The 56,342-nt window shown below is 64.1% G+C and carries 53 protein-coding genes and 1 riboswitch (1 of these 54 running past the window's edge); of the genes, 27 read left to right on the top strand and 26 right to left on the bottom strand.

Translation table 11 applies throughout. From position 1 onward, the window contains the following. Positions 1–167 precede the first annotated feature (167 nt). From ACIP9X_RS18440 to ACIP9X_RS18465, 6 genes are all read right to left on the bottom strand, one after another. Positions 168–413: a hypothetical protein gene (locus ACIP9X_RS18440; RefSeq protein ID WP_400481209.1), complete on the bottom strand. Its 246-nt coding sequence runs from the start codon at positions 411–413 to the stop codon at positions 168–170. Continuing rightward, complete coding sequence (locus tag ACIP9X_RS18445) at positions 410–694, bottom strand: cupin domain-containing protein (protein WP_400481210.1); 285 nt, start codon at positions 692–694, stop codon at positions 410–412. Before ACIP9X_RS18445 ends, ACIP9X_RS18440 begins: the two co-directional genes overlap by 4 nt. Before the next feature lie 238 nt (positions 695–932). Beyond that, complete coding sequence (locus tag ACIP9X_RS18450; RefSeq protein WP_400481211.1) at positions 933–1,319, bottom strand: hypothetical protein; 387 nt, start codon at positions 1,317–1,319, stop codon at positions 933–935. Positions 1,320–1,542: 223 nt separating this feature from the next. After that, complete coding sequence (locus ACIP9X_RS18455) at positions 1,543–3,684, bottom strand: glycogen debranching N-terminal domain-containing protein (RefSeq protein ID WP_400481212.1); 2,142 nt, start codon at positions 3,682–3,684, stop codon at positions 1,543–1,545. A 170-nt stretch (positions 3,685–3,854) separates the two neighbouring features. Then, on the bottom strand, positions 3,855–4,043 hold the full coding sequence (locus ACIP9X_RS18460) for a hypothetical protein (RefSeq protein WP_400481213.1): 189 nt from the start codon (positions 4,041–4,043) through the stop codon (positions 3,855–3,857). Between the two features lie 108 nt (positions 4,044–4,151). Then, positions 4,152–4,577, bottom strand: coding sequence for a hypothetical protein (locus tag ACIP9X_RS18465; RefSeq protein ID WP_400481214.1), 426 nt, complete (start codon positions 4,575–4,577; stop codon positions 4,152–4,154). Between the two features lie 722 nt (positions 4,578–5,299). On the opposite strand from ACIP9X_RS18465, the gene ACIP9X_RS18470 reads away from it, so the two are divergent. Further along, complete coding sequence (locus ACIP9X_RS18470) at positions 5,300–5,569, top strand: SRPBCC family protein (RefSeq protein WP_400481215.1); 270 nt, start codon at positions 5,300–5,302, stop codon at positions 5,567–5,569. After that, positions 5,551–5,730 carry a hypothetical protein gene (locus ACIP9X_RS18475; protein ID WP_400481216.1) on the top strand — a complete coding sequence of 60 codons (180 nt, stop codon included), beginning with the start codon at positions 5,551–5,553 and terminating at the stop codon, positions 5,728–5,730. The genes ACIP9X_RS18470 and ACIP9X_RS18475 overlap by 19 nt, the downstream gene beginning before the upstream one ends. A gap of 79 nt (positions 5,731–5,809) precedes the next feature. Here the strand turns inward: ACIP9X_RS18475 and ACIP9X_RS18480 are convergent, their stop codons facing one another. Beyond that, positions 5,810–6,100 (bottom strand): DUF4235 domain-containing protein, encoded by a 291-nt coding sequence (locus ACIP9X_RS18480; protein ID WP_400481217.1) that lies wholly within the window; start codon positions 6,098–6,100, stop codon positions 5,810–5,812. An 852-nt stretch (positions 6,101–6,952) separates the two neighbouring features. Continuing rightward, on the bottom strand, positions 6,953–8,287 hold the full coding sequence (locus tag ACIP9X_RS18485; protein WP_400481218.1) for a NosD domain-containing protein: 1,335 nt from the start codon (positions 8,285–8,287) through the stop codon (positions 6,953–6,955). A 371-nt stretch (positions 8,288–8,658) separates the two neighbouring features. Between ACIP9X_RS18485 and ACIP9X_RS18490 the strand changes: the two genes are divergently transcribed. The 7 genes from ACIP9X_RS18490 to ACIP9X_RS18520 all read left to right on the top strand — a co-directional run bounded on the left by ACIP9X_RS18490 (position 8,659) and on the right by ACIP9X_RS18520 (position 16,936). Beyond that, complete coding sequence (locus ACIP9X_RS18490; protein ID WP_400481219.1) at positions 8,659–9,936, top strand: ABC transporter substrate-binding protein; 1,278 nt, start codon at positions 8,659–8,661, stop codon at positions 9,934–9,936. 80 nt (positions 9,937–10,016) lie between these two features. Beyond that, the gene (locus ACIP9X_RS18495) at positions 10,017–10,904 is read left to right on the top strand and encodes a carbohydrate ABC transporter permease (protein ID WP_400481220.1); all 888 of its coding nucleotides are present in this window, start codon (positions 10,017–10,019) and stop codon (positions 10,902–10,904) included. Continuing rightward, on the top strand, positions 10,904–11,854 hold the full coding sequence (locus ACIP9X_RS18500; protein WP_400481221.1) for a carbohydrate ABC transporter permease: 951 nt from the start codon (positions 10,904–10,906) through the stop codon (positions 11,852–11,854). Before ACIP9X_RS18495 ends, ACIP9X_RS18500 begins: the two co-directional genes overlap by 1 nt. Positions 11,855–11,920: 66 nt before the next feature. Continuing rightward, on the top strand, positions 11,921–12,973 hold the full coding sequence (locus ACIP9X_RS18505; RefSeq protein ID WP_400481222.1) for a LacI family DNA-binding transcriptional regulator: 1,053 nt from the start codon (positions 11,921–11,923) through the stop codon (positions 12,971–12,973). Positions 12,974–13,012: 39 nt separating this feature from the next. Then, the gene (locus tag ACIP9X_RS18510; RefSeq protein WP_400481223.1) at positions 13,013–14,596 is read left to right on the top strand and encodes a glycoside hydrolase family 32 protein; all 1,584 of its coding nucleotides are present in this window, start codon (positions 13,013–13,015) and stop codon (positions 14,594–14,596) included. A gap of 34 nt (positions 14,597–14,630) precedes the next feature. Continuing rightward, a complete protein-coding gene (locus ACIP9X_RS18515; RefSeq protein ID WP_400481224.1) occupies positions 14,631–15,569 on the top strand; it encodes a carbohydrate kinase in 939 nt (312 codons plus the stop codon). Positions 15,570–15,595: 26 nt separating this feature from the next. Then, positions 15,596–16,936 carry a right-handed parallel beta-helix repeat-containing protein gene (locus tag ACIP9X_RS18520; RefSeq protein ID WP_400481225.1) on the top strand — a complete coding sequence of 447 codons (1,341 nt, stop codon included), beginning with the start codon at positions 15,596–15,598 and terminating at the stop codon, positions 16,934–16,936. A gap of 1,162 nt (positions 16,937–18,098) precedes the next feature. Here the strand turns inward: ACIP9X_RS18520 and ACIP9X_RS18525 are convergent. The 5 genes from ACIP9X_RS18525 to ACIP9X_RS18545 form a co-directional block, all read right to left on the bottom strand. After that, positions 18,099–18,341: a hypothetical protein gene (locus ACIP9X_RS18525; protein ID WP_400481226.1), complete on the bottom strand. Its 243-nt coding sequence runs from the start codon at positions 18,339–18,341 to the stop codon at positions 18,099–18,101. 345 nt (positions 18,342–18,686) lie between these two features. Then, entirely contained in the window at positions 18,687–19,940 is a 1,254-nt protein-coding gene (locus tag ACIP9X_RS18530; protein WP_400481227.1) for a low temperature requirement protein A, read from the bottom strand. A gap of 31 nt (positions 19,941–19,971) precedes the next feature. Continuing rightward, entirely contained in the window at positions 19,972–20,682 is a 711-nt protein-coding gene (locus tag ACIP9X_RS18535; protein ID WP_400481228.1) for an acyl-CoA thioesterase, read from the bottom strand. Positions 20,683–20,690: 8 nt separating this feature from the next. Then, entirely contained in the window at positions 20,691–21,032 is a 342-nt protein-coding gene (locus ACIP9X_RS18540) for a hypothetical protein (protein ID WP_400481229.1), read from the bottom strand. 355 nt (positions 21,033–21,387) lie between these two features. After that, positions 21,388–21,567 (bottom strand): hypothetical protein, encoded by a 180-nt coding sequence (locus ACIP9X_RS18545; protein ID WP_400481230.1) that lies wholly within the window; start codon positions 21,565–21,567, stop codon positions 21,388–21,390. A 1,260-nt stretch (positions 21,568–22,827) separates the two neighbouring features. Between ACIP9X_RS18545 and ACIP9X_RS18550 the strand changes: the two genes are divergently transcribed. Beyond that, positions 22,828–23,703 carry a hypothetical protein gene (locus ACIP9X_RS18550; RefSeq protein ID WP_400481231.1) on the top strand — a complete coding sequence of 292 codons (876 nt, stop codon included), beginning with the start codon at positions 22,828–22,830 and terminating at the stop codon, positions 23,701–23,703. A 697-nt stretch (positions 23,704–24,400) separates the two neighbouring features. On the opposite strand, the gene ACIP9X_RS18555 is transcribed toward ACIP9X_RS18550, so the two are convergent. The 3 genes from ACIP9X_RS18555 to ACIP9X_RS18565 all read right to left on the bottom strand — a co-directional run bounded on the left by ACIP9X_RS18555 (position 24,401) and on the right by ACIP9X_RS18565 (position 27,273). Further along, positions 24,401–25,675 (bottom strand): hypothetical protein, encoded by a 1,275-nt coding sequence (locus ACIP9X_RS18555; protein WP_400481232.1) that lies wholly within the window; start codon positions 25,673–25,675, stop codon positions 24,401–24,403. A gap of 666 nt (positions 25,676–26,341) precedes the next feature. Then, the gene (locus tag ACIP9X_RS18560; RefSeq protein WP_400481233.1) at positions 26,342–26,587 is read right to left on the bottom strand and encodes a hypothetical protein; all 246 of its coding nucleotides are present in this window, start codon (positions 26,585–26,587) and stop codon (positions 26,342–26,344) included. Between the two features lie 101 nt (positions 26,588–26,688). Then, positions 26,689–27,273 carry a helix-turn-helix domain-containing protein gene (locus tag ACIP9X_RS18565; protein ID WP_400481234.1) on the bottom strand — a complete coding sequence of 195 codons (585 nt, stop codon included), beginning with the start codon at positions 27,271–27,273 and terminating at the stop codon, positions 26,689–26,691. A gap of 122 nt (positions 27,274–27,395) precedes the next feature. On the opposite strand from ACIP9X_RS18565, the gene ACIP9X_RS18570 reads away from it, so the two are divergent. Genes ACIP9X_RS18570 through ACIP9X_RS18580 form a run of 3 tightly spaced genes read left to right on the top strand, consistent with a single transcriptional unit; the run spans position 27,396 to position 29,297 of the window. Further along, entirely contained in the window at positions 27,396–28,457 is a 1,062-nt protein-coding gene (locus ACIP9X_RS18570; protein WP_400481235.1) for an NAD(P)/FAD-dependent oxidoreductase, read from the top strand. Positions 28,458–28,462: 5 nt separating this feature from the next. Continuing rightward, positions 28,463–28,936, top strand: coding sequence for a class I SAM-dependent methyltransferase (locus tag ACIP9X_RS18575; RefSeq protein ID WP_400481236.1), 474 nt, complete (start codon positions 28,463–28,465; stop codon positions 28,934–28,936). Beyond that, positions 28,929–29,297: a hypothetical protein gene (locus ACIP9X_RS18580; protein WP_400481237.1), complete on the top strand. Its 369-nt coding sequence runs from the start codon at positions 28,929–28,931 to the stop codon at positions 29,295–29,297. Before ACIP9X_RS18575 ends, ACIP9X_RS18580 begins: the two co-directional genes overlap by 8 nt. 724 nt (positions 29,298–30,021) lie before the next feature. Here ACIP9X_RS18580 and ACIP9X_RS18585 read toward each other — a convergent pair. After that, positions 30,022–31,047 (bottom strand): NADPH:quinone reductase, encoded by a 1,026-nt coding sequence (locus tag ACIP9X_RS18585; RefSeq protein WP_400481238.1) that lies wholly within the window; start codon positions 31,045–31,047, stop codon positions 30,022–30,024. Positions 31,048–31,074: 27 nt separating this feature from the next. Between ACIP9X_RS18585 and ACIP9X_RS18590 the strand changes: the two genes are divergently transcribed. Further along, positions 31,075–31,320 carry a hypothetical protein gene (locus ACIP9X_RS18590; RefSeq protein ID WP_400481239.1) on the top strand — a complete coding sequence of 82 codons (246 nt, stop codon included), beginning with the start codon at positions 31,075–31,077 and terminating at the stop codon, positions 31,318–31,320. On the opposite strand, the gene ACIP9X_RS18595 is transcribed toward ACIP9X_RS18590, so the two are convergent. Further along, positions 31,310–31,978 carry a DUF3841 domain-containing protein gene (locus tag ACIP9X_RS18595; RefSeq protein ID WP_400481240.1) on the bottom strand — a complete coding sequence of 223 codons (669 nt, stop codon included), beginning with the start codon at positions 31,976–31,978 and terminating at the stop codon, positions 31,310–31,312. The genes ACIP9X_RS18590 and ACIP9X_RS18595 overlap by 11 nt on opposite strands. A 344-nt stretch (positions 31,979–32,322) precedes the next feature. Here ACIP9X_RS18595 and ACIP9X_RS18600 point away from each other — a divergent pair, with 344 nt between their 5' ends. The 3 genes from ACIP9X_RS18600 to ACIP9X_RS18610 all read left to right on the top strand — a co-directional run bounded on the left by ACIP9X_RS18600 (position 32,323) and on the right by ACIP9X_RS18610 (position 34,211). Beyond that, positions 32,323–32,901, top strand: a complete 579-nt coding sequence (locus tag ACIP9X_RS18600) for an ArsR/SmtB family transcription factor (RefSeq protein WP_400481241.1) — start codon at positions 32,323–32,325, stop codon at positions 32,899–32,901. After that, on the top strand, positions 32,898–33,713 hold the full coding sequence (locus ACIP9X_RS18605; RefSeq protein ID WP_400481242.1) for an SRPBCC domain-containing protein: 816 nt from the start codon (positions 32,898–32,900) through the stop codon (positions 33,711–33,713). Before ACIP9X_RS18600 ends, ACIP9X_RS18605 begins: the two co-directional genes overlap by 4 nt. Positions 33,714–33,971: 258 nt before the next feature. Further along, positions 33,972–34,211: a recombinase family protein gene (locus tag ACIP9X_RS18610; RefSeq protein WP_400481243.1), complete on the top strand. Its 240-nt coding sequence runs from the start codon at positions 33,972–33,974 to the stop codon at positions 34,209–34,211. Positions 34,212–34,315: 104 nt separating this feature from the next. Here ACIP9X_RS18610 and ACIP9X_RS18615 read toward each other — a convergent pair whose 3' ends face one another. Both ACIP9X_RS18615 and ACIP9X_RS18620 read right to left on the bottom strand, forming a co-directional pair. Next, positions 34,316–34,534, bottom strand: coding sequence for a hypothetical protein (locus tag ACIP9X_RS18615; protein WP_400481244.1), 219 nt, complete (start codon positions 34,532–34,534; stop codon positions 34,316–34,318). A 353-nt stretch (positions 34,535–34,887) separates the two neighbouring features. Next, positions 34,888–35,886 carry a hypothetical protein gene (locus ACIP9X_RS18620; RefSeq protein ID WP_400481245.1) on the bottom strand — a complete coding sequence of 333 codons (999 nt, stop codon included), beginning with the start codon at positions 35,884–35,886 and terminating at the stop codon, positions 34,888–34,890. A 1,062-nt stretch (positions 35,887–36,948) separates the two neighbouring features. On the opposite strand from ACIP9X_RS18620, the gene ACIP9X_RS18625 reads away from it, so the two are divergent. Together ACIP9X_RS18625 and ACIP9X_RS18630 are read left to right on the top strand one after the other, a co-directional pair. Next, positions 36,949–37,380, top strand: a complete 432-nt coding sequence (locus ACIP9X_RS18625; RefSeq protein WP_400481246.1) for a hypothetical protein — start codon at positions 36,949–36,951, stop codon at positions 37,378–37,380. 292 nt (positions 37,381–37,672) lie between these two features. Beyond that, positions 37,673–37,847, top strand: a riboswitch (cyclic di-AMP (ydaO/yuaA leader). A 5-nt stretch (positions 37,848–37,852) separates the two neighbouring features. Then, positions 37,853–38,683: a M23 family metallopeptidase gene (locus ACIP9X_RS18630; RefSeq protein WP_400481247.1), complete on the top strand. Its 831-nt coding sequence runs from the start codon at positions 37,853–37,855 to the stop codon at positions 38,681–38,683. A 278-nt stretch (positions 38,684–38,961) separates the two neighbouring features. Here the strand turns inward: ACIP9X_RS18630 and ACIP9X_RS18635 are convergent, their stop codons facing one another. Continuing rightward, entirely contained in the window at positions 38,962–40,254 is a 1,293-nt protein-coding gene (locus tag ACIP9X_RS18635; protein WP_400481248.1) for a benzoate/H(+) symporter BenE family transporter, read from the bottom strand. A 109-nt stretch (positions 40,255–40,363) separates the two neighbouring features. After that, positions 40,364–41,248, bottom strand: coding sequence for a catechol 1,2-dioxygenase (catA, locus tag ACIP9X_RS18640; RefSeq protein WP_400481296.1), 885 nt, complete (start codon positions 41,246–41,248; stop codon positions 40,364–40,366). Positions 41,249–41,577: 329 nt separating this feature from the next. Here catA and benA point away from each other — a divergent pair, with 329 nt between their 5' ends. From benA to ACIP9X_RS18665, 5 genes are all read left to right on the top strand, one after another. After that, positions 41,578–42,963, top strand: a complete 1,386-nt coding sequence (gene benA / locus ACIP9X_RS18645) for a benzoate 1,2-dioxygenase large subunit (protein ID WP_400481249.1) — start codon at positions 41,578–41,580, stop codon at positions 42,961–42,963. A 79-nt stretch (positions 42,964–43,042) separates the two neighbouring features. Further along, positions 43,043–43,579, top strand: a complete 537-nt coding sequence (gene benB, locus ACIP9X_RS18650) for a benzoate 1,2-dioxygenase small subunit (protein WP_400481250.1) — start codon at positions 43,043–43,045, stop codon at positions 43,577–43,579. Positions 43,580–43,704: 125 nt separating this feature from the next. Then, complete coding sequence (benC, locus tag ACIP9X_RS18655; RefSeq protein ID WP_400481251.1) at positions 43,705–45,276, top strand: benzoate 1,2-dioxygenase electron transfer component BenC; 1,572 nt, start codon at positions 43,705–43,707, stop codon at positions 45,274–45,276. Continuing rightward, positions 45,276–46,103: a 1,6-dihydroxycyclohexa-2,4-diene-1-carboxylate dehydrogenase gene (locus ACIP9X_RS18660; RefSeq protein WP_400481252.1), complete on the top strand. Its 828-nt coding sequence runs from the start codon at positions 45,276–45,278 to the stop codon at positions 46,101–46,103. The genes benC and ACIP9X_RS18660 overlap by 1 nt, the downstream gene beginning before the upstream one ends. A gap of 54 nt (positions 46,104–46,157) precedes the next feature. After that, positions 46,158–48,989: an AAA family ATPase gene (locus ACIP9X_RS18665; RefSeq protein ID WP_400481253.1), complete on the top strand. Its 2,832-nt coding sequence runs from the start codon at positions 46,158–46,160 to the stop codon at positions 48,987–48,989. 21 nt (positions 48,990–49,010) lie between these two features. On the opposite strand, the gene catC is transcribed toward ACIP9X_RS18665, so the two are convergent. From catC to ACIP9X_RS18685, 4 genes are all read right to left on the bottom strand, one after another. Next, positions 49,011–49,289 (bottom strand): muconolactone Delta-isomerase, encoded by a 279-nt coding sequence (catC, locus tag ACIP9X_RS18670; RefSeq protein WP_400481254.1) that lies wholly within the window; start codon positions 49,287–49,289, stop codon positions 49,011–49,013. 27 nt (positions 49,290–49,316) lie between these two features. Next, positions 49,317–50,420, bottom strand: a complete 1,104-nt coding sequence (locus ACIP9X_RS18675; protein ID WP_400481255.1) for a mandelate racemase/muconate lactonizing enzyme family protein — start codon at positions 50,418–50,420, stop codon at positions 49,317–49,319. Beyond that, positions 50,417–51,361, bottom strand: coding sequence for a LysR substrate-binding domain-containing protein (locus tag ACIP9X_RS18680; RefSeq protein WP_400481297.1), 945 nt, complete (start codon positions 51,359–51,361; stop codon positions 50,417–50,419). Before ACIP9X_RS18680 ends, ACIP9X_RS18675 begins: the two co-directional genes overlap by 4 nt. 127 nt (positions 51,362–51,488) lie before the next feature. Further along, positions 51,489–52,874, bottom strand: coding sequence for an MFS transporter (locus tag ACIP9X_RS18685; protein ID WP_400481256.1), 1,386 nt, complete (start codon positions 52,872–52,874; stop codon positions 51,489–51,491). Positions 52,875–53,198: 324 nt separating this feature from the next. Between ACIP9X_RS18685 and ACIP9X_RS18690 the strand changes: the two genes are divergently transcribed. The 3 genes from ACIP9X_RS18690 to ACIP9X_RS18700 all read left to right on the top strand — a co-directional run. Continuing rightward, positions 53,199–53,897 (top strand): maleylpyruvate isomerase family mycothiol-dependent enzyme, encoded by a 699-nt coding sequence (locus tag ACIP9X_RS18690; RefSeq protein WP_400481257.1) that lies wholly within the window; start codon positions 53,199–53,201, stop codon positions 53,895–53,897. Between the two features lie 261 nt (positions 53,898–54,158). After that, positions 54,159–55,181 carry an extracellular solute-binding protein gene (locus ACIP9X_RS18695; RefSeq protein WP_400481258.1) on the top strand — a complete coding sequence of 341 codons (1,023 nt, stop codon included), beginning with the start codon at positions 54,159–54,161 and terminating at the stop codon, positions 55,179–55,181. Next, on the top strand, positions 55,178–56,342 hold the 5' portion of the coding sequence (locus ACIP9X_RS18700) for an ABC transporter permease (protein WP_400481259.1). The gene runs 527 nt beyond the window's last position; only the first 1,165 of its 1,692 coding nucleotides appear in the window; the start codon lies at positions 55,178–55,180; the stop codon falls past the right edge of the window. The genes ACIP9X_RS18695 and ACIP9X_RS18700 overlap by 4 nt, the downstream gene beginning before the upstream one ends.

The raw sequence follows: 56,342 nt of genomic DNA on the forward strand, positions 1-56,342 counted from the left end.
CAACGCGCTACGACAAACTCGCACTCACTTACCGCGGCGGAGCCGTCCTCCGGGCCGTCAGCATTTGGCTGACAGCTTTAGGAGACACGCCCTAGTCCTCGCCCGCTGCTTGTAGAGGGCAGCGCAACCGGCACCTGACGGAAGAATCTCGGACGGTATGACCGCCCTTAGGCCGGGGCGGTTCCGTCCATTTCGGCTGGGCGGGCGAGCCCGAAGCGCTCGATCAGTTGCGGCAGTGACTGGAAGTCCATCTGCAGCCCGTACTTGTCATTGGCCCTCGCCATGCCTTCCAGATCCGGCGGGGACCCCTCAGGGAAGAAGGGCTCGATTTCCTCAAAGTACTTCTCGAATCCGGCCGGGGAGATGATCTCCAGGACTCCGGCCGGCTCCTCTCCGGTGTTCCAAAACGTCACTGGTTCTTCGGTTTCCGGACGAGCGCTCCCGGGCCGGCGTGAAAGACTTCCTCGCCGAGAAGGAACCCGATACGTCCGGCCAGGACGACGGTGAACTCATCTTCACGGCTGTGCATGTGAAGGGGTGCCGCAAGCTCCCTCGAGGCGAGCAAGTGCTCGACGACTGAGAAGCTTCCTGCCGTTGCTGTTGCGTCGAGGACGGTCCGGGCAGTCATGGCATCACCGAAGCGGATCAGGGGGCCTGCATCGGCGCCGACCGGCCCGCTTCTCTTCGTGCCCATAGAGCTATCGTCCGCTTGTACATCCCTGCACGCAAAGGGCTGGTGGTTGGTGAGAGTCCCGCAGCCCACCAGGCCGGACTGTTCACGGACCTATTGCTTCGCCGCAGGTGATTCTCGGGAAAGCTGGGCGATGAGGGTTTCGATTCCGGACCGCCGGCGGACAACCCAGAACGGTTACCAGATGGCGATGCCCAGGCAGAAGGCAGCAAAGAGGCCGCCAAACCAGGGATTGGCGGGGTCATCGAAGATGAGGAAGACCCCCATGGCTGCGCAGAGACCAAGAAGAGCGGACCGCCCCAGAGTACATGCGCTTCTCTGACCGGATGATCTTCGCCAGTTCGGGGATCCACTGATCGGCGCTGGCGCCTTCCGGGAGTCGGCCGGTTACAACAGCATTCTTGAGATTGAGGGTAGTGGGCCAGGCCGCTGGCGTGGCACGGTTCCGTGCATGAACGAAACGGCCAAACCCCACCACGAACGCCCCAAACAGCAGCCCGAAAACAGACGTTACCGCTACTTTCGGGGGTCCCATCTCTTCGCCGCGGAGGACGTCCATCCCGAGCATCGCGACGGTCCAGAAAACGGCGCTGGCCACACCAACGAGCCACAGTGGAGGGCGCTCCATCAAGCTCCTCAAGCGTCCGCTGGACGTATCCCTGCGCATCGGTGCCTCCACAGCTGGGCGTCTTGCTTGTGGGCGGAAGCTAAGCATTCGGAAACGGCCAGCGCCATAGCCAGCGCGACTGCTCTCATCCGCACTCCGGCACCGTCCCGACTACCAAGATGATCCGCACCCCGGTGACGGTCATCGCCATTGGCCAGTATCACTTCACCTGCGGCGCAGCCTGTTAGGCCCCCATCAAGTCGGCTAAGGGTGGGCGTGTTCCCCTGCGGAACACCATGCCTGGGGGCAGGCCCTCCACGGTCACACGGGATGCCGAAACGTCGAGCGTGACTCGTGCCCCACCCACCGGGAGGTTGGTGGTGTGCAGGCTTCCCCACCTTTCCGGCAATGCGGGATCGATCCAGAGCACCCCCAGGGAGACGTCGGGCTCGTAGCGCAGGAGGCTGCGTACCAGCATCACGGGTGTCGCGGAGGCCCATGCTTGGGGTGAGCAGGCAGTCGGGTAGGCGAGGGGCTGGGGATAATCCGAACGGCTGAACCCGCAGAACAGTTCGGGCAGCCGGTTGTCGGTGTATTCGGCGGCCTCCATCAGTGCGGAGGACAGCTGCCGCGCTTCCTTCACGAAGCCGTACCGCATGAGGCCTGCGACTATGAGCGCATTGTCGTGAGGCCAAACGGAGCCGTTGTGGTAGCTGACAGGGTTGTACGCCCCCATGTCCGTTGCCAGGGTGCGCACGCCCCAGCCGCTAAACATTTCCGGGGACATCAGCCGGCGGGCAACTTGTGGTGCCTTAACCTCGTCCACGATGCCCGACCACAGGCAGTGGCCCATGTTGGACGCGCAGGCGTCCACGGGCCGCTTATCCCGGTCAAGGGCGATCGCGTAGTACCCGCGGTCTGGCAGCCAGAACTGTTCGTTGAACTGTTTTTTCAGCTGCTCCGCACGTTCCCGGAGGTCCTTGGCAAGATCCTCGTCGCCGGCGTCGTAGGCCATTGACGCCCGCGCCATGTAGGCGCTGTAGACATAGCCTTGAACCTCGCACAGGGCAATGGGCGGCTCGGCAAGCCTGCCATCCGCGAAGTTGATCCCGTCCCAGGAGTCCTTCCAGCCCTGGTTGGCCAGGCCCTGGTCGTTGAGCCGCTTGTACTCAACGAACCCGTCGCCGTCACGGTCCCCGTAGTCGCGGATCCACTCAAGGGCACGGTCTGCGTGGGGCACCAGCGCTGTGATGTCCTGGGCAGCGAGTCCCCAGCGGCTTGCTTCGCCGAGCAGGGTGACGAACAGGGGGGTGGCGTCGGCAGTGCCGTAGTAGGCCGATCTGCCGCCGAGGGCCAGGCTCGTTCCGACGTCGAGCCGTACCTCGTGCAGAATCCGGCCGGGCTGCTCTTCGGTCAGCGGATCCACTTTCGTGCCTTGCCGGTCGGCCAGCGTCTGCAGCGTGCCCAGTGCCAGCGTTGCGTCGACGGGCAGGACCATAAAGGAGGACAGTAGGGAGTCCCGCCCGAACAGGGCCATGAACCATGGTGCGCCGGCGGCGACAACCATGCGGTCGGGATGGTCGGGGTCAACAATGCGCAGGGCCCCGATGTCGTCGTGGCTGCGCAGGAGGCTTCGTTCCACGGTTGGATCGCCCACACGGGGAAGTGGAACATGTGCGTCCCATGCTTTTTGACGGCGCACCTGCGCCGAGATCATATCGGCGGAGAGGACGAGCGTCGGCAGGCCCGCGTCCACTTCGGTTTCGGCTGTCAGCGGCAGCACGGTCGCCCGTGCACTCCACTTTCCATGGGCCGGGACGATCGCGCGCAGGAGCAGGCCTTCGTCGCTGGCTTCGGCGTCGCGCATCCGTACGACGATCCCTTTGCGTGTCTCCTGCCATGCGGCTTCGATTGTCACCGACCCGGCCCTCGTGCGCCGGGTCTGCTCCCACAGTCGGTGGAACCGGCCCTCTTTGACTTCGAAAAGGTCCGCGAAGTCGGCATCCACGGCCAGGGCGATCTCGCAGGAAGCGGGCTGCAGGGAATAGTTGTGAATCGTAATGTCCTCCACGATGCCGTTACCCAGCTCGCGGTTCCGCTCCACTGTCAGCGGGGTGTCGGCGCGGCCATCGCCCCGCGCGGCCCTCCCCATATACGTGCCTTGGTAGGGCGATGGGCTCCACGCCCCCAGCGGCTCTACTGGCTGTCCGTTCACGGTGAGCGACCACCGTGACACGATCCTGGTGTCCCGGTGGAAAACGCCGTGAGGGTGGTGGGGGAAGATGTCGCCGTTCTGCAGCGAAATGCAGAAAGATGATCCTGCCACCAAGGTCAGGGATCCCTGCCCCACCGGCCCGGCCGCATTGTCTGCATTCCATCCAGCCATCTCAGGCTCCTTGCAAAACGGCACACTAACCTGAGCCGAATCTACGCCCATCCCAGAACAGCTGCCAGATGGGGCCCAGGCCATGCGGTCAGCGCGGGACTGTTCGTGACCACCGGGCTTCCGGAAGCACACCACACCCAGTGTGGGATCTTCCAGGGTGAGCTGCCAGGTTATTCCGCTGCCCTGCGCCGGGCTTCCTGCTGGTGCTGCTCCAGCTTTGCCTCGGCGTCCCTTCGTCGCTGCAGGATGCCACGGGCCTGGGCGGGCGTGGGGTGGCGGTGCTCGCGTTCCCAGGAGTGGTCGTTGGCTCCGGTGCCGGGAGCGGCTGCTCTATTGTGGCGGCTGGTGTCTTCATTCATGACGGATTTCCTTTTGTAGCGTGAGCGCGCAGATTGCAGAAACGGCAGGCGGGGTGGCCCTGGCTGCTGCGTGTGATGCGGGCTTGGACAAGGCCTGCGGCGGGATTGTCATTCTGGCAGTTCCATCTGGAAGCCGCAGACGCACCTGAGAACGCGGATGGAGAGGTAGACGCCCAGAGCGTCCTCGGCTCCATCTTCGGTGGAGAGCGGTGCAGAGAGTTTGCGCAGCTCTGAACCTGCCTTTTTCATCGGCTGGCCGCAGTGCATGTAGTTGTTGCCGAATATGAGCAGGTCCCCCGCCTGTTCCGGCCGGGCCAGGACCAGCGACAGGTCGGCGACCTGCGCCGGATGCTCATCGAAAGTGCCGCACCGGCTGCACGTGTAGGACACGAGCGCGACCTCGGGCGGCTGGGCCGGCATATCGGTGACGGATCTGATGATGAGATGGCGGTCTGTGCCGCAGTTGCCGCACATCACCGGCATCACGCGGTGCCGCCCGGCGCCGTCATCACGGAAGTGGAAACCGAAAACCATGATCAGCCTGCGGGGGTAGCTGGTGAGTATGTTATCCGCTGCGGCGCGGCCTTTCTCCGCAGGCCGTTGTGCAGGGCACATTCGCAGATCGTTCCGAAATGCGGTTTCGTTCTCGGGCCTCGTTCGCTGCAGGAGGCACCATCCCGTAGACAGGCCGTCGAGGCGGGCAGGCCGCGAGGGACTGCCCGGGCCCGGAGCAGGTGCGGTGGCGCGGAAAGGAACAGCCGGAAACGTGAGGCAGCCATGGCAGGCTCTTTCCTCAAAGTGCGTGATGCGCCGCCATGCGGCTACAGCGGCTGTTCCTCGAGGGAGTGCACAATCCCTGGAGGGGTGGTGCCCGCGGAATGGCTTCGACACGCCGGGCTCCTTGTATTGAAGCTACCCGCGCTGCCCCGGCCTGCATAGACCTCACTTTAAGAGGGCTTGGCGGCACTGATCGCTTCCTCTCAGCCCGTCCCGACGGCGCCTGGCGAGTGAACGCCTGACGGCGGGACCGCTGCAGCCGTCCTGAGCTTTTTTGCTCACCACCGGAGACTGTTCCCGCCAAGCATCCGCATCAATCCTCCCCGCCTATTTCGTTTCAGTGGGCGGGGGAACTGGGTACGTACATTGTGAAAGGAATGGACAAGGCCATGCCCTATCCCGGACAGCCAGCCGTTACCGCCGCCTGGCAGGGCGGGCGCACCGGCCGCGGCGGGAGCTAGGTACCGGAGGAGGAAGACATGCAGACTGTCGAAGAGATGATCGAGGTGGCCGTTCCTGTGCGCGATGCGTATGAGCAGTGGTGGCTGTTTGAATCCTTTCCGCAGTTCATGTCGGGGATTCAGTCCGTAAGGCGGGCCAGTGACCGGATCACGCACTGGGTGACAAACGTCGGCGGCGTGGAACGGGAGTTCGATGCCGAGATAGTAGAAGACCAGCCGGACGAACGCATCGCGTGGCGCAGCACCGACGGCATCACCCATGCCGGTGCATGGCATTCACGCAGCTGAACTCCAATACCACCCGCGTCTGGGTCAGGCTGGAGTGGTCCCCGGAAAACCTGGCAGAGAGGGCCTGGGCAGCCTTGGGATTTGACAACATGCAAGTCAGGGCAGACCTGCTCAGGTTCAAGGAGTTCATCGAAACCGGCCGTTCCGGCAGCGACGCCTAAGTCCATCCGCGGCTACCACGCTCGCGAGGTTACTTCCCGCCCATACGAGACGGTTGGGCTGCAAGCCAGGGGTCGGTGCTCAGTTGCCGGGCCATTCTCCGGTCCAGCGTTCGAAGAGCCGCGCTCCGCCGCGGTCGATGAGAGTCTTTATCACCGCATAAATAGTGCCTTGAATGGCGGCGGCGATCAGGATCTCTTTCAGCGCGTAGTCGGTGGCTAGGGGGTTTGGGGCCTCGTCCCGGTCGCCTGGGGCGGCGTGCTTCCACACCTGTTTGAAGATCTGTCCGGCAATGATGCCGCCGACCATTCCTGAAGCCAGCCCGATTGGCCGGTACAGTTTCGCTGGGTTGCTGGTGGATTTCTTGGTCATGACATCCCTCATGTGCAACAGAGGCTGGACGCTCGGACGGCGCGGCTGTGTGGCTACCCAAACTACTCCAAACACCACCACTGCGTAACCCGTTGCGGGCGGACCGCGAGTGTCTTCCACGAAGACCTGTTCGGCGCTGATGACCCGAAGAGCTTCTTCACGCTTCCTGGGTGAATCCGCCGCCTCCTTGTGGCCCATCGTTCATCTGGCCGAAATGGGCTGCTGGTAGGGTCCGGTCATGGACGAACTGCTGATTGCTCCGACCGGGGCGATCTAGGACCTTGCCGGCCGGGAGGGCTTCGATGAGAACTTCCTCGGCCAGCCCGTGCCGCTGCCGGCCCTCGCAGATGCTGAGACTGTCCTGCTGCCGTACGCGCATCTCCGTGCTGATGCGCCTGGACAAGCGCCTCGCCGCCGTGACAGGGGTGGGGATCGACGGGGCGAAGCTGATGGATCTGGACCGGGCCGGGATCAACTGGCGGCTGGATCCCCGGCTGCGGGAGGACCAGCAGACGGGGGAGCGGGTCGACGCTCGGAACGACATCGACCGCGGGCACCTGGTCGCCGGGCCTCCGCCGTCTGGGGCGACACCCGGGCAGAGGCCGCCTAAGCCAACGCGGACACCTTCCACTACACAACGCCGTGCCGCAGGCGGCCAAGTTCAACCAGGGCCTGGAGCTGTGGCTGGGCATGGAGTCTTACCTGCTGGAACCCGGAAGGTAGAAGACCTGCGTGCTGCCTATTGCAAGTCATGAGGGCGGCTGATTTGCTGCCCTTATATGTGAGCTTCATGGCATAGCCGTCTTCACTGCTGAGCAACTGGCAGTGAAGACGGCTATTTTGCTTTCGGGCCTAGGGGGTTGGCCGGACGGCAGTATCGGCGCTGTAGGAAGTGACCTTCGAAGCGGGGCCGCTGTCAAGCACTTTTGAGCGGGCTGTGGAAGCATCCAAAACGACGTGCTGTGCTTCAACGTTGCTCACAACATGATTGGTGGCCACGACGTTGCTGTCACCCCCGGCGATGAGGACCATTGTGGGCTGGGCGTTCGGCGGTACGATCCTGTCCGGCGAGACGTCATAGGCAATGAGGTTGTTGGAGAAAAGGTTGTTGTCTCCCGCGATGTGGACCACGCCGTACAGATCGTCCAGGCCGTTGGATGTTCCGAGGAACGGCGGAAATCCTTCCATGCCCCGCCGAAAGTGGTTGCCGGTGATCAGGTTTTCCTTGCTGTTATTGATGAGCCGCATCATCCCGGGGGAGAAGCCCTGGAACCTGTTCGCGGTCACCGAGCATCTGTTGCAGCCGGTCAGCTCGACCAGGCTCCTGCCCCGGGGGAACAGGTTGTTACCGGTGATGAGAAGGCCTTCGTGGTTCTCCGCCAGCAGGGTGGCCCCCTCGGGTCCTGCCCCCATGAGGTTGTCGCTGACGATCGTCGCCTGTCCGGCGCCGGTGAGTTCTACGCAGTTGCCGCATTCGGCGATCATGTTGTCCTGGATACGCAGGGCGTCGGCGCCACGGACGATGAGTGCGTGCTCGAGATACACAAAACCCATGCCGGTGATGTGGAAGGAGTCGTTGTCTGATGCGACTTCAATGCCGGTCCTGCCGTTTCGGTAGCTGTTGCCGTCCGGCGGGAACTCCACGCCATCAAGGCAGAAGTCGCGGAAAACAACTCCGGACAGGCGCGGACTCCCCGCCCGGCGTACCAGGAAGGCCTGCGGAGCTGTTGACGGAGTAAGGACGCGGATGTGGCTGCCGCCGGGCTGTAAATCGAACCAGCCGGACGTGTCCACATTGTCTTTGATGCTGCGGGAGAAGAACCCGTGCCCAAAGCCGGCAATGGTCAGGTAGCTGATGTCCACGACAACTTGAGTCCGAAGATCGTAGTCGCCCGGGGGGATGGTGATCACGGCACCCGGCCGGGTGTCTGCCGTGGCCTGGCGCTTCTTGATGTCCGCGATGATGTCGTTGATCACCACGCCAATGTCCACCTGTGCCGTCACCTCCGGCCGGCCTTTGATCTTCCAGGACGTGACATCATAGATGTTCGCTTCTTCCGGTTTGTCCGCGGCGTGCGCCGGTGCGGTGGCGCCAAAAGCCAGCGCCCCGGAAAGGGTGGCAACAGCGCCAGCGCCAAGCAGTCTGCGTCGGCTCGGGCCCCCCAGTACGGAATTTTTGTCAGTCAACGCTTTGTCTCCTCAATGGGCGTGGAATGTGTGGGCTATCCGGAATCGCAAGGCATCGGGCTTTGCAGCACAGGGCGGCCGGTAAACCGGCGGCCTCCGTATGCGCCTGCAAAAGGAAGATGTCACTTCTCTCCATAGAGCCGGAAATCTTCGGGCGCATGCCAAAACGATTTGGTTGGCCGGATACCTTGAGGCTAGGAGGGTGGAGCAAGGGCTGTCAACGCCAAAATTGCAGAGGGTTTTTGGCAAAGCGGTGACCCTTGACACCCGAATGTGAGAGTCCTAGGGTGGATGCCAAGTCGTTTTGGCAAAACGATTTTTCAGACCGAGTCACTCTCCATTTCCGTTCAAGAGAAAGTGAGTCGACAGCGATGTCCACTCGTAAATTCATCAGCAGGCTCGCCATCGGCGGCATCTGCACCGCCGTCGCACTGTCCGCCTCGGCATGCGGCGCAGGGGGCCCGGCCACGCCTACCGGAGCCGCCGGCACCAACACCGTCAACGTCCTGGTCGAAGCCGGCGGCCGCGCCGAACTGACCGGCGTCGCCGAACAGTGCAAAAAGGACGCCGGCGTGGACGTCAACTTCGTCGAGCTGCCCTACGACGGCATGTTCAACCGCCTTTCCAGCGAATTCTCCTCCGGCAACGTCTCCTTCGACGTGGCCGCCCTGGACTCCGTGTGGCTGCCCAGCTTTAAGGACGCCCTCCAGCCCATCGATGAGATCTTCACCGACGAGGCGAAGAAGGACATCTTCCCGGCCTTGGTCAAGGAAGCCAACGTGGACGGGCACTTTATGGGCCTGCCCGCCTGGACCAACGCCGAAATCATCCTGTACCGCAAGGACCTCTTCGAGGACAGCAAGAACAAGGCCGATTTCCAGGCCAAGTACGGCTACGAGCTGGCTGCCCCCACCACGTGGAAGCAGTACCAGGACATCTCCGAGTTCTTCACCAAGGACGGCATGTACGGCACGGACGTCAAGGGCGGCGTTGAAACGGAATGGCTGGCCCACGTCCTGCAGGCCGGTTCACCCATGGTCCTGGACGGCGACAAGGTGGTCATCGACAACGCCGCCCACAAGGAAGCCCTGGACTTCTACGTGGGCCTAGCCAAGTACGCTCCCTCCGGCGCAGCCCAGGTGGACTGGGCCGCAGCGCAGAACCTGTTCAACCAGGGCCAAACCGCCATGACCCGCTTCTGGGCCCACGCCTACCGCCAGATCCCCAAGGACTCCCCGGTGGCGGGCAAGGTGGGCGCAGCGCCCATGATCGCCGGGTCCGCCGGTATCGGCGCCGTCCCCGGCCCCTGGTACCTCACGGTCCCGAAGGCCACCAAGAACACCGAGGCGGCCAAGAAGTTCGTGAAGTGCGCCTACGACCACAACAGCCTGGGCATCGAATCCAGCCTGGGCTTGGCCTCCCGCATCTCCGCGTTCGAGAAGTACCAAGACAAGGAAGGCTACGAAAGCTTCAAGCCGCTGATCGAAACCCTCAACGGCGAAGGCACCGCCACCCGCCCGGCCACCGAGAAGTGGCAGCAGATCGTCGACACCGTCCTGGTTCCCATGCTGCAGAAGGCTGTTGCCGGCGGTGACTCCGCCACCCTCCTCGCCGACGCCAAGAAGCAGATCGAGGACCTCCTCAAGTAAGACCACCGCGGCCGGCACCTGCCGATGAGGCACCGCAAGTCCGGTGCCGGCCGCGGCCCCAACCAGCGGAAGAGAGAACCGTGCGCATCTCCGACCGCCGCTTCGCATTGTTCCTGATGACACCAGCGGCGCTGTTCCTGGCAATATTCGTGGCCTTCCCGCTGTTCCGCCTGGTGGCGGACAGCTTCTACAAAATCTCCCCGGTCGCCGGCGGCCCCCGCGACTTCGTGGGCCTAGACAACTACTTCCGGGCCTTCGCCTCCGAAGCCTTCATGGGCGCGGGCTGGCGGACCCTGGCCTACACGCTGATCGTGGTCACCCTCGAGTTCGCCTTGGGCCTGGGTATGGCCCTGTTGTTCACCATGCTGGGCCGCAGCTCCCAGATCTGGCGGACGGTGTTCATGTACCCGCTCATGATCGCCCCGATCGTGGCAGGCCTGCTCTGGAAGTTCCTGATGATCGACAACTTCGGCCTCATCGGAACGCTCCTGCACCAAGCCGGCATCCTGGACAATCCCAACCAGATCGGCTGGCTGTCAGACCCCGGCATCGTGTTGTACTCGGTGGCCATCCCGGACATCTGGCTGACCACCTCGTTCATGTGCCTGGTGCTCTTCGCCGGCCTGCAGAACATCCCCGGCGACCTCATCGAAGCCGCACGGCTGGACGGTGCCCGCGCACCGGCCCTGCTGTTCCGGATCATCCTTCCGCTGCTCCGCCCCGTCATCGCCGTCGCGCTGGTGGTCCGCGGCATCGACGCGGCAAGGGCCTTCGACACGATCCTCATCCAAACCAACGGCGGCCCCCAGTCCGCCTCGGAAACCATGAGCCTGCTGATCTACCGGACCATGATCCGCTTCGGCGATCCCGGCCTGGCCAGCGCCATGGGCACCATCTACCTGCTGGCCATGCTCGCCGTCGCATTCTTCGCGGTGGCCACCATCTGGCGGCCAGGAAAGGACACCTGATGCGCGTCGACGAAAAAACCAAGCACGACGCCGGGACCCCGGCTTCCGTGTCCGCGGAACCTGCCGCCCGGACCACCGCAGCCCGTCCCCGCAGGCGCCGCAGCGTCAACCGGGAAGGGCTGGAGGCCGGCCGGCGCAGCACCAGGACCCTGCTGTGGATCCTCCTCGCGGCAGCCATGGTGCTCTACGGATTCCCGTTCCTGTACCTGCTGTTCACGTCCTTCAAAACCCCGATCGACACCATCGCCGTTCCGCCCACCATCCTTCCGCGGGAATGGACGCTGGAGAACTATGTCAACGCGCTGGGCCGCAGCGGCGTGCCGGCGTCGTTCATCAACAGCATCCAGACGGCCATCATCAGCACCGTGCTCTCCCTGGTCCTGGCGGTTCCCGCCGCCTACGGCATCACTCGGTACAAGACACTGGGCGGCCGGATCTTCATCATGGCCGCCCTGGTGACGCGCATGGTCCCGCCGGTGGCGATCGGCATTCCGCTGGCTTCCATGATGGGGTCCGTGGGCCTGGCGGACACACCCATCGCGCTGTCCATCGCGCACACCACCATTTCCCTGCCGCTCTCCATCTGGCTGATGTCCAGTTTCTTCGAAGCGGTTCCACAGGACCTGGAGGAGGCGGCAACCGTGGACGGGTGCAGCAGGCTCGGCGCCCTCTGGCGGGTGGTCATTCCGGTGGTTTCCGGCGGCATCGCCGTCACGGCGATCTTCGCCTTCCTGGCCTCCTGGAACGAGTTCCTCTTCGCCCTTCTGATGACGGCTATCCGCTCGCAGACAACGCCCGTGGTGATCGCGAATTTCCAGACCCAGTTCGGCCTGGACTGGGGATCCATGACGGCGCTGGCCGCCGTCTACTCCATCCCGGTCATCCTGCTGACGCTTCTCCTGCAGCGCAAGATCGTGGCGGGCATGACGCTCGGCGCCGTCAAGGGCTAGCCAATGGCGCCGGCATTCCTCGGTAGCCTACCTATACCGGACAAACCATAAGGACGTGGGACACAGATGAGCAACAAGAACATCGGCATCAAGGACGTGGCCGTCGCTGCCGGCGTGTCCGTGACAACTGTCTCCCACGTGCTCAACGACGTTTCCTACGCCCGCATCAGCCCCGAAACCAGGAACAAGGTCAAGTCCGCCGCCGAGCAGCTCGGCTACGGCCCCAACCGCCTTGCCCAGGCCCTGCGCACGCAGCGGACCGGGATGCTGGGGCTGGTGAGCGAGGAGATTGCGACCACCCCGCACGCCGGCCGCATCATCCTGGGTGCCGACGAGGCCGCCAAGGCCCGGGGGTACGGCCTCATGATCATCAACACCTCCGGCTCGGCGAGCCTCGAATCCCGGCGGGCCGACGTCGAGGCCCTCCTGGAACGCCGGGTGGACGGCATCCTCTACGCCACTATGTACCACCGCAACGTGGAGCTGCCGGCCAACCTCGGCAGCGTGCCGTCCGTCCTGGTGGACTCGGTGGCCCGCGGCGGAAACATCACCGCCGTGATCCCGGACGAAGACGGCGGTGCACGCGCCGCCGTGGGGGCGCTCCTCGAGGCGGGCCACACCCGGGTGGGCTTCATCAACAACACCGATGACGTCCCTGCCACCCGCGAGCGGCTCCAGGCTTTCCGGGCAATGCTGACCGAAGCGGGGCTCGACGGCGATGCGGCACCTGTCGAGTCCGAGGTCTCCGAAGTGCACGGCGGCTACGAGGCGGCCCGGCGGATCCTGGCCCGCGAGGACCGCGCCGATATGCCTACGGCGCTGTTCTGCTACAACGACCGGATGGCGATGGGAGCCTACCGCGCTGCCGCCGAGCTGGGGCTCAGCATCCCCGGTGACCTTTCAGTGGTCGGCTTCGATGACCAGGAATTGATTGCCGCCAACCTGCACCCGGGCCTGACCACCGTGGCCCTGCCCCACTACGAGATGGGTGCCTGGGCCACCGAGCACCTGATTGACGCCGTCGAAGGGAAGACAGACCTGACCCTCATGGCACTCCACCCGACCATCCTGGGCTGCCCGCTGGTACGCCGCGATTCCATTGCGGCTCCCCGGCCCTAGCAGCCAGCCCCTTCCACTTCCAAGAGGACCGCACCAAACATGTCCACCTTCCTTGATGCCGCACGCCCGGAAACACCTCCGGCCGGTACCGCCCGGTTCCGTCCCGCCGTCCACTTCACGGCCCGGGACACCTGGCTGAACGACCCCAACGGCCTGGTCTTCCATGACGGCCTCTACCACCTCTTCTTCCAGAACAACCCCTACGGCAACGTGTGGGGCAACATGTCCTGGGGCCACGCCACCTCCCGTGACCTGCTGCACTGGACCGAACACCCCGTGGCCATCGCCTGCGACAAAACCGAGGACATCTTCTCCGGCAGCGTGGTGGTGGACCACGGAAACACGTCCGGTTTTGGCACGGCGGATGCACCCGCCCTCGTGGCCATCTACACCAGCGCGTACAAGGCGGCGTCCGAACACCACGGCACGCAGGCGCAGTCCCTGGCCTACAGCACGGACGCGGGGATGACGTGGCACAAGTACGAGCGCAACCCAGTACTCACCCGGAACTCCGCACACTTCCGCGATCCCAAGGTCTTCCGCTACCAGGGGGAGCATGGCAGCTGCTGGGTCATGGTGGCCGTCGAAGCGCAGCACCAGAAGGTGGTCTTCTACCGCTCGGACGACCTCAAGACCTGGGACTTCCTCAGCGACTTCGGCCCGATGAACGCAGACCAGGGCGAATGGGAATGCCCCGATCTCTTTCCCCTGGCCGTGGACGGGGACGCGGACAACGTCAAATGGGTCCTGATCGTCAACGTCAACCCGGGTGCGGTGGCGGGAGGTTCCGGCGGGCAGTACTTCGTGGGCCAGTTCGACGGCGCCCGGTTCGTCCCGGACGCCTCTTCAGTGGCCGCGCCGGCCGGGGTGAGCGCCCTGGGTGACCCCGCCGCAGCCGCGGCCGCCCTGCAGCAATGCCTGTGGCTGGACTGGGGGCGGGACTGCTATGCCTCCGTCTCCTTCAGCAACGTCCCCGATGGGCGGCGCATCATCATCGGCTGGATGAACAACTGGGACTACGCCAACCAGCTGCCCACCGCGCCCTGGCGGTCCTCCATGACGCTCGCCCGCGAAGTGCACCTCACCGCAGCCAACGGCTCCGCCCGCCTGGTCCAACAGCCTGTCCTGGCCGGCCCCGCTGCCGGAGAAGCGCCGCCTGCAGCCGCGGAGCAGATCATCACAGAAACGGTCGAACTGCAGGACTCGGTTTTGCGGTTGCCGGTTGCGGCACCCGGCAGCGCCCAGGTTATCAAGGCGGAGATCCTGCCCGGAAGTGCTGAACATGTGGCCTTCCATCTGTTCGCCAACGATGACGGAAGCACGGGCACCTTCTTGGGCTATAACGCCGCCACTGGCAGGCTCGTCCTTGACCGCAGCCGGTCAGGGGACACGGGCTTCCACGAAAAGTTTTCCTCCGTGGAGTCAGCCCCGCTGGTTCTTGAGGACGGCGTGCTAAAGCTGCAGATCGTCGTCGACCGTTGCTCGGTAGAGGTCTTCGCGCAGGGCGGCTCGGTGGTCCTGACTGACCTCATCTTCCCCGACGCCGAAAGCCAGGAGAACTGGCTGGCGGCCGGGGGAGGCCCGGCAACCGTCCAGAAACTTACGGTCTCAACCCTTACCTGACGGCAGGATGGGTAATCCAAGAAAGGTCCGAAATATGCACACGAACGATGACCCCCAACCGGGCCTTGACGTTGTGGTTGTCGGTGAAGCCCTTGTGGACATCGTTGTCTCGTCCGGGGGCACTGTGGAGCACCCCGGCGGGTCACCGGCAAACGTGGCCTACGGGCTCGGGCGGCTGGGTGCCGCCACCGCGTTGGTGACCTCGATAGGCGACGATTCGCATGGCGCGGCCATCGAGCAGCACCTGCGCAGCGCCGGCGTTGAACTCCTGCCCGGTTCAAAGGGGCCCGGCCGCACCGCCACGGCAACGGCGACCCTGGCGTCCGACGGGTCCGCGCACTATGACTTCGACATCCGCTGGGACCTCCCGCGGATCGCCCCGGCGACGCTGCCCAAAGTCCTGCACACCGGCTCCATAGCCACCTTCCTGGCGCCGGGGGCGGCAGCGGTAAAGGAGCTTCTTGAGCAGTCACACCGGCGATGCATGGTCACCTACGATCCCAACATCCGCCCCGCCCTGCTCGGAAGCCACTTTGAGGCAAAGACCATCTTCGAGGAACTCGTCCCGTTCACGGAGGTGGTCAAACTCAGCGACGAAGACGCGCTGTGGCTCTACCCGCGGCTGTCCCTGGAGGACATCTCACAGCGCATCCTGGACCTCGGGGCCGGGTTCGTCGCCCTCACCAGGGGAGCGGAGGGATCCCTGCTCACCACCGCAGGCGCGCAGGTGGCCGTCCCCCCGGTCACGGCCGAGGTGGCGGACACAATCGGCGCCGGCGACTCCTACATGTCCGCCCTGGTCTACGGACTCCTCATGCGCGGGGCGGACGGGCTGGCACCATCCGTGCTGGAGTCGCTGGGCCGGATGGCCTCCAAGGCAGCGGCCATCACGGTCAGCCGCCCCGGCGCCAACCCGCCAACGGCGGAGGAGTTGCAGGCCGAGCTCCCGGAGCATCAAACAGTGGCACCATGAGAGACAGGACACAAAGGGAAGAACCCATGACAAGCAACAACTACTACAACGTGACCACCTGGCCGGTCGGCAATCCGGCCAAGGACGTGGGCGAAGTCATCAACAGCATCATCGCCGACATCAAGGAACGGCAGTCTGCCACCGATGTCAACGACGGCGGCAAGCCGGGCGCTGTGATCTACATTCCGCCGGGGGACTACCACCTCCGCACCCAGGTGCTGATCGACGTCAGCTTCCTCCGGATCGAGGGCTCGGGGCACGGCTTCACGTCGTCGAGCATCCGCTTCAACGTGCCCGAAGACGAATGGCCAGACCTGCACGAGCTGTGGCCCGGCGGGAGCCGGATCATCGTCGACATTCCCCTCGCCGGAGACGGGGAGGAAGCCGAGGGTGCGGCCTTCTACATCGAACGGAGCGGAAGCCCGCGGATCAGCTCGGTGGAGTTCTCCAACTTCTGCATCGACGGGCTGCACTTCAGCCCCGATGGCTCCGGGACGTATCCGGAAAACACCTACGTCAACGGCAAGACCGGCATCTATGTCGCGAGTGCCAACGACTCGTTCCGCGTCACCGGCATGGGGTTCGTTTACCTGGAGAACGCCCTCACCATCTACAACGCGGACGCGCTGTCCATCCACGACAACTTTATCGCCGAATGCGGAAGCTGCATTGAGCTGCGCGGTTGGGGACAGGCATCAAAGATCACCAACAACCTGGTGGGAGCAGGCTTCAAGGGCCACTCGATCTACGCCGAGAACCATGGAGGGCTCCTGATCACCGCGAACAACGTCTTCCCACGCGGGGCGAGCAGCGTGCACTTCAAAGGCGTCACGCGTTCCAGCATCACCAACAACCGCCTGCATTCCTTCTACCCCGGGATGGTGGTCCTCGAGGACAACAGCTCGGAAAACCTCGTGGCCACGAACCACTTCCTGCGCGACCATGAGCCCTGGACCCCCTTCCTGGGTGTGGACAACGGCCTGGACGACCTCACCGGACTCCTCAGCGTCAGCGGCAGCAACAATTCCGTGGTGGGCAACCACTTCTCCGAGGTCATCGACTCCGGGAGCATCCGGCCGGCGGGCGCCGCGCCTGTGATCATCCGGCTGGCGGCGGGGGCGGGCAACTTTGTCTCCAACAACCATGTGGTGGCCATGGACGTCTCCGCCAAATCGAGTGACTCGTGCTTCGCGGCCCAAGTGGACGCCCTGCTGGCCACCGAGGCGTCGGTTAGCCTCGCCGTCACAACCGTCATGGTCGATCCCGAATCAGTTCGGAATACCGTCCTTGATTCCGGAAGCGATGCCCAGATTGTCTTGGACAGGACCGTGAACGCCTTCAGGCCCACTCCGACGATCGGTTCGTAGACGACAATGCAATTGGTCCCCTCAACCCGCTCAGGCCTGGCGAAACCTTCACCACCAGATTTCATGGTGACGCCAGCATTTCCGAGGCAGACGACTCCGCACCCACCGGCGCAACCGTCTTGGTGCTGAGCGTTCCTGATACGGCGCATGGATGTTCCTTGTGGACGGAACTGCTGGAGCCCCAGGCCGCGGTGGATGACGGCATTAAAAGAAAGTGTTGACAGTGTCAACACATTTGGCTTCGGATCGGGTCGTACATCGGCCGGATTGGCCCGCACTCCGCGTGTTTTCGGGAGTTCCCGGTGTTTTCAAGGGCTGGAATGCGGTTCAAGTCCCACCTCGGGCACGACGTATCCTCTAAGCCAGGGGCAATTTTTAGGGCTTTGCCGTGTGAACATTGTCCACACGCTGCGCGGGGTTGCTCGGACCTGACTCCGAATGATGTGTTCAGATGTGGCTGGCCCTTCGTATGGCCGGCTTCCTTCCTTTTTCTGGGGGAGTGCGGCAGGCTGATTTTGCTGCCTACTGGTTCATGGTTGCCTGGTGGCGTTGCTACATGACTTATACGAATTTTCCCAGGAACGAGTTTGCCGGTTCTCTGTGCGCCCTCGTTCAGTTTTCACTCGTGTTCATGGTTTCCGCAGACTTTGGCAACATGACCTGGCAGCGAGTAGTTCAGTAGGGCCCTTTCGAAACTGGAAGAGCGTCCGCGGAGATGGGCGCAATTCCCGTCACCCTTGCGTGTGTTGTTGCTGTGGCTGTTGGTTCTGGGTGTCGTTCTGACAAGGCACCCGCCGCTGGGTAAGGGAGCGGAGTGCGACTTGGGGGACCGGCACGGGGTTCGAAACTTCGTCCCGGGCGGTGCTGGCACCATCAGCGTAGGAAGTTTCCGGTTGCCCGGGCCGGCGCGGTAGCGCCCTGGTTACGCGCAGGCAATGCCATCACCTCAGCGGCGATGTGGGTGACGAGGAACGAGAGCGGACACCGCGTCAGGGCCAGAGAAGGAACGTGGATAAGTGAAAACATGCCTGCGAAGGAGATGGGACTGCCTGACGTCCCTGGCGGCGATGACGAAGTTTTTCTTCATGGTTCCTGGCTAGAAGGGTCACCGGCGGAATCAGGCGTAGCGAGAAGGGAAGCCTTTGCTGGACGTGTATGTGGATTAGGAGAGCGTGCTGTCTACGGCAATGATGGCTGAACCAACCGCCATTATGCACCAGACAGCGAGTCCAATTTGCTCAAACACCATCGTCATGTGGCGTTCAGTCGCTAACGTATCCGGCAACATCCGTCGAATAACCGCTATTTGACGGGTCATGAAGCTTTTGGTCTGCAGTCGGGCGACAGCGCGCCTGAAGATAAGCCCGACCGTGGCAATCAGAGCGATAACCAGTGCCAGTTCCATCGGAAACTCTTTCCTTAAGGGTGGTGCAACTTTTCCCAGCCCGACACTCAGGCGGCGAGTTGCCTGTGACGCGAATGTGTTTGCGTGGGGTGTGCCTGGTCCCGTTCCTGAACCGTGCCGTACGGGACCTCAGCGGTGAGTGCGACGGAGAAACGGCAGAAGTCATGTCGTGTGACGACAATGCCTAGCTTTCGGCCCATTGATGCCCTGAACTTTGCGTCGGTTGTTAGCACTACTTTTCTCATCGTCGTGTGCCCTTCGCTGTCATAAGCGCCCTTTGCGATATCCATTGGGCACCGTGACTGCTACTCGAAGGGTTCTGGTGCGCTGTATCCAGAGGGTGGGCTAGGCGTCCAGTGCCCGGTCCAGGGCACTGGCCGTGTGCCTGTGTCCGATGGTTTCGTATCCGACGACAACGACTGCGGGGGAGAGGGTAATGATGATCAAACAGAGACCGAGCGAGGTTCCTACCCAGGCCAGAATGACGGCGGCGACTACTAGAGCGACGGTCGCCGTGATAAGCACGATGTGAAAGGCGTCGAATTCCTGGACCATGTAGGTGTACAGGGCGAAAAGGCACAGCTCGAAGATCAGGACCGGAGCAGCGACCGCGACCACGGCACCGACAACACCTGTGGATGAGGCCCCTTCAATGACATAAGCCGCGACGTGCAAGCCCGAACCAGTCGCTGCTATCGCTCCGAAAGTCAGGAGGTGGGCGTAACACCAGGGTACCGATCTCGAGCGGTGACGGGCCAGAATTGGCGCGGATGGTGTGATGAAGTAGTTCCACCACAGCCCGAAGGTCAGACCGACTCCGGCTATCATCACGATGGCCGCCTCAACGCTCCACCCAGATGTCTCCACCAGCGCAGAGACTGCGGCGACAGTACCAATGATTCCCTCTCCCAAGGCGATGATCGTCAGTAGCCCATAGCGTTCGGCGAGGTGCGAGGCGTGCCAGGGCGTGCCGGAGGTTCTCCTCTCAGCCAGGAGGGGTCCGGTCAGCTCCAGCAGAATCAGAATGGGGAATATGGCCAGCACGATTGGGAGCGGCTGGTGGGTCAAGGCCAGGGCCACCCACCCGACCTGAGCAATAAGGATGAAGGAGACGTGCGCCATTGCGGCTCGTCGATGTCGCGGTGCCTGTGCGATGGCCAGCAGCCATTGCGTCACAAGCGCCACGCGCATAATCACGTAACCGGCGACCATGATCTGGTTTTCGAGGTGGGCGCCGGTTCCCAGATCCAGCAGGGAGTGGAACATTGGCGGTAACCCCAGCGCGAGGACGATGACGCCTACCATCTGAATCATCGTTAGCAACCGGTAGAGCCAGTCAGTTGTGTCGAACGCGGAGGCCAGCCAGGAGAAATTGATCCAGGCCCAGCAAATGGCGAACATCGCGAAGCTGAAACCGCCGATGCCTTCTCCGGCATGCCCGTCCGCAACCATGTGGGCAAGCTGATCCCCTGCAATTCCGAAGGCTGCGACGAAGACCAAGTCATAGAGCAGTTCTAGCGCTGTTGCGGATCGATGGCTCTCGTTCGGGTCACGCCCGGTCATACCCCTGAGCCGATGGCTCAGTCCTGGTTCTGACATGCGCTACCTCTTTTCAAGACGAGTTGGAGCATCAGTGGCATCCGGTACGGATGGGACTGCTCCAGGTCTTGTTGCTCCGGGTCTTGGGCCGCTGTGAGCGCGGTCCCGTTGATTGTTTCACATCGGGCGGGCCTGCCGGAGGTAGCTGAAACCCACCCGTGGCTCCCTTGGGATGTGGAGTGGTCACACCGCGCTCAGGGAGTGAGGCGTAAGCGGCGCCGGGTGGAAGCCCGCCTCGTCCGTGCACCTGGGACTCGATCGCCAGGAGGTCGGCTGTAACGGCAGCGGTGACCTCCCGGGGAATGGCTGATGGCCGCCGTGAAGCCGGGTCGACGTAAACATGCACGAATCGACCTACGACGTGGGGCAGGTCGGCTCCCCGCGGGAACACGGCAACCTGGTAGGAGATGCTGGAGTTGCCGAGCCGTTGGGCAGCGATTCCAACTTCGAGGGGGTTGGGGAAGGAAGCTGAGCTCAGGAACTTGCAGGAGGTCTCGGCCACAACGCCCAGTGTGTCGAGAGCGCCAACGTGCCCGCAGCGGGTGGTCAGCAAGGCGTTGACGGCGGCGTCGAAGTAATCGTAGTAGACGGCGTTGTTCATATGGCCGTATTCGTCGTTGTCGTTCCAACGGGGCGTGATCTCATAGAAGAAGGCAAAATGGCTTCTGCTCGGAGGGGTGTGGCTTATTGGACCTCTTTTTGGTGGGGAGAGGATCGGATGGGCCGGCTCTCTCACTGCCATAGGTCCTGCTAGATGGAAAACTCTTTCGTCGCCTCTTCACGGAGCCGGAATTTTTGGATTTTCCCGGTCGCTGCCTGCGGGAAGCGGTCGACGATTCTCCAGAGCCGCGGGATCTTGTATCGGGCGATTTTCCTTTCGCTGTAGGCGATCAGGTCCTGGTCTGTCACGTGGGCGCCGGTACGAAGGCTCACGAACGCGGCAACTTCTTCTCCGAGACGGTCATCAGGAACACCGACGACGTATGCTTCTTCCACGTCCGGGTGGGTGGCCAGGAATGATTCGATCTCGGCGGGGTAGATGTTCTCGCCGCCGCGGATGATCATGTCCTTTTCACGCCCGACAATGTCCAACTGCCCCTCGGTTCCGAGCCCAGGTCACCGGTGCGCAGCCATCCGTCCGGGGACAAGGTAGCTGCCGTCGCCTCGTGGTCGCCCCAGTAGCCATCCATGACCGAGTATCCCCGGGCGTAGATTTCTCCGATGGCTCCCAAAGGAACAACCGGTCCGTTAAAACCTCTCATTCCTGGGTGTGATCTCTGCGCCCCCCGACCAGCTCGCCGAGGCGGACACCTCCTGCGGCCAGTGGGATGAGGGTGAGGAGGATCAGCGCCGCAGGCACCATTCAGCGGTTGCGCTGTTGCATCGAGCACGCTGGCCTGGGCCGGCCCCGTTGAGCCGCCGGCGAGTCCTCCGCGGTCCGGGCTGCTTATATGAACGCATAGACCGGGAAGATCTTGGGAATCAGCGATTCTCTGGCAGCGCTGCCCTCCAGGGCAGGCTCGTCCTTCCGGTCGAAACTGTCCCCGGGCTCATTCGTCATGTGGTCGTGGGCGGTCTCCGGGAACCTGCTCTCCGAGTCGGTACCTGACGTGACGGTCATCGACATTGCCGCAATACTTTGCATCCAGCTGGCCCCCTCTAGCCTTCAGCCGGGAACCCTCCCCAAGCCTCCCTGACAGAGTAGCCCTTTCCGGGCGGGAATTGATGAATTTATCAATTCTGCAAATTCCGTGACGACCCGTTCGGCTGGAGATCGCCGGGCCTCTTAGGTTTGGTCGGATCCTTATGCATTCCTTGCCCGCCCCATACCGTTCGGGTCTGCTGCTCCGCACAAGGGTTCCATTTGTTAGTTGGGAGGGCCAACTAGGTGCTGCACCTGCCCCCTGGGTGCAAGCGCCAGGAGCCTCCGCGCCCAGCAAACTGCGGAGGCTCCGCTGTAAACCGTCCACCGGTGTCCTTCTCGAAAATGAGCCGTGAGAACGAGATGAAATTCCGGCAGCTCTTTGCGTAACGTGTCCGTAAACATACCGTTCGTGATGAGTTCTCTGGAGTGCACGCCGCGGTGCACGATACCTCAGGGCTATGGCGCACTGACCCTGCCACACTCCGTGACGTGGCAGTGAACCGATCGGCGCTCCAGGACGCTCTCACCCGGGGGTGTCCTCCCTTGGAACGCGTCCGGTACCTGGCGCTGCTGGACCGCGAAGATGAGGCCCTCCAGGAAGGCTTCCGACTGCTGCCTGTTCTCCCGGACCGGGCGGGGCTGCTGCTGGTGCTCGCCCAGGTCTACCAGCGCCAGTACCGCTGGTACCAAGCCGGCCAGCTGCAGGAGGAAGCACTGCAACTGGCCTCCACACGCGTGGAAGAAGCCCACTTCCGGCATCACATCGGCCGGCGGCTCTTCGACGAACCCGCTACCGGGACGTCGGCGCGGAATTCCAGTGGGCGGCCGACCTGTACCGCGTGTCCGGCCACCACGAGCTCGCCGAGTGCTCCAAACATGCCATGCGCCGCTCCCATCACGTCCACACCGCCGCCGAAAGCCAGCAGACCGGATGTCTCGAAACCCTTGGGAAACGAGGCGCCTCATCGAGCGAATAGACGTCTAATGTGACCTTCGGCGCTATTTGGCGGCGTTCTGTCATAGCTAAATGGCGCCGCAGAGTCACAGAGCGGCTCTGGGCCGGTAAAGCACCGAGGCGGCCGCCGGCGGCGCCCGGAAGCCGGAGGGCTGGGCGGACAAAAGCCCTCTACTACCGCCAGCCGTACTGCCCTTTTGCAGCGCGGTAGAGACGAGGCTGAGGGCGAGAGTGGCTGCAGGGTGCCGTTCCCCCTTCCGCGACACCAGCACGACCAACATGAGCGCATGCCCTCCGATCCCTCCACAGCCCACGACCAGAAAAAAGGACTGTTAAGAGAGGTGTGGGCGCGTGCCAGGTCCTCGCTTCAGCTTGGGTTGGTCCTTTATGTGGCCGGCGCGATAGGAGGCGCTATAGCCTACGTCGATGTGATTTCCCGAGGTGGCCCAACCGATCAACCTAAAGAGCTTGTCGCTTTCCTTCTTTTCGCCTTCACCGATTGGGAGGCGCAGGAAACCATGGCGATGTTCATGCTTTTGATTCTTAGCGGAGTGGGCATCTACATCATTTATCGAGTCACGCATGAACGGCGCTGGGATCAAACGTGGATGATTTTCACCGTGGGAGCCCTGCTCCCGTTGTTTGCTTGCTGGCCGCCGCATCTGGCCATCTGGGAAATCAGTGCACCTGAACTCACAACCATGTCCGCGCCGAGATGGACTGCTGTTTGTTTGGCTTGTTCCATAGCCCAGCTCATTTTCGGATGGCAGGCCTGGCTACTACGCGAGCACCACTACCGACGAGTGTTTGCCGGTGTGCGGTCAGGGCTCGTGTTCTTTGTGATCGTTTACCCAGTAATGCTAGCGATATGGATTCTGCCAGCCCTCCATGAGGACTGGCAGGCAGTAGTTAATGGGGAAGTGTGGGCACTCCTCGGAGCAGCCCAGCTCATCGTAGCGCTTACAGCTGGGGTTGGTGAGCGAAAGGCAGTGCAGCGAGAAATCCAGTTAGACGACTTGCTCCGGGAGTTGCATGCGGCGCCGCCTCAGGAAACACCCGCAAAGGCATCTCTGGCGGCGAAATCGCTTCTGCGCCGCGGGCCACATCGGAAGCAATCTATTCATGCTCCCTCGCTTCGAAGCGCTCGAAGATTGGACAGCTGATGCTGCTGAATGAGCTCCTGAAAAAGCGGGGCTGCCTCCCTACGAGAACCTGGTGCTTATGGGTGGTCACGGAAAAGAGGAGCAGTTGGTGTACTAACCGTCCGTCACTTACGCCCGTAAGCCGGTCCCTCTGGCCGGCCGACGGCCCGGCCAGAAGGGGACCCCTGTCATTCCGGCTCTGGATGATTCGCGTATGCACCGCCCGAGAAACTGCCCGGTGAGGTGCGACAAACGGACGCCGACGCAGCTTTAGCTGCCTAAGGCTTGAAAAACAAAAGCTTTTCAAGGCAGTGTTCGGGGCTTTAGAGAGGTTAGCGTCCGGCGGATATGAAGCGCAGGGGAATTTGGCGTTGTTCTGTCACCGGTAATTGGCAGGTGTGCACTCTGGGCAGGTTAGCGATATGACCTGCCAGGCGGTGCTAAAGGACTTTCTCGGCAGACAATACTGGCCTCCGATGAGCGTCAATTCGCAGGGGCGGATCATGGTGGTGGCCGGAGCAGGCTCTGATCCGGCCACCGATCCAGTATTGAAGAGAGGACAGACACCCGGTCAGCTGTAATCGTGCAGACCGGGTGTGCGGGGGTCAGTTGCCTGCGATGGTGTGGTTACTCCATCCGCCGGTGTATGTCTCCCGGGTTGCCCAGGTGCTCTTGTTCGCTTGGTAGTAGTGGAGGACGCCGGCCGAGTCGCGTGCTCTCAGGCCGACTGTGCCGCTGCCGTGGAGCCGGAGACTGTGTGGATGGAGTCCATGGTGTTCCAGCCGCTGCCGATGGTTGCGCGGTTCTCGGAGATGAAGGAGCCGGCACCGTTGGTGCGGAACAGCTTGAGTTGGCCGGATGAGTTTTTGGCAATGACGTCGGTGTTGCCGTCCTTGTCCCAGTCAAGGAGGTTGAAGGACAGTCCTTTCCAGCCGGTGCCGATCTTCACTGGTGCTGCCAGGCTCTTGCCGGAGGGGTTGGCGTAGTGGAACAGATCACCGGTGATATTGTTCCTGGCGATGATGGATGGGTACTTATCCGTCTTCTTCCACTTGCCGACGGTGATGTCGTGGTTCAGCCAGCCGTGGCCGATGCGGTGGTCCTTGAATCCGCCGGTGGTGAGTCCCTCGCGGTATGTCAGGATGCCGTCCTCGGGGCCCGGCTGGTCCTGGACGATCATGTCCGGGACGCCGTTCGTGTCAGCGTTCCAGTTGGTCACGAAGAAAGCCTTCGGGAACGGAGGCCCCTGCCCGATGATCCCTCGCTCCGGTGTCACGCCGGGAGTCATCCAGGCATAGGACCAGAGACCGCCTTCGGTCCAGTCATAGGCAGCCACATTGGATGTTGAGCTAATGGAGTAGTCCCAGTGGGTGCGTGAGGTGTCCGTTGTCTGGGCGCCTGCGATGGTGCGGGGATTCCATCCGCCGGTGTACGTCTCCCGGTGCCCCCAGGTGCTCTTGTTCGCCGGGTAGTAGTGGAGGACGCCAGCCCAATCACGGGCCCTCAGGCCGACTGTGCCGTTGCCGTGCAGCCCGTCGACAGCGTGGATGGAGTCCATGGTGTTCCATCCGCTGCCGATGGTTGCGCGGTTCTCGGAGATGAAGGAGCCGGCACCGTTGGTGCGGAACAGCTTCAGTTGGCCGGATGAGTTTTTGGCAATGACGTCGGTGTTGCCGTCCTTGTCCCAGTCGAGCAGGTTGAAGGACAGCCCGTTCCAGCCGGTGCCGATCTTCACGCGGGGCGCCAGGCCCTGGCCGGATGGGTTGGCGTAGTGGAACAAATCACCGGTGGCATTGTTCCTGGCGATGATGGACGGGTACTTGTCCGTCTTCTTCCACTTGCCCACTGTGATGTCGTAATTCAGCCAAGCGCTGCCGATGATGTGGTCCGTAAATCCGCCGGTGGCGATTCCCCCGCGATACGTCAGGGTGCCGTCCTGGCCCTGCACGATCAGGTCCGGCACACCGTCCGCGTCAGCGTTCCAGTTGGTCACGAAGAAAGCCTTCGGGATCGATAGCCCCTGCCCGATGACCCGGCTCTCCGGCGTCACTCCTGGAGTCATATTCGAAAGGACCAGAGATTACCGCCGGGATCATAGGCAGCCACGTTGGCCGTTGAGTCTATGGCGAAGTTCCAGGCGGTATGGGGGGTGTCCGCTGCGTGGGCAGGTGGTACGAGGGTTGAGCCGCAGAGGGCGGCGAGGAGGGCTCCGAGCCCTGCTCTGGTACGAATGGTTTTTTTCACGTGGCTGCTGGGCCTTCCCCAATTTGCTGATAGAAACACTGGATGTGTTTCCACGGAGGCTACCCTTTTTCAATCGAATGTAAAAAGCTTTTCCGTGCGTCCGAACGCTTTGTAACCGAACCGGTTTTTTCCTTAAAAAACTCGGAGCGCCTGTCGTGAACCGAGACCGCAAAAAGGCGCATTGGTGGCTCCGCAACCAAGACGCTTCCCTCGACATTTGTATGCGGGGACCACGGGTCGAGTCGTGAAAATCACATTCTGAACTAATAGTCACAGGCAGTTGACACGCAAAGAAGCTAAACCGGCCACGACCTAAGGATGCGCTGACCTGTCTCGCGGACGGCCGTTCGAGAGACACCTACGAATCTTGCTCCCATTGTGGATCCCGGCGATATGTGGCGGTGTTCTAGCAGCGCTAAATGTCATTCTTCTGCTGCTGGTCGTTGGAGCTCTCGGTAGGCGGCAGCACGGGAAACGCCAAAAAAAATTCCGCCAACTCGTTTTGGGTGTGTGGGCAGGCCGCGTGAACGGCGCGTAGTTGCCGCTGCTTGGCCGGTCTGAGATTGGTTGGGTTCTGCGGAGTTTGCCTTTTGCTTTTCGTGATTGCCGTCCCTTCGAGGGTTCGGAATCTGAAAGGGACCGCTTCAAGTTCTGCAACCATGCCGAGGACGTTGGACAGGAGCTGGCCCACCGGGCGGCAGGATCATAGATCGATCCGCCCTCGTTTACCGGCCAGTGACTCAACCCTGCGGTCTTCTTCGGCTATGAGGACTTGGGCCGTGCGCGTACGTGCATCCGCTCGCCCTGTTGTCCAAACAGGCTGATGAACTCCACGGGTCTGCCGTCGGCGCTGGCGAACCAGTGCGGTGTGTGGGTGTCGAATTCCGCGGCTTCGCCAGGGCGAAGTTCAAAGTCCTTGTCGCCCAGCACCAGACGCAGTCGTCCGTTGAGGATGTAAAGCCACTCGTAGCCCTCGTGAACGCGCGGATCGGGCTCGGCCCCGCGGGCATCGTCTCTGAGCACCATCTTGAAGGCCTGCAGTCCACCGGGGCGGCGTGTGAGAGGAACAGCGGTCATGCCGGCATGGATGATGGGCTGCAGATGAATTCTCGGATCCCCGGTGGGCGGCGCGCCGACCAGATCATCGAGGGGAACACCGTACAACCTCGCGAGGGGCAACAGGATTTCGAGGTTGGGCCTGCGTTGGCCGGATTCCAGGCGGGACAGGGTGCTCACCGATACTCCGGATGCGGAGGACACATCTCCGAGGGTGAGGTTCCGTTCCGTACGGAGTGCCCGAAGCCGGGGGCCGACCGCCCCAAGCACATCGTCAAGCTCAGTTTCCATATCTCTATTTTGCCATAACAGCAATCATGTTTGTCAAAGGTGGTTTATGCGATGGAAGCTGGTGTAACCGCCCCAGGAATCCGGCGGCGAAAGTTTCAGGACGCGAAGAAGGACAAATCTGTATGGACACCACACGGTATGACGTTGTAATTGTTGGTGGCGGCGCGGCGGGACTCAGCGCCGCCACGACGCTGGGCCGGGCGCTTCGCTCGGTGCTGCTCATCGATTCCGGAACTCCACGCAACGCCCTTGCGGCGGGTGTCCACGGTTATCTTTCGAGGGACGGCATGAACCCCGGGGAGCTCCTGTCCATCGGACGCAGCGAAGTGCTCACCTATGGAGCAACGGTCATTGACGGCGAAGCTGTTTCGGCACGGCGAACGCCCGATGGATTCGAGGTGATGCTGGCAGACGGCAGCAGGTTCCTCGGCAGACGCCTCCTGGTCAGCACCGGCCTGACGGACGAGTTGCCTCCCATCGACGGGCTTCGAGAGCAATGGGGAAAGGGCGTTGTGCACTGCCCCTACTGCCATGGCTGGGAGATCCGCGGGCAACGGATTGGAGTGCTGGGCACCGGCCCGCTCTCGGTCCATCAGGCATTGCTGTTCAGGCAGTGGTCCCCGGATATCACCCTGTTCCTCAACGACTCCGTGGAGCCCACCGACGAGGAGTGGGGCAAGCTGGCGGCCCGCTCCGTCACGGTCGTTGACGGTGCCGTGGCTTCTGTGGACGCTGTCGATGGTGACCTCACCGGGCTCACACTCCACCAGGGGCGTTCGTTCGAGCTGGAAGCGCTGGCTGTCGGGACACGGATGGAGGCCAAATCCGCGTTACTGGAATCACTCGGGCTAACGTCTCAACTGCATCCGTCCGGAGCCGGACGGTTCATCGAGGCCGACGCGACGGGTGCGACCGCCTTACCAGGAGTTTATGCGGCGGGCAACGTCTCCAACTTAATGGCCCAAGTGATCACCGCAGCGGCCGAGGGTGTCATGGCCGGCGCAAGGATCAACGCCGACCTCATCGAAGAGGAAACCCGCTGGGCCGTGGAGGGGCGCTTCGGGGTCTTTTCGGCCGCCTCGGAAGCAACGGTCTCTAAAATCGTCCTGGGTCAGCGACGCCATGGCCTCGACGGTAGGCCGAGCGCCGCCGGCCTGGGCTCTGCGGCCACGGCGGAAAGGTGAGGGGCATGGATCACCAGCACCCCCCGATGCGGGACCACGACCACCGAACCCGCCAGCGATCGGACAGCCAGGACCAGCAGCGCGTCCTCGATCTCGACGCCGAGGTGTTCGGCGACATCGCAGCCGTTCTGGACCTGGCAGGAGTGCCAGCTGCGCGCAGCGTCGTCGACCTCGGCGCCGGCACCGGCGCAGATAGCCGGCTGCTGCGCGCGCGGTACCCCGACGCCGCGGTGACATACGTCGACAACAACCCGCAGATGCTCGAGCTGCTAGGCAAGCAGGGCTTCACCGTCGTAGAGGCCGACCTCAACGACGGCTTCCCCGCGCTGGCCGGCTCCTTGATCACAGCGGATTCGGTGGCCGACTCACCGGTTGATCTGGTGGGCATCGTCCTCACTACACCACGTCACCCATCGCGCCAGACTCCTGTCGGGGGTCCGCCGGGCACTGGCGCCGGACGGGGTCCTGCTCGTGGTTGAGCTCACCGCCTTGCCCCGCTTCCTCAGCGATCCGCACGGAGCGCTGCTGGAGCAACGCTGCCACGCCGTTGCGGCGGCCGAGGGGTGGAACCGCCACCCGCACTGGACGTCCGTCATTGAGGCCGCCGGCTTCAGCGTCACCCAATCCGAGGTGACAACCATCGCACCCGTGACCCCGGCCGCACGAGAGTACGCCAAGCAATGGTTCGCCCGCTTCTCGTACCTGGCAAGCCTGACCGCGGACGACCGCCACGCAGTGGAAAGTCTGCTGGAGCAGATGTCCGATGACATCGAGCTGGAGCCGCGCGCCACCAGGACCGTCTGGGTTGCCACCCCCGACCAGAACCAGCAGCGCCTCTGAGTCACACTTCCCGCCCAAAACCCGCATAAAGAGTTCAACTCCGACGTGTCCCAGAAATCAACAGCTTTCCAAGACACCGCAGCCCTGCTCGGGTGAGTCGCTCGGGCTGGCGGAGAAGCAGGCCTTCCTATTTATGGGAAACGCGTCTCGGGTCAAAAATTCTCGCCTATGGGTGCATCCTGGACTTTGCGAGTCAGAATGGCTGTAGAAGTAACGGCACTACACCCCTGTCTGTATGTCCGGTTGAGCTGCAGATGAGCAGAGGGACGGGATGGTCCTCCACCCATACAGAAATGTGGCGCCGCAGCCAACGGTCGTCCAATGAAGCTGACGACGTGGGCGTGAAATCAGTGAGGGCCTTGATTCTGTTATGAGTCATGATGCTGATCTGCTGAAGCGCCTTGAGGACGCGTGACAGCGTACCTGGACATTGAGGATGCCCTCCAAGTAGTCGATCGGTACGGCTTCCATATCCGTGATGTCGGCTTGTTGGCCTCGGCATTAGCCAGGCCGGCTACAAGTGTCATGGGCGCGGAGGCTTATCGGGAACTAGCGGTGAAGGCGGCTGCGCTATTGGAGTCAATAGCCCGATTCTTTTGCGCCGGTTCCCTGTGTTTGCAAGGGCGGGAATGCAGTTCGAGTCCCATCCCGGGCACGTGTATTCCCTGTTCAGGGGCTTTTAGGCCTCTTAGTGTGGACAAATTGTGGGTCGGGAGGCCATGGGTCAGGATGCTGGCCTGATGTCGATGAGCACCTTCCCGATGGTGCCCTGCTCCACCGCGTCGTGTGCCGCGGCGGTATCTTCGAGCGGGAAGCGGGTCAGCGGCAGGCCGTGTTCTTCGCCAACGCGCATCGCACCGGCCTTCAGCGCCTCAGAGACAGTGGAGACGGCGTGCTGTTTCTGCTCCTCAGTGACCGTGTAGGTGAGGATGAACTGGTACCGGATGTTCTTCGTCATGCTTTCACGGATGGGAACCGTCACTGATTCTCCGGGATTCGACGCGTAGATGGCTATGGTTCCGCTTGGCTTGAGCACGCGTACGTCGGAGTCGATATTGGCTGGAGCGTTAACGTCGACGATGGTGTCGACTCCCCCGGGGGCTGCCTTGCGGACGGCAGTCACGACGTCATCGGTCCGGTAGTTGATGACTGTATGTGCTCCGGCGAGGCGTGCGAGTTCAGCTTTCCGGTCTCCGCTGACGGTCGTGATAACGGTTGCTCCGGCCCAGTTTGCTAGCTGAATGGAAGCGTGTCCCACTGCGCCTGCGCCGCCGGTGATCAGTACCGTTCGTCCCGCCAGGGCTCCGGGGGAGAGCCTGGCAGGGCCGTCCTCGTTCGAGGTCAGTGCTCGGTGCGCTGTCAAAGCGGGGATGCCGATGGACGCGCCTGTGTCGAAGGATTCAGCATCCGGAAGCGGGACTGCTTTGGCCGCCGGTACAACCGCATACTCCTGTGCCGTGCCCTCATTGCTGCCCCAGGCGACGTCCCAGAGCCAGACGCGGTCTCCGATGCTGAGTCCTGTCACTCCGGAGCCGACTTCATCGATCACGCCGGCACCGTCCTGGTTAGGAACCTTCGGTGCTGCCAGCGGGGTGCTTCCTCCGCCTGCCCGGGACTTCCAGTCGGTGGGGTTCACCCCCGAGACGACCACGCGGACCCGGACCTCACCAGGGCCGGGATCAGCCAGCGGCTTGTCCTGAAGCTTCAGCACCGAGGACGAACCTGTCTCTTCGTACACAATCGCTTTCACGTCTTCTCCAAATGAATCGGTTTACCCGTGCCCGGCCTTACCGAACCAACCTATCGAAGGACGGCGGCCAACTTCCTGTGCAGATGGGCTGTTCAAGAGCTCGTCGAGATTGCTGTCCGCAATGACATGTCCCTCGGGAAGCTGCTCACCAGTAACGTTGCCCTGGAAACGGGAGCCCAGACGGAACGTGCCCATGATCCTCTCGCCGTCTGGCACCCGGTTGAGGAGGAAATCCGGCGGGAACGTGTTGACCAGACAGTGCTCAGTCTTTAATCCGGACGGCCTGCACGACATCGTCGGAACGCAGTGCATGTACTGTTGCCTGCCAGGATTCGTAGCGTCCGTAGTTCGCCGGATCCAGTATGAAGGCCCAGCTGTCCTCGAGTTCTGTCCGCACGTCCGCGGGCCAATGCCGGTATCCTGCATTCGGCGACACCCCGGCTGCACGGACGCGGCTGTCGACGTCCTCAAAGATACGGTCCAGCCGGGCTCCGTATGCTTCGTCGTTTTCGTCGGGGTGCTCAATAATCAGTGGATGCCGGTTCAGGACGGCATGCCAGTCACCAAAATGGGACAGGAGTACCCGCTCCCGCGGCACCCTGCAGGTCAGCAGAACCTGCCCGGGAGCGAGCCCGCACAGGTCCATGAGCGTTTGGCGCCGTATCCGGGCCCAGAGCCAGATCGCTCCGTCACCGGTCGTGGGCAGCCGTGCATCCATCTGCCGGTACATCCAGTCGTAGCCGTCCGCGTGCAGCGGCGGTTCAGCCATGGACGGGTTGGGATTGAGCACTTCGTTGGTAAGGAGCGCCTCGAACGCCTCCGCCGTCTGGATCGTGTGCAGGAGGAGCCGGTCCTCCGAGATGTCGTGGCGCATGCGCCCCGGCGGGATGGCCACTGCGGGGCGGGCGCTTCGAATGGGAAATGCAGGCACAGGGCAATCATTGCCGAGAGCACCGACATTAGAGCGCAGGGGGTTAGGTGGAAGTGAAAGCGGCAACAGGGAGTCAGTTCGTTGGCGAGCGTGGAGAACCCGCCGCGTGGTTTCGAGCACTTTCCTCCTGAAGGCGCGCCCGGTCATGCACGCCTTTATTCTTCGGCCACGACATGTCCGAAGGAGGCGCAACGCCACGATGCTCGTTGGCTTGACCTTGGGTTCGCGCACGTCCCTTAGTGGCCCTTGGATGCGCCTACCTTTCGTTCCTCGTCATACCAATACAACCAACCTTGACAACAACCAACCTTGACAAGATTTATTGTCAAGGCCACGATGGTGATGTGCAAGACGTTGAAGTTATCGAAAGCGCGGAGGCAGCCGCCGCCGCATTGGATCCGGTCCGGGCCAGGCTGCTCAGCGAACTGGCTGTTCCGGCCTCGGCCGGTGGGCTCGCCGCCCGAGTCGGCATCACGCGCCAGAAGATTAACTACCACCTCAAGGCGCTTGAGGAGCACGGCCTCGTGGAGCTGTTTGAGGAGCGCCGTCACGGGGGCATCACCGAGCGGGTGCTGCGGGCCTCGGCTGCATCGTTCGTCGTGTCCCCAGCGGCGGTAAGCGCGACGGCGGCTGATCCGGACGCCAACGACGACCACCTGTCAGTGCGGTACCTCGTTGCGCTGGCCGGCAGGCTGATGCGGGAGGTCGGGGCCCTGGCGCGCCGCGCCGACGCGTCCGGCAAGGGCCTGCCGACGCTGACCATCGACACGCAAATCGGCTTCCAATCGGCCGCCGACCGGGCTGCCTTCGCTGACGATCTGACCGCCGCGGTGCTCGACCTGGCCGCTCGCTACCACCATGACGACGGGCGCCCGCACAGACTGGTCGTCGCCGCACACCCCCTTCCCGAGGAGAACCGATGAGCACGACCCCGACTGTCCCGTACCGCCTAGAGTTCAGCGTCGAGGTTCCGGGGACCCCGGAACAGGTCTGGCAGGCCATCGCCACCGCCCCCGGCATGAGCGCCTGGTTCTTGCCGACGGAAATGGAGGAACGCGAGGGAGGTTCCCTACATTTCACGATGGGCCCGGAGATGGGCTCCGACGGTCAGGTCACCGGGTGGGATCCGCCGCGCCGCTTCGCATACGACGAGGACTGGGCGGCCCTCATGGGCAAAGACCCGGATGAGCTCAGCCCGCTGACGTCGGAGTTCCTCGTCGAGGCGCAATCCGGCGGCACCTGCGTCGTGCGCGTCACCACCAGCGGCTTTGGGACCGGCGCGGACTGGGAGTCAGAGTTTTGGGATGACATGGGAGCCAACTGGATGCCGTTCTTCGACAACCTGCGCCTTTACCTGTCGCACTTCCCGGGGCAAAAGGCCACGCAGCTGGAGGCCACCGCCTCCCATCCCGGCGACGCACAGGCGCTCTGGTCGGCCCTGCACGACGCCCTCCGGCTCGGCGACGAGGGTACGACGGTCGAGATACGCGGCGCTACCGGCAGGATCGAGCGTGCCGGGGAGCGGCAGGCGCTGGTCCGGCTCACCGCGCCGGTGCCAGGGATGCTCAGCATCTTTGCTTACGGCGAAGGCGAAGGCGAAGGCGAGGGCGCGGGCGAGGGTACGGCGACGGCAGGCGTACGGGCGTACCTGTTCTCCCCGGACGCAGCGGACTACGTGCGGCGCGAAGAACCGGCGTGGCAAACCTGGCTGCAGGAGCTCATCGTCCCGGCCTGACCTTCCGCGCGCAGCAGCCTGAGCGGCCCGGGCACTCAACACACCCCTCCGATGGCGCTGGACCCCTGGTGGTGGCTGGGCTGGGTGCCGGAAGTATTACCAGCGGCCTGTACGCCAAGGCACAGGAACAACAGCATGCAACCCGCCCCGCCCACTCCGACGTTACAGACGTGTGAGGTTCTGGACCGGGCTGAGCCGGGAACGTGATCGGGTAGGCGAGGGTTAGTGCTCGCGGGCAGTCTTTGGATTCACAAGTGGATGCTCTGGTGGTGGCAGGTGCTGTGCGCGTGTTCCAGGAGTACGCATTCGGGTGCCACCCAAGCGAGGGCGCGCTGGAAAGAGTGCTTGGACTATCTGCAGTCTGCCGACGTTCTTGTGGTCGCGGATCTGACCAGGCTCGGTCGCTGTGCAGCTTGGGGACCGGGCGTAACAGGAAATTTCGCGAGGACCGGCGGAGCCCCCGGGCGGTTCCGCTCGGCGCCTCCCGTGGCCTCCTAGGTGAAGGGCGGCGGGGCGGCCGTTCGTTGCGATAGTCGGCGATCCGGGTGATCGTCATTTCCGCCCCGCCGCAGTCTTTGGATGTGGCGCCTCCATTTGGCTGTCTATGGTTGGCTTCGCTGGGTGTATATGCGGGGGTTGACGCGCCAGATGTCAATACCGTCGTCGCGGTGAATCAGTATGCGGTCCTGCCCGTTGGTGAGTTGGATCCATACGATGCTGGCATCATGGGTTGATTCGTCGACGTAGCCGGTGCCCAATACGGCGCGTCCGCGGCGGAGCTCTATGAATTCGTGCCGCCACAAGTATTTCCAATGCTTCATTAGCAGGGGTTCACGTCGTCGTTCGTGCACAGGTCTGGCTGCCGCTGTGGAGAGCTTCGAGTCTGAAGCGGGCTGCACAGCAGCTCGTTTGTGGCGTGAGGTCCGGATGCGACCGTGCTTGTCTTTTTCCACGTTGAACTTCATTTCGGTGATTTGACCACGGGTTGGGGTATGGATGAGTGGACGGACTCGCCGAGGGCGGGATTCAGCCGGCTTGTCCCGATCAGGTCCGTAGTTGGCCGGCGCGATTTGGCCTGGATATTACGATGGCAGGCTGCGTCTGTCAGGGTTCATTTCTGTACTGCAAGCCAATCCAGGGCAGTGCAATCAGTTCATCGCCGTCGGGGGTTTGGCTAAGTATCTGGATGGCTGCTTCGATGACCTGTTCCGGCTCGTTCCATTGGTTGGCCGACTGTGTGCCCATGTTCTCCCGTGACCCTCCCGGCCTCGTTGAACACCTGCAGGCGCAATTCATCCAAGTACGACCGCCTCAGGACGGTAGACCGAATCTCGGAGATGGCAACCGTGAGTGCCTGGCATCCGCAAGTCCGGAGCAGCCCTGGCGCCGTCATTCCGGCAGCGCCGCCCACCGGTCGCCTCAGCAGACCCAGCGGGGAACTTTGCCGCTCAGAAAGCAGCTCCTGGCCGCCCGCCGTCGTAAGTTCATATTCGGTGTACCCGAAGAACAGAAAGTTGCCGTCGTCGAGCCAAAGGAGCAACTGGTGGAGCTGTTCCGGTGGCGGAACAACAGCCTGCGGGAATCCGTCTACCGAGGTAACGGCCTCGGAGACCTTGCCGTGGATGGCAGCGGCGTCCTCAGCGACGATACGGACATCGTCCAACACCCTTTGCAGGCGTTCCGTGAGCTCGCTCTCGGCTGCCTCATCTGCCAGCTTGCCGATTTCCATGGCCACCCAGGTCTCTGATGTTCCACGGGCAGGCGGCACGGACTCTTCCAGAAGGCCTTCTCTGGAAGGTCCGGGGCGGACGTCCAGCAGGGTGTGGGAATCCGGATCGCGCAGCACCTGGAAGGTCGGATGAACGAGCAGCCGGATTGAGGCGTCTTCACGGGCGAGCTCAGCCATTACGGACTGAACCAGGTAGGGCAAGTCCTCTGTAACCACTGCAACGATGCTCGCCTCGAGCTCATTCAGGATGCCGACTGCGGCCTGTCCCGGGCGTCGCGACGACGCCACCGAGAGATGCACAGCTCTGGCCCGGAGGGTTTCGGTGCTGTAGTTCTGCACCTCCTCCGTGGGGACATGAGCGTAGTAGTCAGGGAGGAAATGCCTGTCGGGCTTGATGGAGCCGGCAGCAGCAGTATGCTCCGCGCGGTCAGATTTGGGTGACATGGCGATGCGCCTCCACACCGCGGCGTGTTATCGCAAGCTGCGGCTGATCAGCTCGTCTCGCGCATGTTTTCATCATCGCCGCAACCCGGAAACACGTCCAGAGCCGCAGCGCCCAGGGTTCCGTCATCTGTCTAAAGTCGGCTTTCTCCCCGATGGCCGACGTTCCATTGGACGGCCCCACTCCGAGCCGTGAATAGCGCCTGACAAGAAAGCGGGGGTCGTCGCTTCAATGTAGCGCTGCAGGACGATGGGCAGGGGCTCCGCCCAGAGCGTGATCAATAAGGCGTGGAAGCGCCCTCCTTGCCAAAGGGTCTGCCGCCGATCATAAGAAATCGGGCGGGTAGGGCACGAGTCACTTGGAGTCGGTGATGGTGCCTGGGAATCTAGGTCGTGCCGGGCCCTTGGGCGCGCCCGAAAGGCTGCCGCATTCCACTGGACCGTGCATTGAGCGGGCAAAAAAAGAAGGGTGTGGCAATGTGCACACCTTGGGCTTCGGATTCGGTTGAACTGAGGTCGGACCGCACGGATTGGGGAAGTCCCACCTCGGGCGCAGCGGTTTACCTGTTCAGGTTTTTAGCCTATGAGTATGCACAATTTGTGTTGTGAAGGGCCCCCTCGGGGGCCTTTTTCATTGGTGGCCGTTGCTGTGGCCGGTTGCCTCCTTGGCTTCCTGGATCGACGCTTTCGTCGTCCCACACCACTTCATGGGCGTTCATGGCTCGACCAACATGACATGAGGAAAATTCCGTGCGGGTTCCTGGGCTGCGTGTTTCGGATTTCACCCGGGTTTCCTTTCGTCCGCTCGTAGTGGCTGTTCTGCTAGTTCATGCTGGGTGCGGGGGAGGGTTACATGACTTGTAGCCCACTGAGGTTGAAGATAGATGCCGTCGACGCGCGCAGGCCGTCTGATACTCCCCGACCTGAGCCAGTCACCTCGGCCGCTAAGGCATACAGCCATCAGCGCCCGAGGTCGCCTGACGACATCGCATGTTAGCCTGCCGGCATGCTGACGGGCCACCCAGTCACTGCCACCGCGTGCGGGTTTATGGACCGAAGCTGGAGATGCGAGACTCTGCGTCAGAGTTCGAAGTCTTCATCCGCATACTGCCCGTTGAGCTGCAGACAACGGGCGCTCAGGCCTTCATCCAGGAACTATTCGCGTGGAGAACGGCCCTCGTGCGGGACTGCCAGCAGCTGCCGGAGCTTCCTCCCGAAGCTGACCGCTCCTCTGCGGAAATCAAGGCCCTGCGCATGAGGACCGACGCGTTCGTGGAGTATCTGGATGACTGGCTACATGTGCCCGACCGTGAGCTCGGCGACTACTCCGAGCAGATGAGGAAAGGAATGGATCCGCCGTTGGCCGGACATCGATCCGGAGCTGCACCTGAAGCCTCAGTTAGGTGGCACCAGCACTGGGTCGTAGGCACGGATCCAGCGGCGGCAACCGCCGGAGCTGGCACCGTCAGTATCTCTCGCCGGTCGCGTCCACGGTAAGGCCGCGCAATGCGGCGTGGCTTGCCCAGAAGAAGAAACTACCTTGGGACGGGACTATAGCAAGTCCAAAATCCGCGAGCAGGAGGGGTGCGGGGCGGGTTGCTACGGTTTGGCGGGGCAGTGCATTACTCGCCAGGGACCGGGCTAGTTACTAAATCACGCCCTCATCCACAATAGCGACGCGCGCAGGACTCAGTAACGAATTTGTAACATAAAGCTTTTCTTGCTTACATGGGAGGTAGCCATACCCTCACGTGGTATGCGTGTACCCGCTTCGCCAAACCCCGCCGGCGGTACATGAACCCTTATCTCTAGGCGGGGGCGGAAGACCCACGAATGACGCCTTTGGGCGTCTTGGGGTGAAGCCTGGCCCTGTCATTGCATGCCCGTGAGGCGCGTGTCAGGGGAGGCCGGACAGTCCACTCGTCCGAATCCGACAGCTAATTTCGCCGGCGTCGAGAGGATCTACGCTTTGCCTTCCCACGACAACCACGGCCCACGCCGTGCCATTTTCTCGAGTACATCCGGCAAGGGCCGCCGCCGGGCAGCCTCATCCCCAATGCCGACGCTGCGGGGCCGCGGCCAACAGCTGGCTGTTGCGGCGGCAGTGACCGGAATGATTGGCATGACGGTGCTCACCACGGCTCACGCCGCGCCAGCCGGGATCTCGACGGCGCGCGAAGTTCGCGCCGAGGCGGCCGCCGCCCCCGCCGCCCAGCCGTCCCTGGCGGCGGAGGCAGGATCGTCGCTTGTTTTTGATCGGCCCCAGGTCGAGTCCTCCCCGGCGCCGAAAGCGGCACCGAAAGCGGCACCGAAAGCGGCGTCCAAACCGGCGCGGAAAGCGGCACCGAAAGCGGCGTCCAAACCGGCACGGAAAGCGGCACCGAAATCCGCCCGGGTTTCCGCGCCTTCGGCAGGCCTACGGGCGCCGCTCGCCTCTGTGAACGTGAGTTCGCCATTTGGGCTCCGCGGCAATCCCCTGACCGGGGCCGCCGGCGAAATGCATACCGGGCTTGATCTCGCAGGGGCATGCAACACGCCCGTGTTGGCTGCAGCTGCGGGAAAGGTAACGGAGGCAGGCTGGAGCCCGTACGGTGGCGGAAACCGGATTGTAGTTGACCACGGCAAGGGCCTGAAGACCACATACAACCACCTTGCCAGCATCGGCGTTTCGAAGGGTCAAGCCCTGGGCAAGGGTAGTCGGATAGGCGCTGTCGGAACCACCGGTAACTCCACTGGCTGCCATCTTCACTTTGAAGTGATGGTCAAGGACCGGACCGTCAACCCCGCCGCTTACCTCTAGGGCAATGACACTAGGACCTGTCAGCATTTGCTGAAAGTTCTGCTTAGTTTGAGTAACGGGTTCATCGAAACCGTCCACCGCAACCGGCAGCACCCCTACGCGGAGAAGCTCCTCGCCTCCGTGCCCGGGTCACCCGGCTTGACCCTCGACCAACCGCCGCTATACAACCGCCGGAGCAAGATGGCCCGTCCCGGCGCAGGAATGCTGCGCCGAAACGGGCCAGTTGTGGTGCCGCTGGGGCAATCCCCTGACTTCGTAAAAACGCACCGGTCCGCGTTTTACGATCCTGCATGGTCCGGACGCTCCAGCAGCCGTGAGGCGGCGTATCCGATGACCAGGCCCCAGAAGGCCGAGTGGATGTTGAACAGATCCAGGCCGGAGATGGTCACCACGAAGGTCACCAGCGCGCCCAGGGTGAAGGTGGTGGAGAATGCGGTCACGAACGCCTGCTGGAGTGCCCGCAGCATCGCGATTCCGCCCAGGACCAGGACGAATTCCTTGGGCGTGGCCAGCATCAGCCTGGTCAGGGTGGGAGCCAGCGCCGCGCAGGCCAGTGCGAGGCAGCCGTAGGTCACCGCTGCGGTGTACTGGCGCTCTTTGGCTCCCGACGACGTCAACAAGGCGTTGGTGGGGCCGGTCACGCAGGCCGATACGGCACCTAAGCCGGCGTTCAGTACGGAGAACGCGCCGGACACAATCGCAAAAACGTTGACGGGCGGCCGGTGCCCGGCGGCGCGGAGCACGGCGATGCCCTGGCCGTTCTGGACGAACAGCACTGTCAGCGCCAGGGGAACCACGAGCTCCAGTTGCGCGGCCCAGGTGAACACGGGAGGGGTGAACACCGGGGCGGCCAGGAGCGGCCCCGGCCCGCGGGGAACGAATTGCCCGCTGACGGCCACCGCCAGGCATCCTGCCACCAGCGTGCCGAGGACCGGGGGAAGGAACTTTCCCAGGCCCGGAACGGCGGTCAGGAGGAGGAAGGCGCCCACCATCGGGGCGGCAATGGCCGGATTGGCCTGGCTTGAGGAAACGATGTCCGTGCCGAAGCGGAGGAAGACGGCGGCAACCATGGCCATGACGATCGGCATGGGAATTGTGGCCATGATCCGCCGGACCACCCCGGTTGCGCCCAGGGCCAGGATGAGCAGGCCGGCCGTGAAGAACGTGCCCACCACTTCCGGGAAGGACAGATGCTGCAGCGACGGCCCCAGCAGCACCGTGCCGGGAATGGACCAGGCAAACCCCAGCGGCTGCCGGTAGAGGAGCGACATGATGAGCGTCGCGGCGCCGCCGGAGAACAGGATGCCGAAAACCCACGAGGCGAGCTGGTCCTGGGTCAGCCCGCCGGCCGCGCCGACGGCCAGGGTGACGGCGATGGGCCCGGACGCGGTGAAGACCAATCCGATGGCGCCGTTGGACAGGTAGGGCAGGTCCACGTCGCGAAGGAACCGGCGGGGTCCGGGCGGACGGTGCCCGGGCCGTTCCAGGAGCGGTTGCTGCAATGGCGCGGGCGTCGGCGCGGGTGTGGTCCAGGGATGGATTGGGGCTGGGTCCTGGCGGGAACTGGGCATCCTGGCTCCTGGCTGCGGGGTAGAAAAGGCAGGCGCCCCGGAGTTACCGCTCCGGGGCGCCTGGCGTTGCCGGGCTCAAGCCCGGCATCAGACAAGAAGGGGCAAGGACCTACTTGGTCTGGCCTTCCTTCGCGAGGATGTAGTTGTAGACAACTTCCTCGCCGGTTCCGCCGTCCGTGCGCGGTCGCGGGTCGAGCATCAGTTCGGGCTTGACGGCCGATGCGATGTCGTCCGCGTTGTGCGGGTCGCCCGGGAAGTAGAGCTGCTGGGTGACGGGCTGGTAGCCGGGTGCCGAGACCTTGATGTGGATGTGGGCCGGACGCCAGGCGTGCCAGCCGGCCGCCTCGATGAGCTGGCCGCAGGCGCCGTCGGTGGGAATCTGGTACGGCGCGGGGCGCATCGTGTTGATCTCGAAGCGGCCCTGGTCATCTGCCTTGACCGTGGCGCGGAAGAGCCATTCGGGCAGGCCCGGCGCGTACTGCGAATAGAAGCCGGCGGCATCGGCGTGCCAGATCTCCACCTGTGCGTTTTGGAGGGCGTTGCCGTTGGTGTCCGTGAACTGGCCGGTGAAGCGCAGGGGGGTGCCCTCTTCGCCGTCACGCATCTGGACGGTTGCCGGCGTAGGCAGCTCGGGGGATCCGGGCACGTAGTAGGGCCCCTCGATGGTGCCCTTGGTGCCGGGGCGCTCCTGGGAGTTGACGTCCTCTACCGTGTGCTCAAGCCACACGTCGAGGAACAGCGGCCACTCGCCGTCGGTACCCACCTTGATCAGCCACGCCTTCAGCGCGTTGTACTCCTCGTAGGTGACCTGGTGCTCAACGACGATGTCGTTGGCAGCCTTGATGAGGGCGCCGGCCAGCAGGCTCACGCGTTCCTTGGGCACGTGCAGTTCCGAGAGCTTGCCGGAGGCGGTGAAGCGCTCGGTCGCCTTCGAACCGGCCTCAACGGCAGTGCCCTCGTTCTCGTTCCGGCTATTCACTTGGGTCTCACTCATGGCGGTCTCCACCTTCGTCTTTGAGTAGGGGCCAGGAAGGTCTCCTGCACCCGCCGCGGGACGCTGGCGCAGGGAACCCTGCTGCCGCGCGGTATCGCGTGATGTCTGTCTCATCGTAGGCCTCAGGATAAGGACGCTACAAATATCGATAATGCCCATTTTCGGTCATTATCGGTACATAAAGACACCCTTGGTCGACCCTAGGTGTTTGCCTGATGTGAGTGGAGTCACGAGCGGGAAGAATTGCCTCTAACGTCCGCTGCTGGCACCGATGCCCGGCCCGGACCTCCCGCCCATCCGTCCAGCAATCTCCAATGAAGGAGCACGCCATGACCGAGAACCTGATCCATGCCCGCGAGGTCCTTGCCGACGCCGTGATCGATGACCGTGAGAACGGCATCATCCGGGCCAAACGCGAGATCTTCACCGACCAGGAGATCTTCGAACTCGAGATGAAGCACATCTTCGAAGGCAACTGGGTTTACCTCGCCCACGAGTCGCAGATCCCCAACGTGGGTGATTACTTCACCACGTACATCGGCCGCACCCCGGTGATGATCACCAGGGACAAGGACGAGAAGCTGAACTGCATCGTCAACGCCTGTTCGCACCGCGGCGCCATGCTGTGCCGCCGCAAGACGGACAACCGCACCACCTTCACCTGCCCGTTCCACGGCTGGACGTTCAAGAACTCCGGCGAGCTGCTGAAGGTCAAGGATTCCCGGGACGCCGGCTACCCCGAGACCTTCAACAAGGAAGGCTCGCACGACCTCACCAAGGTGGCCCGATTCGAGTCCTACCGCGGCTTCCTGTTCGGCTCGCTGAAGGCTGACGTGCTCCCGCTCGAGGAGCACCTGGGCGATGCCACCAAGGTGATCGACTCGATCGTTGACCAGTCACCCGAAGGCCTGGAGGTGCTGCGCGGTTCCTCCACCTACACCTATGACGGCAACTGGAAGGTCCAGGCCGAGAACGGCGCGGACGGCTACCACGTCACGGCCGTGCACTGGAACTACGCAGCCACCACGGCCCGCCGCAGCGCCGGTGACTCCGCGACCAAGACCAAGGCCATGGACGCCGGCAAGTGGGGCAAGGTCAAGGGCGGCTTCTACTCCTACGACCACGGACACCTGCTCCTGTGGCAGGAATGGACCAACCCCGAGGACCGCCCGCTGTGGGACCGCCGCGACGAACTGGTCCAGAAGTACGGCGAGGAGATGGCCAACTTCATGATCAACATCTCGCGCAACCTCTGCCTGTACCCGAACGTCTACATCATGGACCAGTTCTCCTCCCAGATCCGCCACTTCCGGCCGATCTCGGCGGACCAGACCGAGGTGACGATCTACTGCATCGCACCCAAGGGCGAGTCCCAGGAGAACCGCTCCAAGCGCATCCGCCAGTACGAGGACTTCTTCAACGCCAGCGGCATGGCCACCCCGGACGACCTGGAGGAATTCCGCTCCTGCAACAAGACCTACTGGGCCACCAGCGCCCCGTGGAACGACATGACCCGCGGCTCCACCCATGAGATCGCCGGCCCTGACGAGCAGGCCCAGGCCCTGGGCATGACCCGGGTGATTGCCTCCGGCGTGCGCACCGAAGACGAAGGGCTCTACCCCATCCAGCACGGGTACTGGAAGGAAGTCATGGACCGTGCCCTGGCGGAGCACGAGGAGCGCTCCGCACCGGATTCCGTCCCCGCCACCGCCTGACAGCGGCCGGGAACCAAAAGACCGGAACCAAAAGACCACGGAACCAGAGCCCACCGGAACCACAGAGAGCGCAGAACCCATGAGCAACCTGACCCAAACCGCCCCGGTCCTGAAGACCGCCGAGGAGATCGCAACCCTCGAGACCGTCCGGGCGTTCCTTTACCGGGAAGCCCGCCTGCTGGACGACCGCCAGTTCGATGAATGGCTTGAGTGCTACCACCCGGACTCCGAATTCTGGATGCCGGCGTGGGACGTCGACGACCAGCTGACGCAGGATCCCCAGAACGAGATCTCCCTCATCTACTACGACAACCGCGGCGGCATCGAAGACCGGGTGTTCCGGATCAAGACCGACCGGTCTTCTGCCACCTCCCTTCCCGAGCCGCGCACGGGCCACAACATCACGGACATCGAGGTTTTGGCGAACGACGGCGGCCAGGTCCAGGTGCGCTTCAACTGGTTCACCCTCTACTTCCGCTACAACACGACGGACACGTACTTCGGCACCAGCTTCTACACGATCGACCTTTCCGGCCCGGAGCCGGTGATCCTGAAGAAGAAAGTGGTCCTGAAGAACGACTACATCCACCACGTGGTGGACGTCTACATGATCTGATCTGCCCGAACCGGCGCCCTGGGAATTCCCAGGCGCCGTACGGCAGGTCCCACACGCGAGCCCGCCGGGCACGCCACAACTTTTCCCGGGCCGCGACGGCGCGCCCGCTCAGTCAGGAGGACCCCATGGGCCACAAAGTAGCCCTCAGCTTCGAGGACGGCGTCACCAAAGTCATTAAGGTCGGCGACTATGAGACCGTCATGGACGCGGCCTACAAGGCGCGCATCAACATCCCGTCGGACTGCCGCGACGGTGCCTGCGGCACCTGCAAGGCGTTCTGCGATTCCGGCTCCTTCGACCCGGGGGACTACATCGACGACGCCATGACCGAAGAGGAGCTCGAAAAGGGCTACCTGCTGACCTGCCAGGCCGTCCCGGAATCCGACCTGGCCATCCAGATCCCGGCCACGTCGGAGTCGGCGAAGACGGCCGCGGCCACCTTCACTTCCACCATCAAGGAGCTCAACCGGCACACGGACACCACGGTGTCCTTCACCCTCCAGGTGGACAACCGGGACGCGCTGGCCTTCCTTCCCGGCCAGTACGTCAACCTCAAGGTCCCCGGAACCGACGCCGAGCGCTCCTACTCTTTCAGCAGCGGACCCGAGGTCCAGGACGCGTCCTTCATGGTGCGCGTGACCCCGCAGGGCGCCATGTCCGAGTACCTGCGCGACCGCGCAGCAGTAGGCGACTCCATCCACTTCACCGGCCCCTACGGATCATTCTTCCTGCGCGAGCCCAAGCGGCCCCTGCTGCTCCTGGCCGGCGGCACCGGCCTGGCCCCGCTCCTGTCCATCCTGGAAAAGCTCTCCGAAAACCCGCCGTCCACCCCGGTCCACCTGATTTACGGGCTCACCCGCGAGGCGGACATCGTGGGCCTCGACTGGCTGCGCGCCTACGAAGCGAAGCTGCCCGGCTTCACCTGGAACTACATTGCCTCCGAGCCCGGCACATCCGCCCCGCACACCGGCTACGTCACGCAGATCATCGAACCCGCGCACCTCAACGAAGGCGACGTGGACATCTATCTCTGCGGCCCGCCCCCCATGGTCAACGCGGTCTCCAAGTGGCTGGACACCGAAGGCATCCAGCCCGCCAACTTCTACTTCGAACGGTTCGCGCCGAAGGAGACCACCGGAGGCGACGCCGAAACGGGCGCCCCGGCGCCGGCTGAAAAGATCCAGGCCGAAGGCGACACGATGAGCCGCGGCGAGGCAGTGTCCTCGCTGGAGACCGGCCGGCTGGATTTCCGCAAGGAGGACAGCTTCGCCCAGCTCGACGCACGCATGGGCCTGGAGCTTGCCGTCAGCGAACTGCTGCTGGGCCGGCTCAGCGAGGAGCAGCTGCGCCAGTTCCGCCGACTCGCCGAAGCCACCACGGACTCGGTTGCGGGCGGGAACATCACCAACCCCGAGGAGTTCGCGCGTACCAACGAGGAATTCCACGAGTACCTCTTCATGATCTGCGACAACCCCATGCTCCTGGAGTCCTACCGCCGCCTGGACGTGCACGCCCAGATGGCCGCGGCACTCGAAGCCGGAACGCCGATCTTCGAGCGCGTCACCCAGGACCACCTGGACATCGTGGACGCCTTCGAACGCGGCGATAAGGACCGCCTCCGCGCCGTCATCACCGCACACGCCCACGACGCGAAGGACACCATGGCCGGGGCCATCGACGCCAAGGCCACCCGCTGATGGCGGCGCCGTACGCCGGTCAATTCGTGACGCCCGGCAGGTTCGGCGGCAAGGTCGCCGTCGTCACCGGCGCCGCCCAGGGGATCGGCCGGAAGGTGGCCGAACGCATCGGTGCCGAAGGCGGAACAGTGGTCCTGGTGGACCGTGCGGAACTGGTCCACGACGTGGCTCGCGGCATCGAAGAGGCCGCAAACGTGTCCGGCTCCGGTGGCTCGGCCACGTCCGTCACCGCGGACCTGGAGACCTTTGCCGGCGCCACCCAGGCGGTCAAGGCGGCACTCGCAGCCCACGGACGCGTGGACGTGCTGGTCAACAATGTGGGCGGCACCATCTGGGCGCGCCCCTACGAGGAGTACGACGAGGAGAAGATCGAGAAGGAAATCCGCCGCTCGCTCTTCCCCACCCTCTGGAGCTGCCGGGCGGTACTGCCGGCGATGCTCGAACAGGAGTCGGGAACCATCGTCAACGTATCCTCGGTGGCGACACGCGGCATGCACCGCGTCCCGTACGCCGCGGCAAAGGGCGGCGTTAACGCCCTGACCCAAGCCTTGGCCATGGAGGTGGCCGGCCGCGGCATCCGCGTGGTTGCCACCGCGCCGGGCGGCACCGAGGCGCCTCCGCGGAGGGTCAAACGCGGGCCGGAAGCCCAATCCGCCACCGAGAAGGCCTGGTACCAGGTGATCGTGGACCAGACCGTGGAGTCGTCCTTCATGAAGCGCTACGGAACCCTGGACGAGCAGGCCGCGCCAATCGTCTTCCTCGCCTCCGACGAAGCGTCCTACCTGACCGGCAGCATCCTCCCGGTGGCCGGCGGGGACCTGGGGTAGCCCGTGGACCCGCGCCGGAAGGGGCGGGCAGGCCACTCCGGTAGACTTGCGGCCATGACTGCGGGGTCCGTCCAGGGCGATATCGGTGCGGATTCGCCGCTGGTGGGCCGCGCTGCGGTGTTCGAGGAGCTCCTGGACATCCTCCGCACGGTCCGCAAAGGCAAGGTGGCCACCGTGGTCCTCACCGGCCCCTCGGGTTGCGGAAAAACCGCCGTGCTGGAGTCCTTCCTGGAGCATTGCCGCACGGGCGCCCGCGGCGTCCGCATCCTTTCGGCCATGGGCGATGAGTGGGAAGCGCAGTTTGCGCTCGCCGGCTACTCCCAGCTCATGCTCACCTCACCGCTGCGTTCGGCAAAGGCGTACGACGGCGGCCCGCACCTTCCGGCTACGCCCGTCGCCGCCCTGAGCGCGGACCAGGTGGTCAACTACGCGTCCACCCTCAGTACCCACCTCGAAGGGCTGCAGTCGCACGGAAGCGTGGTGGTCGCCGTCGACGACGTCCACAAACTGGACGTGGAAAGCCTGCGTATCCTCACGTTCGTCATGCGCCGGCTGCACGGCAAGCGGATTCTTTTCCTGCTGACGCTCAATCCCGCCGAGGCGCCGCGCATCCCCGCCGGCGTCCTGGACTTCCTGACCGGACACCAAGTGGAGCGGATCCCCCTGGAACCGCTCAGCGCGCAGCAGGTCCAGGAACTAGCCCGGCGTTTCCACGGCATTGACCTCAGCGTCACCGCGGCCCACGGGCTGGTCCGGCATACGGGCGGCCTGCCGCAGCCTGTGGTGGAGTTGCTGCGCGAACTGCCCCCGGAGACCTGGCTGACCTGGTTCCCCTCGCTGCCGCCCTCGTCCAGGCTCCGGGCCAGGGTGCGCAGCGTCCTGGACGCCGCCTCGCCCGGACTCGTTGCCGTCGCGGAGGCGGCGTCCGTGCTGGGGCGCAGCGCCGGACTGGCGGAAGTGGCCGCGGTCAGCGGGGTGGCGTCCGTCCTCGAAGCCCTGGACGAAGGCCACCGCGCCGGCCTCCTGGGGCTGTCCGTGGACCAGGCGCGCTCCGCCGTCGTCTTCGTTGAACCCGGCACCGCCGAGGCGATTTACGAGCAGATTGTTCCCAGCCGCCGCATCGCGCTGCACCGGCTGGCCGCCGAAGCCGTGGAACCGGAAGGCGAGAAACTGGGGCACCGGGTTTCGGCAACGCCAGCCGCGGACCAGTCGCTGGCCGAAGAACTCGAGGATTTCGCCAACCGCCAGGCAGACGTGGGGGCATGGCAGGACGTCGCAACGGCGCTGTTTTCCGCTTCCCGGCTTTCGTTGGATATCCGGGCACGCAACGACAGGCTCCTGCGCGGAGTGGACGCGCTGGTGGGGGCCGGAAACGTAGCCGAGGCCCAGACCTGGTCCGCAGCCGTTGACGCCCTGCCGCCCTCGCCGCTGCGCTCCTCCGTGCTGGGCTACCTGTCCACTGTGTCCGGCCAGAACGACAGCGCCCAAAGCCAGTTGGAAATGGCGTGGCGCACCAGCAACCCGGAGCGCGAACCGAAGGCCGCCGCCCAGGTGGCACAGCGTTTCGTCCTGCACGGGGTGGCATCCTGGGACGGGCCGATGATCACCGGCTGGGCGGAGCGTGCAATGGCCCTGACCGAGCCCGGGACGCCAGCGCACGTCGAGTCGGAAGCCATCTACGGCCTGGGCCTGTACGCGCGGGGCCGGCTGGGGGAGGCGGAGGCATCCTACCAGCGGGCGTTCGCGCACGCAGCCGAGAACGCGCAGAAGCAGCGCGTGCAGATGGGAGCTGGCTGGCTGGCACTGCGGATGGACAACGTGGAAGCGGCCCTGGTGAACTTCGAGTCGGCTGCCCCCACCGAGTACCGCGGCGGGTCCCTGCGGATCTCCCTGTGGGCCGAGGCGTGGCTGGCCCGCACCCATCTGGTGCTGGGGAACTGGGATGCCGCGGCGGCCACCATCGCCCGCTCCAGTGTCCGCCTGGAAACCTCCCGGATGCCCCTGATCCGGCCCCTGCTGTACTGGACCGCCGCGGAGCTCTGGTCCATGCGCGGCGACTGGGACCGCGCCCGCTATTACGTCTCCCAGGCCGCGGTCCAGCCGGGAACCTACCGGGCCATGCAGGTGCCGGCCAGCCTGGCGCGGGCCCGGTTCCACGAGGCGCGGGCTGATTATGAAAGCGCCCTCGCCGTGCTGCAGCCGCTGACCGAACTGGACCCGTGGACCGAGGACCGGGTGTCCTTCTGGCCCTGGCAGGACACGTACGTTAACGCCCTGGTGATGACCGATCAGCTGGACACCGCCGACGCTTTCCTGACCTCCTTCGAGGGGTTGCGGCGCGAACGCGAAGTCCCCTCCGACATGGCACGAATGGCCTGGGCGCGAGGCCGGCTGCTGGCGGCCCAGGGGGATCCCGACGCTGCCAGGGAGCATTTCGAGGCCGCCTTGGGCCACCTCCGCGGGCTCAACCGGCCCTACCTGCGGGCCCGGATCAGTTTTGCTTTCGGGCAGAGCATGCGCCGCGCCGGCAAGCGCCGGCTGGCGTCTTCGGTGCTGCGTGCGGCACGGGACCTCTACGACTCACTGGGCGCGGCCACCTATGTGGAGCGCTGCGACAGGGAGCTCAAGGCGACCGGTCTCGACGTCGGAAATCTCCCTGACCCTGCCGATTCGGTACTCACCGCCGCGCGGGACCACCACGTCCAGCTCACCGCGCAGGAGCAGGCGGTGGCCGAACTCGTGGCCGGGGGTGCGACCAACAAGGAGGCGGCCCGCGCCCTGTTCCTCGCCGAGAAGACGGTGCAGTACCACCTCACGCGGCTCTACCGGAAGATGGGCATCCGGTCCCGCAGCGAGCTCGCCGCCGCGTTCCGGGCCAGGGACTGACCCGGAACGGCTGGCTGGTTCCTACTTAACGTCGGAGGGGTGCTTGGCCAGCGGCACCACCGAGATCTCCATGTACGGGAACAGCGGGAGATTCTGGAGGATGTCGTGGAGTTCCTCGTTGGAATCCACGTCAAAGATCGAGTAGTTGGCGTATTCACCCACCACGCGCCAGATTTCCGGCCATTTCCCCGAGCGCTGCAGCTCCTGCGAGTAGGCCTTCTCCTTGGCCTTGATTTCAGCCGCCTCGGATGCGGGCAGGTCTGCGGGCAGATTGACGTCCATATGGACCAGGTACTTCACTGATTTTCCTTTCGTGGAAGGGGTGGCTTAGCGGTCGCTGCGGTAGCGCTCGAGCTTTTCCGCGTTGACCCCGGTGCCCACGCCGGAGCCCTCGGGCACGCGGATGCGCCCTTCGATGATCTGCAGGGGTTCGGCCAGCAGGTCGTCCGCCATGTCCAGGTAGTTCGACAGTTCCGCGGCGCGCTTGGCAGTGTGGGCGAACGCGGCGCCGAACACCACCGAAGCCACCGTGCCCACCTGGGTGTCGATCTGGTTGCCGATGTACACGTCGATGCCCATGCCCTCGGCCATCCCCACGATCTTGGCCGCCTCGGTAAATCCGGAGCGGGCCGTTTTGACCGCCAGCAGGTTGGCCCCGCCGTTGAGGATTTCCCGGGCGGCCTCGCCGAGGTTGGCGGCGGATTCGTCCGCGGCGATGGGGATGGGGGAGTTGGCAACGAGCCGACGGCGGCCCAGGACTTCGCGGGCGTCGTCCGGCTCCTCGAGGAACTGCAGGCCCAGGTCCGCGGTGCGGCGCAGCACCTCCGCGGCCTCATTCGCGGACCAGCCCCGGTTGGCGTCCATATACAGTTCTGCGTCCCCGCCGAGGCCCTCGCGCAGTACACGGGCCGCTTCGATGTCCAGGTGGAGGGGGCGCCGGCCGGTCTTGAGCTTGAATGTGTTGATGCCGTAGGTCTCGCGGAACTCCAGTGCCAGGTCGAGCAGTTCCTGGGCGGGCTTGAAGCCGAGCATGTGGGAGACCCGCAGCGAATCGGTGTAGCCGCCCAGCAGCTTGGTCACCGGCTGCCCCAGCGTCTTGCCGATGACGTCCCACAGGGCGATATCCACGGCGCCCTTGGCGGTCTGGTTGTGGATGGTGCGGTAGAGGATCTCCTGGATCTTCTCCCGGTCAAAAATGTCGACGCCGATCAGTTGCGGAGCAAACACATCCTGCACCACCGCGACGATGGACTTTTGCGTCTCGCCATAGGTGTACGGGCGCGGCGGGGTGTCCGCGAGGCCCACCACGCCGTCGTCCGTGCGGAGGCGGACCAGCACGTGGTCAGCCTCGTGGACGGATCCGGAGGCGAAATGCAGCGGGTGGCGGTAGGGGATCGAGTAAGGAATCGCCTCAATGGCTGCGATTTTCATGACTGGGAAAGCCTTTCATCGGTGGGAAGCGGGACTGGCCCGGGGGCCGGGTCGGGCAGCGGCTGCGCGGCTATGGCGGTGCCGACGATGTCCAAAAAGTTCTGCAGCAGGGCGGAGTGGTTTCCGCGCAGCCAGGCGACAGCGAGTTCCACGGAAGGGACGTTTTCGATCTCCCGGTAAGCAACGCCGTCGAGCTGGAAAGCCCGCACCCGGGACGGCATGACGGCCACGCCGCCGCCGGCGGCAACGAATGCCAGCATCGTGGAGGTCTCGCCAACTACCTGGGTGATGCGCGGTTGGAAGCCGGCCTGGCGGCATAGGTCGGAAGTGATGCGGTAGAGCACGGACTCGGGCGCATATGCGATGAAGTCCTGATCCTGCAGTTCATGCATCGCCACGGACCTGTCCTCCGCCAGCGCGCTGAATGAGGGAACCGCGACGACGAGCGGCTCCTGGGCGACGACGCGGTAGTCGATTTCCTGGGATGAGACGGGGGGACGCAGCAGTGCTGCGTCCAAAGTTCCGTCGCGGAGACCTGCTTCCATGGACGGGGTGAGCATCTCGCCGTTCAATGCCAGGGACAGGCCGGGCAGGACCTGCTTGGCAAGGCGTGCGATCTGGGGCATGACGCCGTAGGTTGCAGACCCTGAAAATCCCACCCGGAGGACACCGGTGGCGCCCTTGCCCACCTGGTATACGTCCGCCTCCAGCGTCCCTATGTCGTTGACGATCTGCCGTCCCCGGTCAAGCAGGAGCTGCCCCGCGGCCGTGAGGTCCACGCGCCGGGTGGTGCGGTTGAGCAGGCGGACCCCCAGCTGCTCCTCGAGCTGGCGGATCTGTTGGGAGAGGGGCGGCTGGGCCATGTGGAGGCGCTTGGCCGCCCGGCCGAAATGCCGCTCTTCCGCCACCGCAATGAAGTAGTTCAGCTGCCGGATGTCCACTGTGGTGCCCTCCCGTGCGTCATGCCAAGGGCCTGCCCTGGACGTGTATTGATTCAAAGAATAACCCTAAAAGAACTTACTAGTGCATTCTTTCGACACAATGACGTTCAAGGCAGGCCGCTGCACGCTACTGGGGTTGCTTCGCCGTGACGTTGGGTTCGGTGCGGTGCCCGGCGATCTCCTCGACCTTGTGCTCGGCTTCCTCCAGCTTGCGCTGGTGCGGGACCAGGACCGTCACCAGGGCGCCAAGGAGGGCAACGCCGCCGTAGATGTAGAAGGCGGTGGAGCCGCCGATGCCCGCTGCCGCGAGCCAGCCGCCGATGATCGGGCCGAGTACTCCGCCCAGCCGGCCCACGCTGGCGCACCAGGCCACGCCGGCTGCGCGGGCGTTGGTGGTGAAGTAGTTGGACTGGAACCCATAGATCAGCACCTGGGTGCCCAGCGTTCCAACGCCGGCCACGGCAATGAACGTGAAGAGCATCGGCAGCGGGAAATTGAAGGTCATGAGGACCAGCGAAACGGTGGCAAGCCCGAAGGTTGTGGCGATGACCCGCTGCGGGCCGCTCTTTTCCGCCAGCCGGGAGGCGACCAGCCCGCCCGCCACCGCGCCGAGGTTCAGCGCCAGCGGGAAGAACAGGGAGTAGGTCCGGCCGTAGCCGTAGCCCTCCATGATCTTGGGGAGCCAGGTGTTGAGGCCGTAGGTGAGGAGGAGGCCGCAGAAGGACATGAGTCCCAGCAGGATCGAGGCCAGCGCGAACTGCTTGGAGAAGACCGCGGCGAACCCGGACTTTTGCGGTGCTGCGCCCGAGTCGAGGATGACGCGCTCTTCAAGCAGTGGCACGCCGGTGCGCTTCGCGGCGGCCAGGGCCTCCTCTTCCCGGCCGCGGGACAGCAGCCAGCGGGGGGACTCGGGGAGTTTGCGCCAGGCGATGGGGAGCAGGATGACCAGCGGCAGTGCGCCGATGATGAACAGCCCCCGCCAGCCGAGGCTCTCGTGGAACAGGATGCCCATGATGGAGGCAACCACGCCGCCTGCCGGGACGCCGGAGTACACGATGGCGTTGTAGAACTGGCGGCGTCCGGCGGGTGCAAATTCGGCCATGGTGGCGCCGGCGCTGGCGATGACAACGCCCAGGCCAAGGCCCGTGATGAACCGCATGGCACCGAAGGCCGGTACGGTGGTGGTCAGTGCGGTGATGAACATGCCCACCGAGAACCAGGCGATGCCCAGGAGCATCAGCCGGCGGCGGCCGAAGAAGTCGCCCACGGCGCCGCAGACCAGCGATCCCACCAGCACGCCGATGAGGGCCCAGGAGCCCAGGAGGCCGGCGGTGGCCACGTCGAACTGTCCGATCTGGCCGGGGTCCGCCAGGAGTCCCGGCAGGACGGTGCCGTAGATGACCAGGTCGTAGCCGTCGAAGACCAGGGCCGTGCAGATGATGAAGGCCACCCAGTTGGCGGTACGGGCCTCCTTTTGTGGATTGTCAGCGATAACCGCGTGCGGTTGTGTCATGTCCGGCTCCTCTCAAGGGGTGATTGCGTGCGCTGGCACGACTCTGGGCCAGCGGCCGTTTCGGGGTTCCCTTCAGCCTGACAGGTGTGTGACGCAGGACATATGAGGTAAATACCCGGGGTTCCGCTCGGGGGTTATTGATTATCTTTCTCTAACTAGTAGGCCGCTCTTAGAGATCAATCGCTATAAATGGCGCTCTGCGGGGGCGGCTGCGCGCCGAGCCTGCCGGCTGCCGTCCCGCGTTATCAATCGAGAGGATCCCGGTATGGAAGAACGGCGCCGGAACAGTAGTACCCGGGGTGGGGCCGCAGCTAGGCTGGCTAAATGATCACACCCGCACGCCTGCACTCGGACCTGTCCCGCCTGGGCAGGGAAACCGACATGTTCTTTGCCACCGTCGCGTCCCTTTCGGACGATGAAATGGCGGCCGCGTCCTTGTGTGAAGGATGGTCCAGGGCGCACGTGATCGCCCACGTCGCCGCCAACGGGCGGGCGCTGGTCCAGCTCATCGAGTGGGCCGCCGCGGGAGAAGAGCGCCGGCTTTACGCCTCGCCCGAAGCCCGCGCCGGTGCCATCTCCGCCCTGGCAGCGCTGCCCCGGGAGGAGTTGCTGGAGGAGTTGCGGGCCTCGGCCAGACACTTCGCCGAGCAGGCGCAGCGGCTGGCCGGCACGCTCGTTGCTCCGGAAGTCGGGGTTGACGGCGGTCCACTTCCGGCAACGTCCATCGTGGCGCTCCGGATCGCGGAAGTGGTGGTGCATCACCATGACCTGGACACCGCCTGGACCATCGAGGAAGCCGACCCGGACTCGCTGCTGGATGCCCTCGAGGCCGTAGTGCGTTCGCTGGGCGCCAAGGAGGTGCCGGGCATGACCCTGGTCACCGAGGAGCGGGACCAGTGGATTATCGGCAACGGCGCGCTGCGCGTTGAGTCCGACCGTGAGGGCCTGCTCCAGTGGCTGGCGCGCGGTGATGCCGCGCATATCGAGGCGGGGGGCCCGGTGCCGGCACTGCCGCGCTGGTGAGCCGGCCGGCAGGAAGGGCTGCAGCGATAATTCCCTCGTCGATTCGTACCGGAGCGCAGGGGAATGCGGCGCCCGCCGCTAGACGCCACGTCCGGTAGTAAGGCTACTTACTAAACGGAGGCAGTTGCCAGGGATGGCAATCCACCATCGGGGCACTTAGTGGGGGCACTTCATAGTTCGGACCGAGCGCGTAATTAAGTTAGGCTAACCTTGCAAAATTACCATGCGGTGGCCGCACCGCCCGTGTGAGAAGAGCTCCAAGTGCCCCGCCATTCCTTGATCGCTGCCACCGCAGGCCTGACAGTTCTTGCATCCGCCCTGACCGGGTGCGGCTTCACCGGTGGGCAGCCCGCCGATCTTCAGATCTACTCCGCCCGTCACTACGACCTGGAGGGCGCTTTCGGGCAGTTCACAGAAGAAACCGGGATCTCCGTGGAGTTCATCAGCGGTGGTGATGCCGAGCTTCTTGAGCGTCTCAAGGCGGAGGGGGAGGACACCCCGGCGGATGTCTTCATGACGGTGGACGCCGGCAACCTTTGGAATGCGGCACGCCAGAATGAGCTCGCCGCGATTGACTCCGCGGTTCTTGATCAGGCGGTGCCGGAGGACCTCCGCGATCCGCAGGGCCGGTGGTACGGACTGGCCATGCGGGCCCGTACCGTTACCTACAACCCCGCGAAGGTGGATCCCGCTGAATTTGATGCAAAAGATACCTACGGGGGGCTGACTGACCCCAAGTGGAAGGGGCGGCTGTGCATGCGTGACGCCACGTCTTCCTATACGCAGTCCCTCGTGGCGAGCCTGATCGACCTTCACGGCCGGGAGAAGGCCCTTAAGATCGCCAAGGGCTGGGTGGCCAATGACGTGCAGATCATGAGCAACGATGTCCTGTTGCTTGAGGCCATAGACGCGGGAACCTGTGATGTGGGCATCAACAACCACTACTACCTTGCCCGCACCTTGGCCAAGAACCCGGACCTCAAGGTAGACCTTTTCTGGGCAAGCCAGGGCGGTTCGGGGACGCATGTGAACATTTCCGGGGCGGCCCTGGTCGAGGGCTCCGACAACCCTGAGGCCGCGCTGCGGCTCATTGAATGGCTGGCGACCAAGGGGCAGAACGCGTTCGTTGACGCTAACCACGAGTTTCCGGTCAATCCAACGGTGAAGCCGGAGCCGGTCATTTCGGATTTCGGCGAGTTCAAGCGCATGCCGCTGAACGCCCAAGCTTACGGCGATCTCAATGCCGAGGCCGTCGACCTGCTCGCCGAGGCCGGATACAAGTGACCGGAACGGCCGTCCTTGCTGAGGCGAGGACGCCCAAGCGCCGTTCTCGCCTTAGGGCCGGTGCCGACCGTCCGGGGTGGTCGGCCCTCGTCCTCGTGGTAGCTGCTGTGGTTGCCACGCCCGTGCTCGCGGTGGTCCTTGACGGGCTCGGCAGCCTGGGCGATGCCGCGCCGCCGCGGGGGCTTTTCGACATGGCGGTGACAACACTGGTTCTGATGGTCGGAGTGGCCGCGGGCTCGCTTCTGGTGGGCGGCGGTTTGGCGTGGCTCGTGACGGCTTACCGCTTTCCGCTGCGCAACGTCTTCGTCTGGTTGCTGGTCCTGCCCCTGGCCGTGCCCGCCTACATTCTGGGTTTCGTTTTCCTGTCCGTCTTCGACGTGTCCGGTCCGGTGCAGTCGGCCATGCGTGCAGTATGGGGTGCGGATGCGTGGATGCCTGAAGTCCGGTCACTGCCCGCGGCAGTGCTGGTGATGTCTTTGTCCCTGTACCCCTACGTCTACCTTCTGGCGCGCACGGCGCTGATTGAGCATACGGCGGGCACCTACGACGCGGCCCGGACCCTGGGCGCAGGGCGAGGGCGGGCGCTGCGGCGGGTGCTGCTGCCGCTGGCCCGGCCGTCACTGGCGGCGGGCATGTCCCTGGTGATGATGGAGACGCTGACGGACTTCGCCACGGTGCAGTACTTCAACGTCCAGACCGTCTCCGTGGGCGTCTATTTGGTCTGGAAGGGCACCTTCAATTTTCACGCTGCGACCCAGCTGGCGATCCTGGTGCTGCTGTTCGCCCTTGCCGTACTCGCAGGCGAGCGGGCCCTGCGCGGCCGGGCCCGCTACCACCGCCAGGGCGGGCGAGGACAGGGCCTGCAGCCCAAGCAGCTCCGCGGGGGCCGCGGCTGGGCCGCCACCGCCGTCTGCATGGCGGCTCTCGGCACGGGCTTCCTGATTCCTGTGATCCAGCTCCTGGTTTGGGCGCTGCGGGAGGCAGTCACGAACCCGGTCTTCCTGGCGGATCCGCGCTTCGGCGCGTACGTCGTCAACACCCTCCTCGTGGCGACGGTCACCGCAGTGGCCTGCGTGTTCCTCTCCGTGGCCGTGGCGCACGGTGTGCGCCTGAACGGGGGCCGGTTCATTGCCTCCGCCGCGCAGTTGACGACGTTCGGTT

Origin of the sequence: Arthrobacter sp. NPDC093125 (assembly GCF_044754225.1) — a bacterium.
In the GTDB taxonomy this organism is placed as follows: Bacteria; Actinomycetota; Actinomycetes; order Actinomycetales; family Micrococcaceae; genus Arthrobacter.

What these genes read in the sequence shown, in the direction of transcription:
- ACIP9X_RS18685 (WP_400481256.1), bottom strand. Translation starts at nt 52,874, where the DNA reads ATGACACAACCGCACGCGGTTATCGCTGACAATCCACAAAAGGAGGCC.
- ACIP9X_RS18450 (WP_400481211.1), bottom strand. Translation starts at nt 1,319, where the DNA reads ATGGAGCGCCCTCCACTGTGGCTCGTTGGTGTGGCCAGCGCCGTTTTC.
- benC (WP_400481251.1), top strand. Translation starts at nt 43,705, where the DNA reads ATGGGCCACAAAGTAGCCCTCAGCTTCGAGGACGGCGTCACCAAAGTC.
- ACIP9X_RS18515 (WP_400481224.1), top strand. Translation starts at nt 14,631, where the DNA reads ATGCACACGAACGATGACCCCCAACCGGGCCTTGACGTTGTGGTTGTC.
- ACIP9X_RS18565 (WP_400481234.1), bottom strand. Translation starts at nt 27,273, where the DNA reads ATGGAAACTGAGCTTGACGATGTGCTTGGGGCGGTCGGCCCCCGGCTT.
- ACIP9X_RS18550 (WP_400481231.1), top strand. Translation starts at nt 22,828, where the DNA reads ATGCCCTCCGATCCCTCCACAGCCCACGACCAGAAAAAAGGACTGTTA.
- benA (WP_400481249.1), top strand. Translation starts at nt 41,578, where the DNA reads ATGACCGAGAACCTGATCCATGCCCGCGAGGTCCTTGCCGACGCCGTG.
- ACIP9X_RS18500 (WP_400481221.1), top strand. Translation starts at nt 10,904, where the DNA reads ATGCGCGTCGACGAAAAAACCAAGCACGACGCCGGGACCCCGGCTTCC.
- ACIP9X_RS18665 (WP_400481253.1), top strand. Translation starts at nt 46,158, where the DNA reads ATGACTGCGGGGTCCGTCCAGGGCGATATCGGTGCGGATTCGCCGCTG.
- catA (WP_400481296.1), bottom strand. Translation starts at nt 41,248, where the DNA reads ATGAGTGAGACCCAAGTGAATAGCCGGAACGAGAACGAGGGCACTGCC.
- ACIP9X_RS18570 (WP_400481235.1), top strand. Translation starts at nt 27,396, where the DNA reads ATGGACACCACACGGTATGACGTTGTAATTGTTGGTGGCGGCGCGGCG.
- ACIP9X_RS18610 (WP_400481243.1), top strand. Translation starts at nt 33,972, where the DNA reads ATGCTCTGGTGGTGGCAGGTGCTGTGCGCGTGTTCCAGGAGTACGCAT.
- ACIP9X_RS18445 (WP_400481210.1), bottom strand. Translation starts at nt 694, where the DNA reads ATGGGCACGAAGAGAAGCGGGCCGGTCGGCGCCGATGCAGGCCCCCTG.
- ACIP9X_RS18660 (WP_400481252.1), top strand. Translation starts at nt 45,276, where the DNA reads ATGGCGGCGCCGTACGCCGGTCAATTCGTGACGCCCGGCAGGTTCGGC.
- ACIP9X_RS18470 (WP_400481215.1), top strand. Translation starts at nt 5,300, where the DNA reads ATGCAGACTGTCGAAGAGATGATCGAGGTGGCCGTTCCTGTGCGCGAT.
- ACIP9X_RS18510 (WP_400481223.1), top strand. Translation starts at nt 13,013, where the DNA reads ATGTCCACCTTCCTTGATGCCGCACGCCCGGAAACACCTCCGGCCGGT.
- ACIP9X_RS18535 (WP_400481228.1), bottom strand. Translation starts at nt 20,682, where the DNA reads ATGGCAGTGAGAGAGCCGGCCCATCCGATCCTCTCCCCACCAAAAAGA.
- ACIP9X_RS18490 (WP_400481219.1), top strand. Translation starts at nt 8,659, where the DNA reads ATGTCCACTCGTAAATTCATCAGCAGGCTCGCCATCGGCGGCATCTGC.
- ACIP9X_RS18615 (WP_400481244.1), bottom strand. Translation starts at nt 34,534, where the DNA reads ATGAAGCATTGGAAATACTTGTGGCGGCACGAATTCATAGAGCTCCGC.
- ACIP9X_RS18635 (WP_400481248.1), bottom strand. Translation starts at nt 40,254, where the DNA reads ATGCCCAGTTCCCGCCAGGACCCAGCCCCAATCCATCCCTGGACCACA.
- ACIP9X_RS18605 (WP_400481242.1), top strand. Translation starts at nt 32,898, where the DNA reads ATGAGCACGACCCCGACTGTCCCGTACCGCCTAGAGTTCAGCGTCGAG.
- ACIP9X_RS18455 (WP_400481212.1), bottom strand. Translation starts at nt 3,684, where the DNA reads ATGGCTGGATGGAATGCAGACAATGCGGCCGGGCCGGTGGGGCAGGGA.
- ACIP9X_RS18575 (WP_400481236.1), top strand. Translation starts at nt 28,463, where the DNA reads ATGGATCACCAGCACCCCCCGATGCGGGACCACGACCACCGAACCCGC.
- ACIP9X_RS18625 (WP_400481246.1), top strand. Translation starts at nt 36,949, where the DNA reads ATGCGAGACTCTGCGTCAGAGTTCGAAGTCTTCATCCGCATACTGCCC.
- ACIP9X_RS18475 (WP_400481216.1), top strand. Translation starts at nt 5,551, where the DNA reads ATGGCATTCACGCAGCTGAACTCCAATACCACCCGCGTCTGGGTCAGG.
- ACIP9X_RS18675 (WP_400481255.1), bottom strand. Translation starts at nt 50,420, where the DNA reads ATGAAAATCGCAGCCATTGAGGCGATTCCTTACTCGATCCCCTACCGC.
- ACIP9X_RS18460 (WP_400481213.1), bottom strand. Translation starts at nt 4,043, where the DNA reads ATGAATGAAGACACCAGCCGCCACAATAGAGCAGCCGCTCCCGGCACC.
- benB (WP_400481250.1), top strand. Translation starts at nt 43,043, where the DNA reads ATGAGCAACCTGACCCAAACCGCCCCGGTCCTGAAGACCGCCGAGGAG.
- ACIP9X_RS18465 (WP_400481214.1), bottom strand. Translation starts at nt 4,577, where the DNA reads ATGGTTTTCGGTTTCCACTTCCGTGATGACGGCGCCGGGCGGCACCGC.
- ACIP9X_RS18545 (WP_400481230.1), bottom strand. Translation starts at nt 21,567, where the DNA reads ATGTCGATGACCGTCACGTCAGGTACCGACTCGGAGAGCAGGTTCCCG.
- ACIP9X_RS18480 (WP_400481217.1), bottom strand. Translation starts at nt 6,100, where the DNA reads ATGACCAAGAAATCCACCAGCAACCCAGCGAAACTGTACCGGCCAATC.
- ACIP9X_RS18530 (WP_400481227.1), bottom strand. Translation starts at nt 19,940, where the DNA reads ATGTCAGAACCAGGACTGAGCCATCGGCTCAGGGGTATGACCGGGCGT.
- ACIP9X_RS18620 (WP_400481245.1), bottom strand. Translation starts at nt 35,886, where the DNA reads ATGTCACCCAAATCTGACCGCGCGGAGCATACTGCTGCTGCCGGCTCC.
- ACIP9X_RS18690 (WP_400481257.1), top strand. Translation starts at nt 53,199, where the DNA reads ATGATCACACCCGCACGCCTGCACTCGGACCTGTCCCGCCTGGGCAGG.
- ACIP9X_RS18505 (WP_400481222.1), top strand. Translation starts at nt 11,921, where the DNA reads ATGAGCAACAAGAACATCGGCATCAAGGACGTGGCCGTCGCTGCCGGC.
- ACIP9X_RS18520 (WP_400481225.1), top strand. Translation starts at nt 15,596, where the DNA reads ATGACAAGCAACAACTACTACAACGTGACCACCTGGCCGGTCGGCAAT.
- ACIP9X_RS18525 (WP_400481226.1), bottom strand. Translation starts at nt 18,341, where the DNA reads ATGGAACTGGCACTGGTTATCGCTCTGATTGCCACGGTCGGGCTTATC.
- ACIP9X_RS18560 (WP_400481233.1), bottom strand. Translation starts at nt 26,587, where the DNA reads ATGGTTGCAGAACTTGAAGCGGTCCCTTTCAGATTCCGAACCCTCGAA.